At 58.9% G+C, this 56,245-nt stretch carries 55 protein-coding genes, 2 pseudogenes and 1 riboswitch (2 of these 58 running past the window's edge); of the genes and pseudogenes, 22 read left to right on the top strand and 35 right to left on the bottom strand.

Features of this window, described 5'->3' with window-relative positions; translation table 11 throughout:
- A protein-coding gene (locus tag BCS37_RS01305) for a tyrosine-type recombinase/integrase (protein WP_069181515.1) crosses the window boundary here: on the top strand, nt 1–964 show its 3' portion. The gene continues 89 nt to the left of window position 1, outside the view; only the last 964 of its 1,053 coding nucleotides appear in the window; its start codon lies off the left edge, out of view; its stop codon occupies nt 962–964.
- A gap of 66 nt (nt 965–1,030) precedes the next feature.
- On the opposite strand, the gene BCS37_RS01300 is transcribed toward BCS37_RS01305, so the two are convergent.
- From BCS37_RS01300 to BCS37_RS01245, 12 genes are all read right to left on the bottom strand, one after another.
- Nucleotides 1,031–2,083, bottom strand: a complete 1,053-nt coding sequence (locus tag BCS37_RS01300) for a glycosyltransferase family 9 protein (protein ID WP_107528572.1) — start codon at nt 2,081–2,083, stop codon at nt 1,031–1,033.
- Complete coding sequence (locus BCS37_RS01295) at nt 2,080–2,982, bottom strand: DUF535 family protein (protein WP_069179786.1); 903 nt, start codon at nt 2,980–2,982, stop codon at nt 2,080–2,082. The genes BCS37_RS01300 and BCS37_RS01295 overlap by 4 nt, the downstream gene beginning before the upstream one ends.
- The gene (locus BCS37_RS01290) at nt 2,979–3,758 is read right to left on the bottom strand and encodes a glycosyltransferase family 2 protein (RefSeq protein ID WP_069179785.1); all 780 of its coding nucleotides are present in this window, start codon (nt 3,756–3,758) and stop codon (nt 2,979–2,981) included. Before BCS37_RS01290 ends, BCS37_RS01295 begins: the two co-directional genes overlap by 4 nt.
- Before the next feature lie 38 nt (nt 3,759–3,796).
- The gene (gene gmhB, locus BCS37_RS01285) at nt 3,797–4,303 is read right to left on the bottom strand and encodes a D-glycero-beta-D-manno-heptose 1,7-bisphosphate 7-phosphatase (RefSeq protein WP_069181513.1); all 507 of its coding nucleotides are present in this window, start codon (nt 4,301–4,303) and stop codon (nt 3,797–3,799) included.
- A complete protein-coding gene (rfaD, locus tag BCS37_RS01280; RefSeq protein ID WP_069179784.1) occupies nt 4,293–5,264 on the bottom strand; it encodes an ADP-glyceromanno-heptose 6-epimerase in 972 nt (323 codons plus the stop codon). The genes gmhB and rfaD overlap by 11 nt, the downstream gene beginning before the upstream one ends.
- Complete coding sequence (gene rfaE1, locus BCS37_RS01275; protein ID WP_069179783.1) at nt 5,261–6,259, bottom strand: D-glycero-beta-D-manno-heptose-7-phosphate kinase; 999 nt, start codon at nt 6,257–6,259, stop codon at nt 5,261–5,263. Before rfaE1 ends, rfaD begins: the two co-directional genes overlap by 4 nt.
- 39 nt (nt 6,260–6,298) lie before the next feature.
- The gene (locus tag BCS37_RS01270) at nt 6,299–7,501 is read right to left on the bottom strand and encodes a glycosyltransferase family 9 protein (protein WP_069179782.1); all 1,203 of its coding nucleotides are present in this window, start codon (nt 7,499–7,501) and stop codon (nt 6,299–6,301) included.
- Nucleotides 7,498–9,528 (bottom strand): LTA synthase family protein, encoded by a 2,031-nt coding sequence (locus BCS37_RS01265; protein ID WP_069179781.1) that lies wholly within the window; start codon nt 9,526–9,528, stop codon nt 7,498–7,500. The genes BCS37_RS01270 and BCS37_RS01265 overlap by 4 nt, the downstream gene beginning before the upstream one ends.
- 50 nt (nt 9,529–9,578) lie before the next feature.
- Nucleotides 9,579–10,601: a glycosyltransferase family 9 protein gene (locus tag BCS37_RS01260; protein ID WP_069179780.1), complete on the bottom strand. Its 1,023-nt coding sequence runs from the start codon at nt 10,599–10,601 to the stop codon at nt 9,579–9,581.
- A gap of 97 nt (nt 10,602–10,698) precedes the next feature.
- Nucleotides 10,699–11,163 carry a D-glycero-beta-D-manno-heptose 1-phosphate adenylyltransferase gene (rfaE2, locus tag BCS37_RS01255; protein WP_069179779.1) on the bottom strand — a complete coding sequence of 155 codons (465 nt, stop codon included), beginning with the start codon at nt 11,161–11,163 and terminating at the stop codon, nt 10,699–10,701.
- Nucleotides 11,157–12,155, bottom strand: a complete 999-nt coding sequence (locus BCS37_RS01250) for a bifunctional heptose 7-phosphate kinase/heptose 1-phosphate adenyltransferase (protein WP_069179778.1) — start codon at nt 12,153–12,155, stop codon at nt 11,157–11,159. The genes rfaE2 and BCS37_RS01250 overlap by 7 nt, the downstream gene beginning before the upstream one ends.
- Nucleotides 12,149–13,675, bottom strand: coding sequence for an LPS-assembly protein LptD (locus BCS37_RS01245; RefSeq protein ID WP_069179777.1), 1,527 nt, complete (start codon nt 13,673–13,675; stop codon nt 12,149–12,151). Before BCS37_RS01245 ends, BCS37_RS01250 begins: the two co-directional genes overlap by 7 nt.
- A gap of 195 nt (nt 13,676–13,870) precedes the next feature.
- Here BCS37_RS01245 and BCS37_RS01240 point away from each other — a divergent pair, with 195 nt between their 5' ends.
- The 3 genes from BCS37_RS01240 to BCS37_RS01230 all read left to right on the top strand — a co-directional run bounded on the left by BCS37_RS01240 (nt 13,871) and on the right by BCS37_RS01230 (nt 15,951).
- Nucleotides 13,871–14,281 (top strand): hypothetical protein, encoded by a 411-nt coding sequence (locus BCS37_RS01240; RefSeq protein ID WP_069179776.1) that lies wholly within the window; start codon nt 13,871–13,873, stop codon nt 14,279–14,281.
- A 12-nt stretch (nt 14,282–14,293) separates the two neighbouring features.
- Complete coding sequence (locus BCS37_RS01235; protein WP_069179775.1) at nt 14,294–15,301, top strand: hypothetical protein; 1,008 nt, start codon at nt 14,294–14,296, stop codon at nt 15,299–15,301.
- A gap of 104 nt (nt 15,302–15,405) precedes the next feature.
- Complete coding sequence (locus BCS37_RS01230) at nt 15,406–15,951, top strand: YcxB family protein (RefSeq protein ID WP_069179774.1); 546 nt, start codon at nt 15,406–15,408, stop codon at nt 15,949–15,951.
- A 72-nt stretch (nt 15,952–16,023) separates the two neighbouring features.
- On the opposite strand, the gene BCS37_RS01225 is transcribed toward BCS37_RS01230, so the two are convergent.
- From BCS37_RS01225 to BCS37_RS01215, 3 genes are read right to left on the bottom strand one after another with little or no spacing between them, the layout of a single operon-like run.
- Entirely contained in the window at nt 16,024–16,473 is a 450-nt protein-coding gene (locus BCS37_RS01225; protein ID WP_069179773.1) for a DUF3887 domain-containing protein, read from the bottom strand.
- A 48-nt stretch (nt 16,474–16,521) separates the two neighbouring features.
- The gene (locus BCS37_RS01220) at nt 16,522–16,980 is read right to left on the bottom strand and encodes a DUF3887 domain-containing protein (protein WP_069179772.1); all 459 of its coding nucleotides are present in this window, start codon (nt 16,978–16,980) and stop codon (nt 16,522–16,524) included.
- A 33-nt stretch (nt 16,981–17,013) separates the two neighbouring features.
- Nucleotides 17,014–17,706, bottom strand: a complete 693-nt coding sequence (locus BCS37_RS01215) for a class I SAM-dependent methyltransferase (protein WP_069179771.1) — start codon at nt 17,704–17,706, stop codon at nt 17,014–17,016.
- 137 nt (nt 17,707–17,843) lie between these two features.
- On the opposite strand from BCS37_RS01215, the gene BCS37_RS01210 reads away from it, so the two are divergent.
- A complete protein-coding gene (locus tag BCS37_RS01210; protein ID WP_069179770.1) occupies nt 17,844–18,896 on the top strand; it encodes an efflux RND transporter periplasmic adaptor subunit in 1,053 nt (350 codons plus the stop codon).
- Nucleotides 18,893–21,924: pseudogene (locus BCS37_RS01205) on the top strand (efflux RND transporter permease subunit). Before BCS37_RS01210 ends, BCS37_RS01205 begins: the two are co-directional and overlap by 4 nt.
- Before the next feature lie 113 nt (nt 21,925–22,037).
- Here BCS37_RS01205 and BCS37_RS01200 read toward each other — a convergent pair.
- Together BCS37_RS01200 and BCS37_RS01195 are read right to left on the bottom strand one after the other, a co-directional pair.
- Nucleotides 22,038–22,685: a DUF421 domain-containing protein gene (locus BCS37_RS01200; RefSeq protein WP_069179769.1), complete on the bottom strand. Its 648-nt coding sequence runs from the start codon at nt 22,683–22,685 to the stop codon at nt 22,038–22,040.
- Nucleotide 22,686: 1 nt separating this feature from the next.
- On the bottom strand, nt 22,687–23,139 hold the full coding sequence (locus BCS37_RS01195) for a DUF3290 domain-containing protein (RefSeq protein WP_069179768.1): 453 nt from the start codon (nt 23,137–23,139) through the stop codon (nt 22,687–22,689).
- 212 nt (nt 23,140–23,351) lie between these two features.
- On the opposite strand from BCS37_RS01195, the gene BCS37_RS01190 reads away from it, so the two are divergent.
- The 5 genes from BCS37_RS01190 (at nt 23,352) to BCS37_RS01170 (ending at nt 26,786) form a co-directional block, all read left to right on the top strand.
- The gene (locus tag BCS37_RS01190) at nt 23,352–23,552 is read left to right on the top strand and encodes a 4Fe-4S binding protein (RefSeq protein ID WP_069179767.1); all 201 of its coding nucleotides are present in this window, start codon (nt 23,352–23,354) and stop codon (nt 23,550–23,552) included.
- Nucleotides 23,549–24,700, top strand: a complete 1,152-nt coding sequence (locus BCS37_RS01185; RefSeq protein WP_069179766.1) for a 2-oxoacid:acceptor oxidoreductase subunit alpha — start codon at nt 23,549–23,551, stop codon at nt 24,698–24,700. Before BCS37_RS01190 ends, BCS37_RS01185 begins: the two co-directional genes overlap by 4 nt.
- Nucleotides 24,697–25,548, top strand: a complete 852-nt coding sequence (locus BCS37_RS01180; protein ID WP_069179765.1) for a thiamine pyrophosphate-dependent enzyme — start codon at nt 24,697–24,699, stop codon at nt 25,546–25,548. The genes BCS37_RS01185 and BCS37_RS01180 overlap by 4 nt, the downstream gene beginning before the upstream one ends.
- Before the next feature lies 1 nt (nt 25,549).
- Nucleotides 25,550–26,080 (top strand): 2-oxoacid:acceptor oxidoreductase family protein, encoded by a 531-nt coding sequence (locus BCS37_RS01175; RefSeq protein ID WP_069179764.1) that lies wholly within the window; start codon nt 25,550–25,552, stop codon nt 26,078–26,080.
- A gap of 151 nt (nt 26,081–26,231) precedes the next feature.
- Nucleotides 26,232–26,786 carry an NAD(P)H-dependent oxidoreductase gene (locus BCS37_RS01170; RefSeq protein ID WP_069179763.1) on the top strand — a complete coding sequence of 185 codons (555 nt, stop codon included), beginning with the start codon at nt 26,232–26,234 and terminating at the stop codon, nt 26,784–26,786.
- On the opposite strand, the gene BCS37_RS01165 is transcribed toward BCS37_RS01170, so the two are convergent.
- The 7 genes from BCS37_RS01165 to mqnE (BCS37_RS01135) form a co-directional block, all read right to left on the bottom strand.
- Entirely contained in the window at nt 26,778–27,125 is a 348-nt protein-coding gene (locus BCS37_RS01165; protein WP_069179762.1) for a winged helix-turn-helix transcriptional regulator, read from the bottom strand. The two genes, BCS37_RS01170 and BCS37_RS01165, sit on opposite strands and share 9 nt — an antisense overlap.
- 146 nt (nt 27,126–27,271) lie before the next feature.
- Nucleotides 27,272–28,231: an L-lactate dehydrogenase gene (locus BCS37_RS01160; protein WP_069179761.1), complete on the bottom strand. Its 960-nt coding sequence runs from the start codon at nt 28,229–28,231 to the stop codon at nt 27,272–27,274.
- Between the two features lie 484 nt (nt 28,232–28,715).
- A complete protein-coding gene (locus tag BCS37_RS01155) occupies nt 28,716–29,243 on the bottom strand; it encodes a hypothetical protein (RefSeq protein ID WP_069179760.1) in 528 nt (175 codons plus the stop codon).
- Nucleotides 29,243–31,525 (bottom strand): DEAD/DEAH box helicase family protein, encoded by a 2,283-nt coding sequence (locus BCS37_RS01150; protein WP_069179759.1) that lies wholly within the window; start codon nt 31,523–31,525, stop codon nt 29,243–29,245. The genes BCS37_RS01155 and BCS37_RS01150 overlap by 1 nt, the downstream gene beginning before the upstream one ends.
- A gap of 48 nt (nt 31,526–31,573) precedes the next feature.
- The gene (locus BCS37_RS01145; protein WP_069179758.1) at nt 31,574–32,422 is read right to left on the bottom strand and encodes an MTAP family purine nucleoside phosphorylase; all 849 of its coding nucleotides are present in this window, start codon (nt 32,420–32,422) and stop codon (nt 31,574–31,576) included.
- A 1-nt stretch (nt 32,423) separates the two neighbouring features.
- Nucleotides 32,424–33,449: a cyclic dehypoxanthinyl futalosine synthase gene (gene mqnC, locus BCS37_RS01140; RefSeq protein ID WP_069179757.1), complete on the bottom strand. Its 1,026-nt coding sequence runs from the start codon at nt 33,447–33,449 to the stop codon at nt 32,424–32,426.
- The gene (mqnE, locus tag BCS37_RS01135; protein ID WP_069179756.1) at nt 33,446–34,543 is read right to left on the bottom strand and encodes an aminofutalosine synthase MqnE; all 1,098 of its coding nucleotides are present in this window, start codon (nt 34,541–34,543) and stop codon (nt 33,446–33,448) included. The genes mqnC and mqnE (BCS37_RS01135) overlap by 4 nt, the downstream gene beginning before the upstream one ends.
- A 129-nt stretch (nt 34,544–34,672) precedes the next feature.
- Between mqnE (BCS37_RS01135) and BCS37_RS01130 the strand changes: the two genes are divergently transcribed.
- The 5 genes from BCS37_RS01130 to BCS37_RS01110 all read left to right on the top strand — a co-directional run bounded on the left by BCS37_RS01130 (nt 34,673) and on the right by BCS37_RS01110 (nt 41,251).
- Entirely contained in the window at nt 34,673–35,092 is a 420-nt protein-coding gene (locus BCS37_RS01130) for an MATE family efflux transporter (protein WP_069179755.1), read from the top strand.
- 139 nt (nt 35,093–35,231) lie between these two features.
- Nucleotides 35,232–36,317, top strand: coding sequence for a hypothetical protein (locus BCS37_RS01125; RefSeq protein WP_069179754.1), 1,086 nt, complete (start codon nt 35,232–35,234; stop codon nt 36,315–36,317).
- Nucleotides 36,318–36,326: 9 nt separating this feature from the next.
- Nucleotides 36,327–36,758 (top strand): hypothetical protein, encoded by a 432-nt coding sequence (locus tag BCS37_RS01120; protein WP_069179753.1) that lies wholly within the window; start codon nt 36,327–36,329, stop codon nt 36,756–36,758.
- Entirely contained in the window at nt 36,736–38,709 is a 1,974-nt protein-coding gene (locus BCS37_RS01115; RefSeq protein WP_069179752.1) for a suppressor of fused domain protein, read from the top strand. Before BCS37_RS01120 ends, BCS37_RS01115 begins: the two co-directional genes overlap by 23 nt.
- A gap of 16 nt (nt 38,710–38,725) precedes the next feature.
- Nucleotides 38,726–41,251: a tetratricopeptide repeat protein gene (locus BCS37_RS01110; protein ID WP_069179751.1), complete on the top strand. Its 2,526-nt coding sequence runs from the start codon at nt 38,726–38,728 to the stop codon at nt 41,249–41,251.
- A 53-nt stretch (nt 41,252–41,304) separates the two neighbouring features.
- Here the strand turns inward: BCS37_RS01110 and BCS37_RS01105 are convergent, their stop codons facing one another.
- The 5 genes from BCS37_RS01105 to BCS37_RS01085 form a co-directional block, all read right to left on the bottom strand.
- A complete protein-coding gene (locus BCS37_RS01105; protein WP_069179750.1) occupies nt 41,305–41,568 on the bottom strand; it encodes a Txe/YoeB family addiction module toxin in 264 nt (87 codons plus the stop codon).
- Nucleotides 41,568–41,837, bottom strand: coding sequence for a type II toxin-antitoxin system RelB/DinJ family antitoxin (locus BCS37_RS01100; protein WP_069179749.1), 270 nt, complete (start codon nt 41,835–41,837; stop codon nt 41,568–41,570). Before BCS37_RS01100 ends, BCS37_RS01105 begins: the two co-directional genes overlap by 1 nt.
- A gap of 75 nt (nt 41,838–41,912) precedes the next feature.
- A complete protein-coding gene (locus tag BCS37_RS01095; RefSeq protein ID WP_069179748.1) occupies nt 41,913–42,542 on the bottom strand; it encodes an LUD domain-containing protein in 630 nt (209 codons plus the stop codon).
- 46 nt (nt 42,543–42,588) lie between these two features.
- Entirely contained in the window at nt 42,589–43,674 is a 1,086-nt protein-coding gene (gene mqnE / locus BCS37_RS01090) for an aminofutalosine synthase MqnE (protein ID WP_069179747.1), read from the bottom strand.
- 125 nt (nt 43,675–43,799) lie between these two features.
- Nucleotides 43,800–44,567: a cyclase family protein gene (locus tag BCS37_RS01085; protein WP_069179746.1), complete on the bottom strand. Its 768-nt coding sequence runs from the start codon at nt 44,565–44,567 to the stop codon at nt 43,800–43,802.
- An 865-nt stretch (nt 44,568–45,432) separates the two neighbouring features.
- On the opposite strand from BCS37_RS01085, the gene BCS37_RS01080 reads away from it, so the two are divergent.
- The 4 genes and pseudogenes from BCS37_RS01080 to BCS37_RS01065 all read left to right on the top strand — a co-directional run bounded on the left by BCS37_RS01080 (nt 45,433) and on the right by BCS37_RS01065 (nt 49,310).
- Nucleotides 45,433–47,460 carry an OPT family oligopeptide transporter gene (locus BCS37_RS01080; protein ID WP_069179745.1) on the top strand — a complete coding sequence of 676 codons (2,028 nt, stop codon included), beginning with the start codon at nt 45,433–45,435 and terminating at the stop codon, nt 47,458–47,460.
- 134 nt (nt 47,461–47,594) lie between these two features.
- Nucleotides 47,595–48,065 carry a hypothetical protein gene (locus tag BCS37_RS01075; RefSeq protein WP_069179744.1) on the top strand — a complete coding sequence of 157 codons (471 nt, stop codon included), beginning with the start codon at nt 47,595–47,597 and terminating at the stop codon, nt 48,063–48,065.
- A gap of 24 nt (nt 48,066–48,089) precedes the next feature.
- Nucleotides 48,090–48,509, top strand: a pseudogene (locus BCS37_RS01070) (pyridoxamine 5'-phosphate oxidase family protein).
- Nucleotides 48,510–48,530: 21 nt separating this feature from the next.
- A complete protein-coding gene (locus BCS37_RS01065; protein WP_069179743.1) occupies nt 48,531–49,310 on the top strand; it encodes an SDR family NAD(P)-dependent oxidoreductase in 780 nt (259 codons plus the stop codon).
- A 295-nt stretch (nt 49,311–49,605) separates the two neighbouring features.
- On the opposite strand, the gene thiW is transcribed toward BCS37_RS01065, so the two are convergent.
- The 6 genes from thiW to BCS37_RS01035 all read right to left on the bottom strand — a co-directional run bounded on the left by thiW (nt 49,606) and on the right by BCS37_RS01035 (nt 54,994).
- Nucleotides 49,606–50,094 carry an energy coupling factor transporter S component ThiW gene (gene thiW, locus BCS37_RS01060; RefSeq protein WP_069179742.1) on the bottom strand — a complete coding sequence of 163 codons (489 nt, stop codon included), beginning with the start codon at nt 50,092–50,094 and terminating at the stop codon, nt 49,606–49,608.
- Nucleotides 50,088–50,891 carry a bifunctional hydroxymethylpyrimidine kinase/phosphomethylpyrimidine kinase gene (gene thiD / locus BCS37_RS01055; protein WP_069179741.1) on the bottom strand — a complete coding sequence of 268 codons (804 nt, stop codon included), beginning with the start codon at nt 50,889–50,891 and terminating at the stop codon, nt 50,088–50,090. Before thiD ends, thiW begins: the two co-directional genes overlap by 7 nt.
- 13 nt (nt 50,892–50,904) lie before the next feature.
- Nucleotides 50,905–51,726, bottom strand: a complete 822-nt coding sequence (thiM, locus tag BCS37_RS01050) for a hydroxyethylthiazole kinase (RefSeq protein WP_069179740.1) — start codon at nt 51,724–51,726, stop codon at nt 50,905–50,907.
- 216 nt (nt 51,727–51,942) lie between these two features.
- Complete coding sequence (cytX, locus tag BCS37_RS01045; RefSeq protein WP_069179739.1) at nt 51,943–53,115, bottom strand: putative hydroxymethylpyrimidine transporter CytX; 1,173 nt, start codon at nt 53,113–53,115, stop codon at nt 51,943–51,945.
- A 49-nt stretch (nt 53,116–53,164) separates the two neighbouring features.
- A riboswitch (TPP riboswitch) is annotated at nt 53,165–53,271 on the bottom strand.
- A 10-nt stretch (nt 53,272–53,281) separates the two neighbouring features.
- On the bottom strand, nt 53,282–54,250 hold the full coding sequence (locus BCS37_RS01040) for a PRC-barrel domain-containing protein (RefSeq protein WP_069179738.1): 969 nt from the start codon (nt 54,248–54,250) through the stop codon (nt 53,282–53,284).
- 27 nt (nt 54,251–54,277) lie between these two features.
- Nucleotides 54,278–54,994, bottom strand: coding sequence for a tetratricopeptide repeat protein (locus BCS37_RS01035; protein WP_069179737.1), 717 nt, complete (start codon nt 54,992–54,994; stop codon nt 54,278–54,280).
- A 267-nt stretch (nt 54,995–55,261) separates the two neighbouring features.
- Here BCS37_RS01035 and BCS37_RS01030 point away from each other — a divergent pair, with 267 nt between their 5' ends.
- Nucleotides 55,262–55,528 carry an HPr family phosphocarrier protein gene (locus BCS37_RS01030; RefSeq protein WP_040394201.1) on the top strand — a complete coding sequence of 89 codons (267 nt, stop codon included), beginning with the start codon at nt 55,262–55,264 and terminating at the stop codon, nt 55,526–55,528.
- Between the two features lie 89 nt (nt 55,529–55,617).
- On the top strand, nt 55,618–56,245 hold the 5' end (the start) of the coding sequence (gene ptsP / locus BCS37_RS01025) for a phosphoenolpyruvate--protein phosphotransferase (protein WP_069179736.1). Its footprint extends 1,106 nt past the window's final position; only the first 628 of its 1,734 coding nucleotides appear in the window; its start codon is at nt 55,618–55,620; its stop codon lies beyond the right edge, outside the window.

The raw sequence follows: 56,245 nt of genomic DNA, 5'->3' as shown, positions 1-56,245 counted from the left end.
TAGCCCTGAGTACTTCATCACCCACTTCTACGAGTATCTGCCGCGCTACATCGCGGGCGGTGCGCCCACAGCAGACACGCGCGACACATACGAGCTCGCAATTCGTCTCTTCCTCCACTGGTGCATGGAGCAGGGACTGCATCCGCTGAACGACGTGCATGACTATCAGATCCGCGTCTACATGGAAGATATGCGGACAAAGGGCTACAGCGCCGCGACACTCATGATCAAGGGTGCTGCGATTCGCGCCTTTTACAAGGTCGCAGAGCGGCTCTCCTTCATCGCCGAGAACCCCTGTGCCGACCTGCAGCTGCGCAACCCGCAGCACCTCGACGAGGACTATAAATATCTCACCGTCGACCAGATCAAGGAGATCTGCGAGGGACTTGCGGCGGACAAGAACGCCCTGCGCCGCCTGCGCAACCTCCTCATCGTCTACCTCATGGGTGTCGAGGGGCTGCGCGTCGTCGAGGTCATGCGCCTCTCGGACGAGGACATCGACTGGCAGCGCGGACGCATCGAGATACGCGGCAAGGGGCACGCAGGGATCATCTACCCGTGCGAGGAGACCTTTCAGCTCCTCAAGGCATACGTGGAGACGCGCGGCGCCATCCCGCCGGAAAATCGTCTCACGCCGACCATCATCTCCTGCTCGCCGAACAACCGCAGCGGACGCATCACGCGCGTCGGCATCCGCTACGTCATCAACAAGGCACTGACGGATGCGGGGCTGAAACAGCCCGGCTACGCGTGCCATCTCTTCCGCCACAGCTGCGGCACAAACCTCTATCAGGAGACGAAGGATCTGCGCGTCGTGCAGGAGACCCTGCGCCAGCGCAGCCCGAAGGTCACTGCGAAGTATGCCCATGTCCACGATCGCATGGAACGCCGCTACACGCGCGGCATCACACCGGGAATGAATGTGGAGCATATCCAGCAGCCGACGAACGCCGACACAGAATAGCAGACACATATCCATATGAAAACCGCAGTGAGAAGCTCTCACTGCGGTTTTTTGCAGAATATCCCCTTATGTCTCATCCAAATATGCGGTGCACGCCGCAATAATCGTGTCGGGCTTCACATGGTAGAGGCAGTCGGGCTGAGGATAGCTTGGGCAGTCCGTCTCCCCATAGCTGCACGGGCAGCACGGCTCATGCGAGGAAAATACCGCGGCACGCTCGCTGATTGGATGCCAGCGGCGCGGCGAGGTGCAGCCGAACATGACCACGAGTGGAACGCCCGTCACTGCCGCAATATGAGCACCGCCCGTATCCACGCTGACAAGCAGGTCAAGCTGCGCATAGAGCGCCGTGAGTTCCATGAGATTCGTCTTCCCGCAGAGGTTTTCAACAGGAAGTCCGATCGCCTGAATCACTTCCTCGGCGTAGGCATGGTCACCCGGTGCGCCCGTCACGTAGAACGCCGCGTCATAGCGCGCGTGGAGCGCGCGGACGACCTCCACGAAATACTCCTTCGGCCACGTCTTCAGACCGAATGTGCCCTTGACGCAGAGTCCAATCCTTCGTTTCCCCGCAGCAGACGAGAGAAGTTCCGCTGCCTTTTCCCTCTGCTGCTCGGTCGGAGACGGCAGAATCGGACGCTCGTGCCCCTCCCTGCCCGTAAAGCTGCGGATGATCTCCTGATACGTCTCGGCCTGCAGAGTTTCGTCGAGATTATACGTGATCGGGACGGTATTCGTATAGAGCCACGTCACGCGGCTCGGCCGCGCGTCCAGGACACGCGATGGACCGACGCGTACGGGAATCCCCGCGAGCCAGCAGAGGAGTGCAGTGCGAAGTTTGCGGTCGAACGATATCGCAAGATCAAATTTTCGGGCACGCAGTTCCTGCACCATCGCCCACATCCGGCCGGCAGCGTTCTGCTTTGCCTTGTAGTCAAAGAGGATCACATCGTCAATCACAGGGTTGTGCTCGATCACCTCGCGCACAATGGGGCGCGACAGCATCGTAATGCGCGCGTTCGGATAGATCTTTTTGAGCAGAGCGATCGCGCTTGTCAAGAGGATGACATCACCGAGGTTCACCATCGCGTAAACGAGAATGTTATGATACTCCCTCACGATCGCAGAACCTCCCCCACACGCGCGGCAATCTCCGCATCCACCGCATCGAGGAACGCAAACCGCCGCCGATAGACCGCGCGCTTGCGCGTCGGCACCTCCTCCATCGTCTTGCGCGGCAGGATCAGCGGCAGCTCGTAGAACCTCTCATCCTCCGTCTGCCAGCCGCCCGCCTCTTCCCAGAACGCGCCGAAGTCCGTCTTGAGCTTGCGGTCGCGGAGGATGTGATTGTTCGCGTAGTAGCCCGCATTTGATACGGCGCAGAGACGCTGCACGCCAAGTGCGCGCGCAACCGCCTGCACCATATAGAGGATAAGATTCTTCGTGCGGAAACGGTGGGCGCGCTTCGTCATCTCGCGGACGAACGCCTGCGCGTCCTCCGTATTCGGCCCCTGCATCGCGCCGATCACGAGCGTCGGCTGACCATCCTGCTGCGCGATCCAGAAGACGATCTGATAGAGATGCGTACCGTCCACATCCATCATGACGGAGAGAAGCCCCTCCTTGCGCTGTCCCTGCTCGAATTTCAGATAGGCATTCCACCGCATATCCGTTTCGGACGCGCGCCAGATCTCGTGTGCCGTATCATAGCTCAGGCGCACAAAATCCGCGGGCTTCATCTTCTGCTCGAGATAGGCATAATGCGCCCGAATGAGGTCAATGCGCGTGCGCACCGTCGAGCCCGCATAAAAAAAGGCGCGCGTCGCCTGCTCCAAGGGGTAGGGATTGCGCGCGTAGAGTGCTCTGCGCAGCTCTGTTTCCTGAAAGAATCTCCAAAGTTCCCGCAGCGTCTTCCAATACAGAACTGCCCGCACGCTGAAGATCAGTGCACGCCGCCCCTCTCTGATGTTCCGAAGCCGATACGCCCGACGTGCCACATCGCTGATTTCTGCAATCATGAAAGCGCCCCCGTATGCCGATTGCTTTTCCCAAGATAGTAGAACTTCGTATATTTCGACATGGTGTAAAAGAAATGAAACGCGGCGAGCACAAAGCCGATGCGTCCATCCATAAAGCCGCCGCGCAGGATATACATGCGAAACCAAGCCCACAGGGGGTGCAGCAGGATGTTGATAAAATATGCTGTTTTCCCCGCATCGTGGAGTTTCTGCGCGGCAAGTGTACTGTAGACATTCATCTTGTTGAAATAGTGCTCCCAATCCCGATATGTGTAGTGAATCAGGCAGTATTTGTGCGGCAGCTTGATCTCCCGATAGGGATGGCAGATCTTCGGGTGTACGAGCCCCTCCACGGTCGTCCCCTCGCGCGGCAGAAGCCGCACGACATAGTCCGGGAACCAGCCTCCGTGCCGAATCGGCTGCTCCCACAGATAGCTCAGACGCGCGTTCGCATAGGCACAGCGGCGGTCATCGGCGACGACAATCTCCGCGATGCGCTTTGCAAGCCCCGCCGTTACACGCTCGTCTGCATCCAGAAAATAAATCCAGTCACACGATGCCTGCGTTACGGCAAACGTCTGCTGCGCCCCCCAGTCGCCGTTCATGGCATGCGCAACGACACGCGCCCCCATGCCGCGTGCGAGTTCGGCTGTGCGGTCCGTGCTGTGATCGTCAATGACAACGACCTCCCGCGCAAAGGATACGCTGCGGATGCACTCCTCAATATTCTTTTCTTCGTTTTTCGCCAGAATCAGCACAGAGAGATTGCTGGTCATACTATCGCCTCTCTTTTCCATGATCGGCAGATGGAAAATCACCGATGCTCCAATGCACTCTGTACACAGGCGCACAAACTCCCGCCTGTATAGCACACCCCCCGCACACCCGCAGCCTCGGCAGCGGCGACATCGCTCGCCGCGTCACCGAAGAGGACGGAGGCAGCGGGGTCGATATTGTGCTCTGCGATCGCCCTGAGGATCATTCCGGGTGCGGGCTTGCGGCAGTCACACATCGTTCGGTAAGCGGGCACGCTCCCCTCCGCATGATGGGGACAGTAGTAGAATGCGTCAATGTGTGCGCCGTACGCAGCAAGCTGTACATTCATCCAGTCGTGCAGACGGTGCACGGCAGCCTCGTCATAGTAGCCGCGTGCGATGCCGCTCTGATTCGTGACGACGACGACGAGATAGTCATGCACATTCGCCCAGCGGATGGCATCCATCGCCCCCTCGATCCAGACGAAATCTGCAGGATCGTGGAGATAGTGCACATCCACGTTCAGCGTGCCGTCGCGGTCGAAGAAGACCGCCTTATTCTGCATAGGAGAAATATCCGCCCGCATTCAGGAAGTCGCAGTACTTCTTGACCGCCTCCTCCATCGGGGTGAAGCCGCCGTCGTAGCCCGCAGCGAGGAGTGCCGTCGTATCTGCCTGTGTGTAGTTCTGGTACTTGCCGCGCAGCACCTCGGGGAAGTCGCGGTAGACAATTCGCCCCTTGCCGAGCGCGGCAATGACAGCGCGTGCTGCCTCGTTGTAGCTGTGCGCAGCTCCCGTGCCGCAGTTGTAGACACCGCTCTCGCCGCCGTTTTCGAAAAAGTGCAGATTCACACGCACCACGTCGCCGACATAGACGAAATCACGGCGCTGCTCGCCGTCCGCAAGCCCGTCCGTCCCACGAAAGAGGCGCGCCTCACCCGTCTCCATGATCTGATGGTAGAGCTGGTAGAAGATCGACGCCATCTTGCCCTTGTGGTGCTCCTGCGGACCATAGACGTTGAAGTACCTCAGTCCGACAATGGGGCTGCGTGCCTCTGGGATCACCTGCCGCACGTAGCGGTCGAACGCGAGCTTCGAGAACGCATACGGATTAAGTGCATCCTCACATTTCCCGCCCTCGGTGAAGCCGTTCTTGCCGCCGCCATAGGTCGAGGCGGAGGAGGCATAGAAGAACGGGATGCGTGCACCCATCGCAAAGTGCAGGAGTGCCTTGGAATAGGAGTAGTTCTCCTTCATCATGTAGTTGACATCGTACTCCATTGTGTCCGAGCACGCGCCCTCGTGAAAGATCGCATCGATGTCCGTGCCGTCAAAATCCCCCTCCTCGATGAGGTGGAGGAAGTCGTCCTTCTGCTGATAGTCGATGAAGTGCAGACCGCGCAGATTCTTGTAGTTCTTGCCATCCCCAAGATCATCGACGATGAGGATGTCCCTGTGCCCGCGCGCATTCAGTGCGTGAACGAGATTGCTGCCGATAAAGCCGGCACCGCCGGTGACAATAATCATCCATTTACCCCTTCCTGATGCTCAAGTACCTGAAGAAGCTCTTCCCGATTGACCGCATAGGTACCGAGTTTCGAAACGACAACACTCGCCGCGAGGTTTGCGAGATAGGCGCCATCTGCCGGCTTCAGCCCGCCCGCGAGTGCGAGCCCGAACACGGCGATCACCGTATCGCCCGCACCGGAGACATCAAAGACCTCCTGCGCCTTCGTCGGGATATGGACAACCTCCTCGCCGTGGACCAGCGAAAGCCCCTTCGAGGAGCGCGTGAGAACGACGTTGCGCAGGCTGAACTTGCGCATGGCGTAGCGCGCCGCCTTTTCGACCTCGAAATCGTTGTTCGCAATCGGTTCGAGCATGATCTCGTTGATTTCCTTGATGTTCGGCGTGATGTAGTCGACATCCTTGTACTTCAGCCACTGTGCCCCCTTCGGGTCGACGATGACGGGCACGCCGTGGTCGTGCGCCGCGCGGATGATGTGCTGGCACGCAAACTCCGTGCATGCGCCCTTGCCGTAGTCCGAGATGATCACGCAGTCCATGCTCTCGTTCAGCTTTTGGTCAATGTAGGCAAGATACTGCTCAGCGTAGTCGCCGTCGATCGGGCTCGCATCCTCAAAGTCGAGGCGCAGCATCTGCTGATGCCCGCCGATGATGCGGATCTTCGTCGTGGTCGGGCGCTCCGTACGGACAAGCCCCGCGTAATCGATGCCGCGTGCAGCAAATTTCTCGAGGAGACTTTTGCAGTGTGCGTCGTCGCCGACATAGCCCGCAATGCTGACATTCGTCCCGAGAAGCGCGAGGTTGTGCGCAACGTTTGCCGCGCCGCCGAGAGTCTCGCGCGTGCCCGTTACGTGCGTAATCGGCACGGGTGCCTCGGGCGAGATGCGCGTGACCTCACCCGAATAGTATTTGTCAAGCATGACATCGCCGACGACGAGGATGTTGCTGCGCCCACTCTTCTCCGCGACCGTTGCGCGGATCTTTGCCATATCCATGAGAACGCTCCTATCTGTTATGGAAACCATCAAAAGATATCAGTCAAATCCATGTGCTTTGAGCCCTGCGGGCAAAACGGGACGGACAACACGTCCCGCCGCCCCCCTCGGTGCAAGGGCAAATGAGCCGTTCGCCTGCTCCGCCACACGCGTCTCAAAATCCGTCGGACGCACGAGTTCGCATGCGGGACGCTCCCCGTTCTCCGCGAGCATCTGATCCGCATATTTCAAAATCAGCGTGGGCGGCATCTGCTTCATGCACTTCATATACTCTGCCTCCGCAAGCGGACATTCGTGCAGGCGGCAGGGATGGCACGGAACGGGCGCGCGGACGGAAATGCTCTTCTCGTCGTAGGGGTAGAAACCCGGAATCGGCGATGCGCCGAACATACAGAGAACGGGCACGTTCATCGCAACGCCGACGTGCATCGGCCCCGAGTCCGTTGTGATGAAGAGGATGCAGCGGCGAAGAAGTCCTGCGAGCACACCAAGACTGACCTGCCCCGTGAAGATGTGCAGATGCGGATGATCCTTCTCCCGCATCTGTGCGCGGCACGCTGCGACCATCTCCACATCCGTCGGCCCGCCCATGACTGCGAGATGGTAGCCGCGCGCGAGGTACGTATCCGCAACCTGCGCGAAATAGCCGTCCTCCCAACGCTTCGTCCGCCAGCTCGCGCCGATGTTGAGCGCAATCACCTTGTCCTCCGGCGCAAAATGCGCTGCCCAGAGCCGCGCCGCCTCCGCCTCGGCAGCGGGCGGCAGCCACATCTCGAGCCCTGCATCATCGATCTCCCCGATGATGCCCGCCGCACGCAGTGCCGCGTAGTGTGAGTGCACCTCGTGCATCACCATGTGCTGATCGGGGCTGACGTGATCGAACAGGAGGGAGAAGCCGGGCTTTGTATAGCCCACAATGCGTTTTCCCCCGCTGAGTGCCGCGAGCGCGGAGGAGCGCTCGTTGCGGTGCAGGTTGACGACGAGATCGTATTTCCTTTCCCGCAGGCGGCGCGCAAAGCGCATGATGCCGAGGAAGCTCCGGTCGCGGCCCTTCTTGTCGATCAGCAGACATTCATCGATGTGTGCATTTTCCTGCACGATGTCCGCGAGAATCCGATCCGCAAGGAGTGTAATGCGTGCGGCGGGATAATTGTGCCGCAGCGTGCGCAGGACGGGCGTCACAAGCATGAGATCGCCGAGATGCATGAGGTTGATAACGAGAATATTCCGATATTCGCTCATTGTCCCTCCAACGAATCGCCATGTTCGATCAGCTGCCATGAGAGCGTCCGCAGAATGGACATCCGTGCATGCAGAAGCTCATGGGCGGCAGAGCCATCGCCCGCAGTTCCGCCCGGCAGCTGCTCCGTCCGTGTCCCGTCAACCGTTCCCATGAGATTTGCAGTCAGGAAGTAGTCGCGGTTGAACGCCGCCCCCATACTTCCCTCCGTCAGCGGCGGCGCAATCGAGACGTAAGAAAATCCTGCGGGTGCGATCAGTTCGAGCAGCGTCGGAACGATATTCGTATGACCGCCCACCACATCGGGCGGCAGGATGTCCGGCGCAACGCCCTGCCCATACAGGACAAAGGGAACAGACTGGTACTCATACATGGTCGGCGTGCGCGACGGATTCATGCGCACAGCATGGTCACCCGTGATGACAAAGAGGCTGTCCGGATACTTCGCCATCGTCTCATGCACGAAATTCGTGACAATCTTGTCCATATACCAGTAGTGCCCGAGCTCGAGCGCAAGTTGGTTCGGATCGTCCACATTCGGAATCTTTGCCGCCTCCGTGCGCGCATTTTCAAGGTCGAACCCCTCCGCCGCGACGTCGATATCGTAGGGCGGATGGTTTGACACCGTCATGATAAGGTGCACCGTCGGCGGCTCATCCGCAAGATGCTGCCCGAGCGCCGCAAAGAGCTGTGCATCCGATGTGCCCCACGTATTCACCTTTTCCGCATGAAAATCGGGATAACCGTAGAAGTGGTCAAAGCCCTGCGCACGGGAAAAGCGATCCATTCCCTCCCACGAGGGCACGCCGCCGTACCAGAAATCAACGGCATATCCGAGCTGTTTGAACTGCGGTGCCATCGCGGTCGGATAGACCTCTTTCAGACTGCGCGGCACATAGTTGACGTGCTGATTGACCTCGGACAGCCCCGTCACAAGCCCCGTAATTGCAACAGACGTAAAGTCTCCGTTCGGCATGAAACGGCGCGAATAGTAGGCATTCGGCTCTATGATCAGTCCCTTGATCCCATCGGCGGCGTGCAGTGCCGCGTATGGCGCGAGCATCGGCCACTGTGCATACGTCTCGCCGAGAACGATAAAGATGTGACGCGGCTGCGGAATACGTGCGCCCGCTGCCGTGCGCGTCAGATAGGGCGTGAGCGTGTCTGCGGCGAGATCCTCATGCCCCGCCGCCGCACGCGCGAGTTCGCGTACGCGCGCCTTTTCGACACCTGCGATCTCCCCGCTGTTGAGCCGCTTCTGCATTGAGTACACGCGGTAGAGCGCCTGTCCGTCGTCCAGAATACACTCGTTGAGGAAGGCATCGCTCGTCACGCCCGCATTCTCCCAGTTGATGCCGCGTGCATAGGTAAAGCTCCCGCCGAAGCGCACAAAGACAAACAGCGCCGCAAAGGCCAGCAGCATACCGAGCGAAAAGAATGCGCGCCGTGCACCCGAGCGGAGCATAGGGAGCGCATATGTCCCGCGCACGATGAGAAGCTGACGCAGGAGACAGAAGGACAGCGCTGACAGCAGGAGGGCGGCTGCAAATCGCCAGACAAAGCCGTACTCCTGCACGAGCATCAGGAAAATCGTGGGGATATCGTCATTCAGCCCTGCCGTTACCTGCAGGTGAAAGCCCGTCTGATACTGTCGGTAGAACGGAAACCGCGCCTGAAAGAGCACGGCAAAGGCAAATGCCGCAAGTGTCCCCCACGCGAGGCGCAGATGCTGCAGTGCACGGGACAGGCGCGGTGCGATGAGGAGCGGCAGCGTACAGAGGACAAACGCGGGCAAGGCAAGTGCACCCGCCGTCTTGAGCGAGAGCCGCAGCCCCGCCATGAGGGCAACCCCTACGTCTGCCGCCCCTGCGGCTGGGGACATATAGCCCGCCATGTAGAGCATGAAATACGCACGATAGATGCAAAGCGTCAGCAGCAGGAAGGCAAACAGCTTCAAGTCACGCTGTGCGGCATCATAGAACGCCGCCAACCGTCCATATTGCCGCGTTCTGTATCGTTCAATGCGCATTCTTCGCTCCGCTCCTTTCTTTTTATTCCGTAAAATCCTGCGGTCCCGTCTCAGTGCCGAAGAAGGGGGCGCATCTTTGCCGCGGCCTCCTCCACGCTAATCGCCGCGAGACAGTCGAGCCCCTTCGGGCAGGCACGCTTCCAACATCCGCGGCAGGGATGGTCGGCCTCGATCGCATTTTCGAGCTGACCGTAGGGCCCGTTGCGGTTCGCATCGGTTGGCCCCATGAGCATGACCGTCGGTGTACGAAGCCCCGCCGCGAGGTGTACCGGTCCCGTGTCGCCGCCGAGGACAAGCGCCGCACGCGTGAAGACGTGTGCGAGCTGCTTCAGATTCGTCCGTCCGACAAGATTCACAGGCGGAATCCCGCTCGCTGCCATAATATCCTGCGCTATGCTTTCATCCAGGCGCCCGCCGCCGATGAGGACGGGGACATAATGTGCATGGTAGAGACGGTCACAGAGTTCTGCAAAGTGCTCCGCCGGCCAACGCTTGTTCGGCCAGTTCGCTCCGATGGCAAAGGCAACGAACGGCCGCCCCTCCCGCACGCCCTCACGCGCAAGGAGCGTGTCTGCCGCCGCCCTGTCCCGTTCAGAAATCGCGACGGGAAAGCGTACCTCGCGCACTGCACAGCCAAGCGCACGTGCGACATCGAGGCAGCGCTCGACAATATGCCCCTCCGCGTGTGCTCCACGCACGGGGCGGCTCACAAGATGCGCCCCCTCACGCATATTCGCCGTGCCGATGCGCAGTTTCGCACCGGCATTAAAGACGATTGCCGCCGACTTGAAAAGCCCCTGCAGATCAAGCGAGGCATCGTAGGAACGCGCGCGCAGCCGCCGGCGGAACGGGCGAATCTCACGCAAAAAGCCGCCAAGACTGCGGAACTTTGCCTTCTCGAACAGGATGAGTTCGTCAATGTACGGATTATCCTCAAGGATCGCGTATGCCGCCGGCTCCACCACCCACGTCAGATGCGCTGCGGGGAACTGCTCCTTGATGGCATACGAAACGGGCAGAGCATGAATCACGTCGCCGATCGCGCTCAGTTTCACGACCAGAATGTTCTTCATGCCCTGCCCTCCTTTCGTCATTGCACTGTTTGTTTTGGCTCTTGCCCCACGCGAACGCTTGTGCAGCAAGGCGTTTGCGCAGAATACGCGGCAGACACTACTTCTGCGCAGCCCGCGCGATGATGTTCGTCGTTGACTTTCCCTCGACAAGAGGAATAAACGCCACCTCGCCGCCGTGGCTCTCGACAATGCGCGCCTCGGGCAGCGTCTCACGCGTGTAGTCCCCGCCCTTTACGTAGACAGCGGGGCGCACCTTCGCAATCAGGGTTTCCGCCGTGTCCTCGTCAAAGATGACGACTGCATCCACCGACTGCAGCGCGCCGACAACCTCGGCACGATCCGCTTCGCTGTTCACGGGGCGCCCCGCGCCCTTCAGCCGCCGTACAGAGGCATCGCTGTTGAGGCCGAGGATCAGATAGTCCCCGAGCCCCCGCGCCGCCGTGAGATAGCGCACATGCCCCGCATGGAGGATGTCAAAGCAGCCATTCGTAAAGACGACGCGCTGCCCCGCCGCGCGCAGGACAGCGGCAAAGGCCTCAATCCGTTCGTTTGGAATCAGCATACACACATGCCTCCCTCTGCTGCGCTCACAGCAGCGCGCAGTTCCTCGGCAGCGACCGTCGCCGTCCCGCGCTTGCGCACAGCAATACCGGACGCAATGTTGCTGAGGCGCGCTGCCGTCCGTGGGTCGATGCCCGCCGAGAGCGCGAGGATCACTACGGCAACGCAGGTATCGCCTGCTCCGGACACATCAAAGATCTCGCTGTGATCGCTGACGGGAATATTCGTCGCTGAGCCGTCGGCAAGGAAGAGAGTCATCCCCTTATCCCCGCGCGTAATCAGTACGCCGTCGGCGCTGAGCCGCTCGCGGAGTTCCCGCCCCGCCGCGTGAATGTCCTCCTCGGAGCGCAGCGTACGCCCGAGCGCTGCCGCAAGCTCCGCATCATTCTGCTTGACATAGCCGATGCCTGCGTAGGAGAGGATGTCATAGCGCGAATCCACGATGCTCGGAATGCCCAACTTGCGTGCCTCCTCGATGACGAGCCGGCGTACGCGCGCGGTCACTGTCCCAGAGCCGTAGTCCGAGAGCACGACGCCGCGCACCTGTGGGAGCAGGGTACGGATGCGCGCAAGCAGCGCCTCCTCCGTCTCTGCGTCAAGCGGCGCGTGCCACTCGCGATCCACGCGTACGATCTGCTGGCTGACCGTTGCGCGCCCGCCTGCGATGATCCGCGTCTTCGTGATCGTCGGATGCGCTTCCGCGCGGATAAACTCTGTATGCACGCCGTTTTCGCCAAGCACGGCGAGAAGGGCATCCCCGCTGCGCTCCGTACCGCAGACCCCCACCGCATATGCTGCAGCGCCGAGCGTCGCGGCGTTGTTCGCGACATTTGCCGCGCCGCCCGCAACCACGCGCTCCTCTCGCTGCTCCAAGACGAGCACGGGGGCCTCACGCGAGATGCGCGCAATTGCACCGTCGAGGTAGACATCCGCCACCATGTCCCCGATGATAAGGACGGGGACATCCGCCATCTGTTCAAGTGCATTTACCATGGGGTGAACTCCCATTTGACCTTCCACGAATCCTGCTTCGAGCGGTACCGCAGGATGATCTGCGAACAGTGCAGATCGTGGAACCAGTAGTAGTCCACATCCGTCCACCGCTCGGGATCGACGGCGTACTTCATCCCCACCGCGATGCGGTTGCGCTCATTCAGCCGATAGCTCAGCCCCGCCTGCAGGACCTTCGAGTAGTCCTCCTGATCGAAGTCAAAGAGTGCGTTCTCCTTCGTGCTCTTCGAATAAAGCGCGCCGATATACGCTGCAAAACGCTCGCTGAAGGGCTTCGTGAGATAGGCACTCGCGTTGAATCCCTGTACGCGCGAGCCATCATAACTCTCGCGCGTGACGGAGTAGCCTGCCGCGAGATCGAGCCGATAGTTATGAAAGTGAATCGTATCATGTACGACGGAGATGCCGTATTTCCAATGGTTGCTGTGAATCCCGTCCGAATACCAGCGCCCGTACTCGGAGTAAAGGTTGTAGGAGATCGGTGTCCTACCGAGGCGGTGCCCGTAACCGAGGATGAGCGACGGCTGCTTCTTGATCGAGCCGTCGTCACCGTCCTCAAAGAGACCGTAGGTCAGGACAGCGCTCGCTCCGGCATTGTTCCAACCGAGGTCGTAGTGGCTGCGCCAGCCCTTGTTCGTCGTCACGTAGAGATTCGCACTCGCTGTCACATGCGGCGCGAGATCATACTCGTACGTCTGCTCCAGCCAGAGTCCGTCGTCGCTGTCATATCCCATCGTCGGAAAGTTCCGCTGCATAGGATGTGCCAAGTCCACCTCGTAGCGCTTCCTCGTGAAGATCACCTTGTTCTTGATCCAGAACTTCACATTCGTCAGCACCATGCGGTCACCAGGGTAAAGTTCCGCAACATCCGCGCTCATATGGTAGTCCGGCTTTTCGGCGGGGCACCGCGTCTGCGTGCCGTCGTAGGCCACGATCCTGTCCGGATAGAACTCGAAGCGCTTGCCCGTCATATAGTAGCCGCCGACCTTACCCGCAGCCTCCGCCATCGTCCCCTCACGCGTCTTGTAGTTGTAGTTGATGCGGTAGCCGTCGAGCGTCACACGCGCTTCGCCCTTCGTCAGTTGGAGCAGGTGCGCGCGGTCGGGGACGGAGACCGCACCCGTGATGGTGTTCCCCTCCACGTAGTCCCCCTGAAAACGTCGTGCTTCGAGCTGCATGATGTCCACATGCCCCTTTGCCGTGAACTCACCCGTACGCTCATCATAGGTGAGGTCGTCGCCCTCGAATGCGACCGGGGACGGCGCCCCCGCCGTCACGGGATGGCGCAGATGCCGCCCCATCTCCTCCACATCCGCGAGCAGCTTCTTCTGCTCATCCGTGAGACGGTTCTCACGCTCCTCCCGCCGCTCGTTCTCGATGAAGTCCAAATGCTGAAAGCCGGTGTCCGAGGTTCCATTGAAGGCGGCATCGGCCCCACTTGGAAATACGGCACAGGCGGCAGTCAGTGTCAGTAGGATGCGCGTTTTCATAAGCTCGGTCATCGGCGCGTTCTCCAGTCTTTATAAAGTAGTTTGACGTTCTTATACTACATCATAAACGAAATTTTCGCAACTGAAAAGAGCTCCTGCGCCCGTCACACCCCTGCAGTCTCATACAAGATAAATTTGACGCACAAAAATTTTTCCTCTATAATAATTAACATTAGGATTTTCACAATGGAAGGAGGCGATCCGTACATGCAGCGTTTCACAGCAAGCGCGCTTCTGCTTGCTGTCACCCTATGGATCGTGGGAGTGGGCACATGCGAGGCGGCGGAGGATATGCGCTTCGTCGATGCCGAGGATAATACGGGCTACTACGTCGACGCCGCGAGCGTCGTCCGCGTCTCGGACGCAGAGCGCGTCGCTGTCATCGCCGTTGTGAAGGCGGATGAGAACCGCCGCTATCTTTATCGTACACGACTCAACCCGCAGGCAGGAACCTATCAGTTCATCTCCACGCAGGTCGAGGTCTATGATACGAAGGAAGTGCTGCGCACATCGCAGGGCATGGACACACCGCAGCGGTATATGCCGTCCTCCCCGTTCAGAAACATCGCAGACTTTATTGAGGAGCTGCTGAAAGAAAAACAGCCGCAAACAAAGTAGAGGAGGATACTCATGCGACAGAAAATCTGTGCACTTGTGCTGACCTTCGTACTCGCACTCACATCCTTTGGCACGGCACTCGCCGCAGAGCCGCCCAACGCCGTCCAGTCGAAACTCGCACTCATCGAGCAGGACACCTACGGACAGGAGCAGACGGGAGCGCTCATCGACCGCATCAACAAGCTCGAGCGCGACTATGACGGCAAGCACCGTACGGGCAGCCTGATGGCACGCATCGATGCTATCTATGACGAGGTGTATACAAACAGCACCACACCGTCTGTCCTGATGAATCTCAATGCGATCGAGTGGAACATCAACCACGAGACAAGTCTGCGTTCCGTGCAGGAACGCGTCAGCGAGATGGAGACGGCACTCCTCGGCAAGACGTCTGAGGGAACCTTCCAGAAGCGCATCTCCGCGCTCTCGATGGCATCCTTCGGCAAGAAGGAGATCCCCGTCACCCCCGTCTCCGTCCCCGCAAACACACTTGTCAAAGTCGCACTCATAACCCCCGTCAACGCAAAGAACCTGAAGGTCGGCGACACGATCGAGTACCAGGTCGCGGATGATGTCTTTGTCGGCGATGTCCTCGTCTTTACAAAGGGCTCGCGCGGCGAGGGCACGGTCACGAAGGTGAAGCAGGCAAAGAACTTCGGCCGCAACGCCGTCGTTGAGATCGACTTCAAGAACACAAAGGCACTCGACGGCACGTATGTGACCACCTTCATCGGCGAAGAGGCGAAGAAGGAGATGCAGCATCTCGCAATGGCTGCGGGTGCCTCGCTCGCAGGCATCGCCGTCCTCGGGCCTCTCGGCGTTGTCGCGGGCGCGTTCGTCCACGGCAAAAACGTCGATCTCCCCGCCGGTACCGAGCTCTACATCCAGACGCAGAGCGATACCACCGTCTACGGCGTTCAGACCACCTACGACAGCGCCGCCCCGTTCCAGTCAACGGCAGCATCTTCCTCCTCGCATAATGGAACCAACGACACGAGTGTCTACGACGACGAAGTATAACATTTCTGCTGAATTTATCAGCGATTCCCTAAAAGCTCCGCATCTGTCACGCCTTATAAAACGCGGCAGATGCGGAATTTTTATTGCGGCTGGAGGATAACACTTTGTTCAAATTCACATTTGATTTCACAGAGGAGGATGCACTTCACTTCGCGCTCTTTCGCACTCTGAATACCCTCTCGTTCAAGCGGGCAAATCGAACGGTGCTCGCTCTCCTGCTGACGGTCCCGCTGATCCCCATCCTATTTTTTCTCCAAGATCTCCTGGACGATGCCCCATGGGAAGTCGATGCTGTGCTCATACAGACCGCTTTGACCACCGTCCTCTGCGGGGTGCTCTACCGCATTTACAGCCATTTCTCGGAACGCATTGCCGCACGAGACGTGCTGCACCGCCTTGAGACGATGCACGCTGCGCGTATGTTCGGCATCCGTACCGTCATCTTCGACGATGTGCACATCGTCGAATGCAGCGAGCATACAGAGCGCACAATCGCCTATCGGAGCATTACAGACATCAGGCTCTCCGACAGCGGCATTTATCTCTTCACTGCACCAGCAGAGGCAATCATCCTGCCCCTGTATATCTTTGCATCGGAGGAAGAGAAAAGGGGGCTTCTTGCGTTTGTTCGGTCGAGGGTGTCACAGTAACACAAGGGGCTCACATGCTGTTTGACATGTGAGCCCTTTATCAATGGATAAGGCAATCATTGTAAATTTGTATCAGCGAATGAACAATCCCGCGAGTTTCATGTTTGCATCGTAGCTGATGCGATAGACCACAGCCGTCCCCTCGTAGCCGACGGGCAGCTCGCAGATGACGACCCATGCACCATCTGTCTGCGTCGCTGTCATGGAGAGCGTGCCGGCACTGACGCGCGCGCCCCACACCTTCGCAATCTCTGCCTTTGCTCCGTCGATCTGCTCCTGTGTCAGGTGAGGGCGCAGCTCCTGCGTCGCCTCCGCCTGAAGTCCCTGTGCATCGCCCTTCTCAAAGAGCGAAATCGTCGTCAGCATCTGCTGGACCACCGCCTGCTCATCAAACGGCGGCTTCTGCTCCTGTGCGGCAGCAGCAGGAGCGTCCTTAGCGAACACTGCAGGCGACGCGGTGAGGGTCATGCCGCCCACCATCAGTGCCGTTGAAAGTACACATAACATACGACGCATTTTCATAATTAAAGTCTCCTTTTTCTCTTACAGCTCTGCTTATGTGCGCTGCATTCAGCGGACGAGGAACCCCGCCAGCTTCATATTCTCATCGTAGGTGAGGCGGTAGATGACGGCAGTCGCCTTATAGCCCACGGCGATCTCGCAGACAACGTACCACTTGCTGCCCTCTTTGCCCGCCGTCATGAGCGGCTTGCCGACGCCCGTGCGTGCGCCCCACTTCGGCACGAACTCCGCCTTCGCTCCCGTGACCTGCGCCGCCGTCAGATGCGGACGCAGCTCCTGTGTTGCCTCAAGCTGGAGCGCCGTGATGTCCTCCCTCTCAAAGCGGGCGATCGTCGCCATCATGTGCTCCTCCACCACATGCACATCAAAGGGTGCCTGCTCCTGCACCGTCTCTGCCTGTGCGGGAGCCGCTGCGCCTTCCTCGGCAAACGCGGCGGGCGATACGGTGAACACACTGCCCGCAACGAGCGCAGTTCCAAGAATACGGGAAAGCATACGGATTTTCATGGATTTTCCTCCTTCATCCAACCAAATCAAAAACTATTTAATGCAGGAGAAACACGCAAGCGACTCCACACACTCGACCGAAACTTCGCGATAGAGCGAGCGCAAACGTGCCTCGAGACTTTCCTTTGTATCGTACGGCGGTGTAAAGAAGCCCATACGTGTATAGAGATGCTGCACAACGAACTCCGTACACGGATTTCCGCCGAGCACGAAGACCGAGCCCGTCAGTCGCCCGCCGGGACGCAGCACACGGTGCACCTCACTCCACGCCGCCTCCTTATCGGGGAAGGCGTGAAAGCCGTTGATCGAAACTGCCGCATCGAAAAAGTCATTCTCGAACGTCAGCTGTCCGACATCGCCCTCCACAAACGCAACGTTGTGCACGCCGAGTGCGTCCGCACGCGCACGCGCCGCTGCGAGCATCGCGGGCGAGTAGTCGAGGCAGGTGATGTCCGCATTCGGCAGCTCCGCATAGACGGGCAGCGAGAGACAGCCCGTCCCGACCGGCACTTCGAGCAGTTTTCCCTCGAACCCCTCGTGCGCCGCACGCAGGGCAAGCCCGACATAGCGGCTCACACCGTTTCTGTCCAGTCCCCACACGAGCCGCGAGACGAACTTGCCCGACCACGTCGAGTACGTCATCATCCCATCGTACAGGTTCGCAAGCCGCCCCACCGAATGATACGCCCCTCGGATCTTCTCATACCGCCGCAGTTCTTCGTCCATCGTGACACCCTTTCTCGCTGCTTATTGAAATGTATTCTAGCATAAAATGCGTGCGGGTTCAAATCCCTTCCTTATGGACACGCTCCCGATTCGGTGGTAAACTTTAAGAAGTTACTGAAAACAAAGGAGAGATCACCATGCATGCGCGTTTCTACATGACCATCATCCTCTCGGCACTCCTCCTCACCGCCGCCGGCTGCAGCGATGATGCCGCAAAAGAAACACCGGCGCCCCTCGTACGGACGATGACGGTCGGCGATGCCGCCGCGGCGGAGGGCGGTTACACGGGCACGGTGCACGGACGCTATGAGACGCGGCTCGCCTTTCAGGTCGGCGGACAGATTCTCTCGCGCAACGTGAACGTCGGCGCACACGTCCGCGCCGGCGATGTGCTCATGGTGATCGATGCACGCGACGTGCAGCAGCAGGCGAACGCGACGAACGCCGCCGCCCAAGCCGCACGCTCGCGCTACGAGCTCGCACGCACGGAACGCGCACGCTACGAGCAGCTCTACGCCGCACAGGCAATCTCTGAGGCGATGCTCGACCAGTACCGCACGAACGAACGCGCCGCCGAGGCGGCGTACCGTCAGGCAGTCGCGCAGGACACGGCGAGCCATAATGCACTCGGCTACACGAACCTCGTCGCGGGTGCGGACGGCGTGATCTCGAACATCACGGCGGAGGAGGGACAGATCATCGCTGCAGGGCAGACCGTCATGACGCTCACGCAGGAGGGCGAGCGCGAGATCGAGATCGCCGTGCCCGAGAGCCGTCTCGCAGAGGTCTCTGTCGGTATGCCCGCCGCCGTCGCCCTCTGGGCGAACAGTGCCGCCTACACGGGCATACTGCGTGAACTCTCTCCCGTACCCGATGCGGCGACGCGCACCTATACGGCGCGGATCGCGCTCACGGATGCGCCCGCTGACCTCCCGCTCGGCATGACGGCACGCGTCCGCCTCGGTGCATCCGTCCAAGACGGTGCTGCCATCCCCCTGTCTGCGCTGTACCAGACAGGTGATACGGCGCAGGTCTACGTGGTCGAGGACGATGCGGTGCATCTCGTCCCCGTCACCATCACGGCGTTCCGCACAAATGACGCCCTCGTCACGGGACTGCCGCAGGGTGCACGCATCGTAACGGCGGGCGTGCATCAACTCCACGAGGGAGAGAAGGTGCGGACGAAATGAGAAACCTCACAGAGCTCTCCCTGCGCCACCGCGCACTCGTCTGGTACTTCATCATCGTCTTTGCCGTCGGCGGCATCTTCGCCTACAATGCACTCGGGCGCATGGAGGACCCCGCCTTTACCATCCGCCAGATGGTGATCTCCGCCGCATGGCCGGGCGCAAGCGCGGAGGAGATGCAGGAGCAGGTCACGGACAAGCTCGAACGGCGTTTTCAGGACACCCCGGGGCTGAAACAGATCCATAGTGAGACACGCGCGGGACAGACCACGATCTACGTCCAGCTGCGCGACGATGTGGATGCGGGAGAGATTCGCCCGACGTGGCGCGACGTACGGAACTTCGGCGAGGACGTAAAGCGCGACCTGCCCGCAGGGGTCTACGGGCCGTTCTACAACGACCGCTTCGACGACGTGTACGGCTCAGTCTACGCCATCACGGGCGCGGACTACAGCGGCGAGGAGCTGCGCAGCATGGCGGAGGACGCCCGCCGCCGCATCCTCGCCGTCCCGAGCGTGCAAAAGGTCGAGCTGATCGGCGTACAGAGCGAGCGCGTCTACGTTGAGATCGCCCTCGAACGGCTCGCACAGCTCGGCATCCCCCGACCGCCATCACGGACGCACTCGCCGCACAGGATGCGATGGCGACAAGCGGCAGCATCGAGACGGAGAGCGACACCGTACAGCTGCGCGCCTCGGGTGTGTTTGAAAACATCGAGGACATCCGTGCGCTCCCGATTGCGGCAAACGGAAAGGTGTTCCGCCTCGGCGATATCGCAAGCGTCGAGCGCAAGGCGGTCGATCCGCCCGAGCCGCAGATGTTGTATAACGGTGCGCCCGCCGTCGGCATCGCCGTCTCGATGGAGGCAGGCGGCAACATCCTCGCACTCGGCGAAAACCTCAAAAAACTGACCGCCGCGATTCAGCAGGACCTCCCGCTCGGCGCAGAACTGCACGAGGTGTCGAACCAGCCCGCCGTCGTGCAGCACTCCATTCACGACTTTGTCGAGACGCTCGCACTCGCGATCCTCATCGTCCTCGCCGTCAGCTTCCTCTCGCTCGGACTGCGCACGGGGCTCGTCGTCGCGGGCTGCATCCCGCTCGTCCTCGCGGGCACATTCGTCGCCATGTATATGCTCGGCATCGATCTGCACAAGGTCTCCCTCGGCGCACTGATTATCTCACTTGGCCTCTTGGTCGACGATGCAATCATCGCCGTCGAGATGATGAGCGTCCAGCTCGAGCGCGGCATGGGACGCTTTGACGCGGCATGCTATGCCTTTACCCAGACGGCGAAACCCATGCTCACAGGCACGCTCATTACCTGCGCGGGCTTCATCCCCGTCGCATTCTCCAAGGGCATGGCGAGCGAGTTCTGTGCCGCACTCTTCCCCGTCATCGGCATCTCCCTAATCCTCAGCTGGATCGTCTCCGTCATGGTCGCGCCGCTCTTCGGCTATTATTTGATTCGCGTCAAAAAAATGGAGGGGGGCGTGCACGATCCGTACACGAGCCCATTCTATCGGCTCTTTCGCCGCGTGCTCACAACATTTCTCGCACACCGCTCCGCCGTCCTCGTCGGCACCGTCCTCCTCTTTGCCGTGAGCCTTGCGGCATTCCCGCACATCAAACAGACCTTTTTCCCCCCCTCGCTGCGCCCCGAGCTGCTCGTGCGTCTGACCCTGCCGCAGGGTGCCTCCATGCAGGCGACAGCGGCGGAGGCGAATCGTCTCGCTGACCTCCTTGCGGCGCATAGCGACAAAATCCAAAACTACGCCGCCTACATCGGACGCTCCACACCCCGCTTCGTCCTCACCGTCGATCCGAAGGCAGACGCAGCGAACAGCGCCCAGTTTGTCATCACCGCGAACGATACCGCCGCGCGTGAGGAGCTTTCCGCCATGATTGCCGCCGCACGCAGCGACGAGCTCTCGGGCGTGCGCGTCACCACGCAGTACATCCAGACGGGACCGCCCGCCGACTTCCCCATCATGCTGCGCGTCTCCGCGCCCACGACGGACGAAGTGCGCCGCGTCGCCGAGGAGGTCGCCGCCATCACCGCCGCCGATCCCGCCGCGACGAATGTCCATCTCGACTGGACGGAGAAATCCAAGACCGTCCGCATCGACTTCGACAAGGACAAGCTGAAACTCTACGGGATCAGTGCAAAGGCGGTCAAGCAGATGCTCTACACCGAGCTGACGGGCGCACAGGCAGCAGAATTCTACACGGGCGACCGCACCATCGGCATTGTCCTGCGCCTTGCCGAGCGCGACCGCACGAACATCGAACGCCTCGGCGATCTGCCGATTGCCGCAGCGGGCGGCAGCGTTCCGCTCGCACAGATCGCCCACCTTTCCTATGGCGCAGAGGATGGCTTTATCAAGCGGCACAACCTGCGCCCAAGCATCATGGTACAGGCGGAGGTCAGAGAAGGCGAGGGCAACGATGCCGCGCTGCGCATCTACAAAGCGACGGAGGAGCTGCGCCGCAGCCTCTCCGCCGGCACGACCATCGAGACGGCGGGCGCGCTCGCGGACTCCGCCGACTCCATGGGTTACCTCATGCAGCCGCTGCCCGCCATGATCTTTATCATCATGACCCTGCTCATGCTCCAGCTTGGCAGCATGGGCAAGATGACGCTCACCCTCCTCACCGCACCGATGGGTCTGATCGGCGTTGCGTTTGCCATGCTCATCACCGACTCCGCACTCGGCTTCGTCGCCTACCTCGGCGTGCTCGCCCTCTTCGGCATGATCATCCGCAACTCCGTCATCCTCATCGACCAGATCAAAAAGCATGAGGAGGCGAGTGAGCAGCCCATGGACGCCATCATCGACTCCGCCGTCCTGCGCTTCCGCCCCATCATGCTCACCGCCGCCGCCGCCATCCTCGGCATGCTCCCCCTCATGCGCAGCATCTTCTGGGGACCCATGGCGGTTGCCATCGCCGGCGGACTGATTGTGGCAACGGTGCTGACACTGCTCGTCCTGCCCGTCATGTATGCAGTCGCATATCGGGTGAAAAACTAATTCCCCCGTAGAAAAAAGCTCCCGACCGCTTCTGACCTGACCCCAAAAGTTAGATCCTCTATGTCTAACTTTTGGGGGTCAGGTCACTTCCGCCGTCGGGAGCTTTTTATTTTTCAGTTGGTACTCACAATCTTCTCATACGGATGGACAATCAGCTCGCCATCCTTATACTCACCGATGTAGATGTCCTTCACCGCGCAGTCCGCCGCACGCAGCTCGGCGTTGAGCCAGACGCGATCCTTTTCGATGAGTTCGAGGATGTCCTCGTCCACCTGTCCGTCGAGGATGAGCGGATAGCGGGCGTTCTGCTCGCCGTACTGGATAACGGTGAGCTGTCCATTCGGCTCGAGCACAGCACGCTTTACATCCTTTACATAGTAGACCCCCGCCATACGAAGTTTAAGCATGATGTCATGCGCGAGCATTCCGTGCCGCATACACTCATCCATCAGGATCTTGCCGCGCTCGATCACCACGGCGGGACTGCCGTCGACGAAGTCCTTGATCGCACCGCTGTTCATCTTGAGATATTTCAGGACCAGTACGAGCAGTGTCCACGCGATCAGCACGAGCAAAAAGTCCAAAATCGATATAGCGTTGTTGTAAATCACGCCGCCGATGATGCCGCCGAGGACGTAGTTCTGCACCTGATCGGTCGCGGAGTTCGGCGCGAGGTTGCCCTTGCCGAGCAGGTTGATCTGGACGATGAGACACAAGAGACCGAGCGCGAGCTTGCCCATCATCAGAGAGTAGATCAGCATGTCAGTCCTCCTTGTCCACAATCTTCACATCGCGGTTCAGAAGATGCGTCCGCTCGTACTGAAACGAGGTAAAGTCCGCATTGAATGTCACCGCGTAAAACGTCCCCTGCACATCAACGAGCATTCCCTGTTTCAAATACGTCGAGTTGGTGCGGATTTTTTGCACGGGCACGTCCAGATCCACGCTGAGGCTGTGGAGGAACTGCGCCATACGTGAGGTCGCCTCCACATCGCTCTTCGTGCGGTTGTAGTCGTTCCACTGCATTCCTCCGAGGAATGCGACCGTGAGAAACAGAATGACGATGAGGTCGCGGTAGCGCGTTGCAAGGCGGTTGCGCAGATCCTTCACGCTCACGACGAGCAGCGCAGCGAGCGCGAGAAATGAAAGCACATACCAGACATTATCGCCGAACTGGCTGTGCGCCGTGATATAGTCATAGGTATAAAAATTCAAGAAATCCCCTCCTTTTTCGCCTGTAGATTACTACAGGATGTACGGTGCGTCAAGTTTGTTGTCTGCGTCGCCGCTGCAGGAATATGTTCATTCTTGCATTGTATCCTGTCTGTATTTTCTGTTATAATGATCTCACCATCAAATACAAATGGGAAAAGATATTTTGTGTATTATTGGGGATGTTCTTCCACATCCCGGCGGGAGTTGACGCCATGAAGGGTGAGCTGTATATCAAGGAAAAGCGGTGCAAGGGCTGCGGCATCTGCGCCGCGTTCTGCCCGAAGCAGGTGCTCGAGGTGAGCCTGCTCGGCAAGATCGTACCCGTCCGCCCCGAGGACTGTATCGCGTGCGGGCAGTGCGAGATGCGCTGTCCCGATTTTGCGATATTCGTGGAGCGGAGGGAGAGCAAATGAGCGAGACGAAAGCAAGGCTCATGCAGGGCAACGAGGCGATCGCCGAGGGCGCGATTGCGGCGGGGGTGACGTTCTTCGCAGGCTATCCAATCACGCCGTCCACGGAGATCGCCGAGCAGATGGCAAAGCTGCTGCCGAAGATCGGCGGCACGTTCCTCCAGATGGAGGACGAGATCGGCGCGATGGGGGCGATCCTCGGTGCGTCACTCGCGGGCGCGAAGGTGATGGACGCGACGAGCGGCCCGGGCTTCTCTCTGAAACAGGAGCTGATCGGCTATGCGGCGTGCGCGGAGATCCCGTGCGTCGTGGTGAATGTACAGCGCGTCGGCCCCTCGACGGGACAGCCGACCGCGCCGTCACAGGGCGATGTCATGCAGGCGCGTTGGGGCACGCACGGCGACCATCCGATCATCGCGCTCTCGCCGTGGAGCGTGCGCGAGTCGTTCGATCTGGCGGTGATGTCCGTGAACTACGCCGAGCGTTTCCGTACGCCCGTCATTCTGCTGACGGACGAGATCGTCGGGCATCTGCGCGAGAATGTCACACTCCCGACGGCGAACGAGCTGGACATCTATCCGCGCCGTCTTCCGAAAAAAAACCGTGCCGAGGGTTATCAGCCCTTTGCCGTGGGCGAGGACCTTGTGCCCGATGTCGCGCGTTTCGGCGACGGCTGCCGCATCCACGTCACGGGGCTTCTCCACGATGAGACGGGCTTTCCCTCGGGCAGCCCCGTCGTCACGGAGCAGCTGATCCACCGTCTCCACGAGAAAATCAATCGTGTGGGCGATGAGATCATCCACACGGAGGAAGCCTTTATGGAGGACGCGGAGTACGCCGTCGTCAGCTACGGCGGCACAGCGCGCACGGCGTACGAGGCGGTACGTACTGCGCGAGCGGAGGGCATACGTGTCGGCTTCCTGCGTCTCAAGACGATCTGGCCCTTTGCCGATGCCGCCGTCGGACGGCTCGCCGACCGCGTGAAAAGCATCCTTGTCGCGGAGCTGAACTACGGCCAGCTCGTGGGTGAGGTCACGCGTGCGGCGCACGGTACGCCCGTTCGTCCGTGTCTCAAATACAATATGCTGGACTTCACGCCGCAGGAAATCACGGCGGCGATTCGTCAGATGAGCGAGGAGGTGCGGGCATGAGCACGGAGATGACTACACACACGGAGATCGACCGCGGCTTCGAGCAATTCTTTCGTCAGAACCGCCTGCCCCACCTCTGGTGTCCGGGCTGCGGCAACGGCACGGCGCTGAAGTGTATCGCCGAGGCGATTGAGGGGACGGCGGGCTTTACGCAGGACAACACCGTCATTGTCTCCGGCATCGGCTGTTCCTCGCGCGGCTCGGGCTATATGGATTTCGACACGGTACATACAGCGCACGGACGAGCCATTCCGTTCGCAACCGGCATTAAACTCGCACGCCCTGAGCTGAACGTCATCGTCATCACAGGAGACGGCGACTGCACTGCCATTGGCGGCAACCATTTCCTGCACGGCTGTCGGCGCAATGTCGATCTGACGGTTGTGCTCTTCAACAACAACATCTACGGCATGACGGGCGGGCAGTCCTCGCCGACGACACCGCCGGGCAAAATGACGGCGACCGCACCATACGGGACGATCGACCGCCCGCTTGACGCGTGCCGCATCGCTGAGGCAGCAGGCGCGACCTATGTCGCACGCTCGACGGCGTTCCACGTCAAACATCTCACGCAGATGATTGCGGGCGGGCTCAAAAATCACGGCTTCGCCCTCGTCGAGGCGATGGTGCAGTGTCCGACCGCCTACGGGCGCAAGAACAAGATGGGATCACCCGCCGCGATGCTCACATGGATGAAGAACTCCGCCGTCATGAAGGCGGCATGGGACAAGCTTCCGCCCGAGAAGCGTGCACCGGAGAAGTTCCCCATCGGACTGCTCTACGAATGCACGGGCGAGGAGTACGGCATGGCAAACGCCGAGATTCAGCGTCGTGCGGGAGGGCTCTGATATGCACAAGGAACTTCGTCTCTCAGGCTCTGGCGGACAGGGCGTGATCACCGCCGCCATTATCTTCGCCGAGGCGGCGACCGCGTGCGGCAGGAATGTCGCACAGTCGCAGTCATATGGCCCTGAGGCACGCGGCGGCGCGTCCCGCTCCGAGGTCATCGTGAGCGACGGCGCGATCTATCATCCGCACGTCGAGCATCCCGATATTGTACTCGCCATGACACAGGCGGCGGCAGACAAGTACGCGGGCGATCTCGACCCCGAGAGGGGCATCCTGATCGTTGACAGCGAGCTCGTCCCCAGCGTCCCGCAGGCGGCACACGTTGTCGCCGTCCCCATCACGACGCTCGCCATCGAGAAGATCGGCAAGTCTCTCTTTGCAAACATTGTCGCCCTCGGCGCGATCACGCGCGTCTCCGGCATTGTCCCTCTCGACGCCGTAAAGAACGCCGTCGCAAACCGTGTCCCGCCGCATACCGTCGACGCGAATATGCAGGCACTGATGGTCGGATATGAGGCGGCGGCAAACTAAATTTCAAACACACAAAATCCTCTCGCATTACCATACGAGAGGATTTTTCTTTGAACACTTCCCCTTCTGTAAGTACCCCACGAAAAAGTGCGTTCTTGTGCCCCATCCCTCCATGCGCTATCATTCAACGATAGAAATGGAGGTTTTCTTTATGAAGACATTGATTATCGCCGCGCATCCGAATCTCGAAGAGTCCGTCATCAACAAGCGATGGCTGACAGAGCTGCGCAAATATCCTGACCTCTGTACGATCCACACGCTTGCCGCGTGCTATCCCAACGGGCGAATTGATGTGGAGCGCGAGCATCGGCTCATCGAGGCGCACGGCAGCCTGGTCTTTCAGTTCCCGATCTACTGGTTCTCCTGCCCGCCGCTGCTGAAGACATGGTTCGACGAGGTGCTGACGCACGGCTGGGCATACGGGAGAAACGGCGGGGATAAATTGGAGGGGCGCAAGGTCGCGCTCGCGGTCACAACGGGCGTGCGCGCGGAGGATTACAGCATCGACGGACGATACCACTATACGCTCGCGCAGCTGCTCGCCCCGTTTGAAACGACACTGCGGTACTACTGCCGCGCCGACTATCAGCCGTTCTTCGCCTTTTACGGTGCGGAGCTTGTGCCGGGCGAGGACTATCACTCGACGACAGGGGAGATTGAGCGCAGCGCGGAGAACTACGCGCGTTTTGTGGCGGCGTTATCGTAAGTCATCCCTATGCTGCTCGCCCCAGTCACACATGCTGTGCAGGATCGGGATAAGCGACCGCCCGCGCTCCGTGAGGGCATACTCCACCTTGGGCGGTACCTGCGGATACTCCGTCCGCACGACAAGCCCATCCGCCGCGAGTTCCTTCAGCACGACAGCGAGCGTCTTGTACGGAATCCCTGCAATCCGCCGATGAATCGCGTTATGACGAAGTACACCGTGCTCGGCGAGCAGATAGAGAATCGCCATCTTGTACTTGCCGCCGATCAGGGACAATGTGTAGTGAAATCCCGTCTGTACGATCTCTGTTCCCTGCGGCACGCAGCTTCCACGCTCCATAAGTCCACCTCCAAATCTTTGCTGAACATCTCATATCCATAAGAAGAGCCGCCCTCTCTACAAATTCGGACGGCTCTTTTCATTTCGGATGCAGAACGGTGTTCATTATAGAACAGGAAGATCGTATCCGTCAATCTTGACGGAGCTTACTTCACACCCGCTCCGTCAAGCGCTGCGCGGACACTCTTCTGTGCGCGGCGGAGTTTTTCCATCTCCTCGTCCGCAAGGCGCACTTCAAATGACCGCACGATGCCGTCCTGCGCGATCATGCGTGGGATGGAGAGCGCTACATCCTTCATTCCGTACTCGCCGTTCATGACGGCAGCACAGGGCAGGATTGTATGTTCGTTGTAGAGGATCGCCTTGATGAAGCGGCAGGCGACCATCGCGATGCCCGTATTCGTAAAGCCCTTGAGGTTGATGACATCGTAGGCGGCCTGGATGAGCCCCTGCTCGACATCGCGGCGGTTGAGCTTTTCCTTGAAATGAAAATACTCGTCGAGATGGTCGATGCCAAGCCCCGCACAGTTGACGGTCGACCACGCAACAAAGGCGTCATTGCCGTGCTCGCCGAGCACGTAGCCGTGGATGTTCTTCGGATCCATCGCATAGTGTTCGGCGAGGAGGTAGCGGAAACGGTATGTTTCGAGCATTGTACCCGTGCCGAGGATCTTTTCGCGCGGATAGTCGAACTCGGTCGAGACGACGTAGGTCGCAACATCGAGAGGGTTCGTAATCATGATGATCATGGCTTCCTTCGTGTATTTCACGATCTCGGAGAATATGGAGCGCATGATCTTTGTGTTTGTGCTCGCGAGCTTTAGGCGGTCGGGCGTCTCGCCAGGCAGAATCGACGGTCCTGCGGTGATAACGATAAACGCCGCGTCCCGGCAGTCCTCGTATGTGCCCGGATGAATCTTGATGTTCGTGCTGTATGGCGAGGACATGGCGTGGCTCGTGTCAAGCGCCTCGCCGCGCGCGCGATCCATGTCGAGATCAATCAGCGCGATCTCCGAGGCAAGCTGAAAATCCGTGATCTTGTTGAGTACGGCAGAACCGACGTTGCTCGTTCCGATGATGACAACTTTTCCCCTGTTGACTGACATGACGATTACCTCCTAAAAATGCAAAAAAGTCCAAACGCAATGGTATGCGCTTGGACGCTATGGACTCATGACGAACTGTGTGGAAACCAGCCGTTTCATGGTGGATTGCACTTCTTTTCAACAGAATAGTTCCCGCAGGATTTCCTGCGCCATCATAGTAGCACCACAGGGAATCATTGTCAATGGATTTTTGACGGAGTTCGGCGTGTATACAGGAGAGTTTTTATTGCCGATGTACCAATGTAAAACAACAGTTCACAGACAAATATTTTCAGTCTATAATGCACGCAGATGTTGTCAACGACGGTAGGCGGTTAGTCTCCTCAAGAGAGGGGGGCGATACTTGTAACTCTATACGATTTTCTGTCGTTCATCTTTCTTGTGACAATCTGTATCGCAGCCTTGAGACCATAAGAAGACCCGCCTGCAGTCACCAACTCTAGGCGGTTTTCTTATCCATTTCTTAGATTACGGGGGCTGCGCTTTACAGCACACGAAACGTAATCATATCATCAAGACTGTCCATCGTCTCCACATCGCAGACCTCATTTCCTCGAAGTGCTGTTTGAATATGGTAAAAAATGAGCCGAGTTTTTAGGAAGCGTACAAAGTCCTTCGAGCGGCGTTGATATCCGTATGCCGCCATTAACGTCCTGAGTTTCATGCGGGCATAATCTTTTTTCCCAAAATAAAGAATTTGCACACGCAGCTTCTTGAAAAAGAGATCCAAGTCAAAGTCATCACGCATCCAGTCAGATACGTCCAACGACCCATCAGAAACGGCTTGTACCGACGGGAACTCGGCATCAAGAGCAATTTTGTCCTGCATATAGTCCGACCAATACAATATGTCCCACAGCCATTTTCGATAATTTTGCCGATACTCCATCGCCAAAAAGGATTTGTCCTCTGCGTGCATCCGCTGCGCAAGGAGAACGGCTTCCTGCACAGATAATCCCTCCATATCAATAATGCAGGCGACATCCAATGCAGTGTATAGGAGCTCCTGCATCAGTATTTCCCTTCCAAGCGGTCGCCCTTCTTGGCGTTGCAGCTACGACAAAGAATCTGCAAATTCTCGGGCACAGAGAGCCCTCCCTGGTTCATGGGGATGATATGGTCTACATTGAGGTATCGCCGATCAGGAAATACGTTTCCGCAATGCGCACAAACATAGCCGGAAGGAACTTTCGCCTTGGCAAAAGCCCCCTCCCGCAATTCTTTTTCCAATGCAGGATCAAATTCCTTGATTTTATCCAAAGGAAGGTCCTCTAAGGTTATTTGATCGTAAGTCACATTCGACTTCGACGCATAAATATCCGGGTCAGTGAGCTTCATAAGTTCAATACGCACTCTGTTAAGAAAATATATCTTTTTTCCAAAAAACAGCTGCAGAAGATTATCGTCGATGCCTTCCCAAAGTTGATCGAGGTATTCCTTTGTCTTCTTTTGTCCAAGATCTTCGTCCCAAATGTACTTGGCAATCGCAGGAACATCCAGCTTGCTTCGATCCACTTGGTCAAACGTATAGAATTTTGGCTCGGATTCCTTCTGCGCGTAGTATGTCAAGATATGCCGCACATCTCTGGGGTCGTAGGGCGGCACCATATCACGATGGAAAAAACGCTTTTTGCATTCCGCCTCCAATTTGTTCAGCGCATCGTCGGAGAGATATTCGTCGTCGGTATGGATTCCCTCAAACAGCACTGGGAGTGCCTGCATCATTTCCTCATAGGCATCTTGGGTGCTGTTGTACACCATGACCTGATAGGAGAAATCGACCCCCTCCTCGTTGATGTATTGGAACGCATACATTCCCACGGGAATAAGCTCCCAAAAAGAAACCGCCTCAAGCTGTGTGGTATCGATCGCATCGTTTAGGACAGCAGCGAATTCCTCGATTTTGGAAATTGCGATCCATCGAATTTGTTGCTTTTTATACTCCGGACTATCCTTCGGCGGCCACTCGCTATCTCCGACAAAAATTGTATCCGGACTGACCCATGCGATATGTTCATTCCAGTTATCAACAAAAGAGACAATGTAGGCGATATTGGTGCCGCCCGCTTTTTCACCGCGCAGCGCACGGCCGATCATCTGTGTCATAAGAATGGTAGACACGGTCGGACGGGCGAGGAACACGGTTTTCGTCATGGGCAGATCAACGCCCTCGGTGAGAATATTTACATTCACCAAAACCTCTACATCACCGCTGCGGAAGGCTTCGAGTTTGCGATCGTTTTCCTTGGCACTGATGGTCACACCCGTTCCCATATCTTTAATGGAAGATACGATGTACTCTGCCTTAATGCCCGCCTTGTTGAACAGTTTTGCAAGAGCAATCGCATGGTCAATACTGACGGCAAAGACAATGGTCTGCCCATATTCGTCAGCCTTCTTCAAATAGGTATCCACAATCAGCTTGTTGCGCGGCCCGCTCTCCGCGATGCTTTGGGACAGCTCGGGAGAAAGTGTATCAAGGTTCTGGATGCTTTCCAACGCCTCAAGCCCCAAATCTTTGCCATACTCCTCATCCGTATAGTATGTTTCAAAATGAGGATGCGAGAGGATTTGTCGATTGATGAGTTCCTTGAGATCGATTTTGTAGGCAATGCCGATGTCATTTTTCTTCGATTTACCACCTGACATGCCGTCTTTATAGATACGCGCCAAAAGCCCCTGTTCATTCTCGGCAGTACGGAAGGGCGTCGCCGTGAGACCAATCAGTTTCACATGCTCCACCTTTTCCTTGACGAAATCAATGACGCGCCGATATGTTTTTGCCGTGGAGTGATGGGCTTCATCCACGACGAGGAAAATCTCGTCCTCTCCCGCAAGCCACGGGGCAAGACGCGCCAGATTGGTCTCCCTGCCAATACTGTCCTTGCTGATGATGAGCAAATCGTCCTTCGGATCAATGTTGATCGTTTTATCATGATTCGATGAACCGGACACAATACGATAGCGGAAAGACGATATGTGGGGAATTTCAGCAGCGTAGGCAAATTTCTGGAAGGATTCAGCAGCTTGGTCAAGAAGTGTCTGCCGATGGGCAAGCCAGAGAATTTTTTTCCTTTTGTCGAGCGCATGACGAAGAAGCCAAGTGGAAGCCGTATACGTTTTCCCTCCTCCTGTGGGAAGCACCACAAGGGTACTATAACTGGCATTTTCTTCATCCATACGATCAAGGGCGCGGATCGCATCCAACTGGTGACGATACGGATGCCGGGCATTACTCCCAGGAATTGGATGCACTTCTCCTGCTGCCGGAAAGTCGATGTATTCGCACTTCATGTTTCGTTGTTCCTCCTCCGACGCCTATACATTTTTAGAAGTCTTCCGTCAACCCTTATCCGACTCTGCGTTGTAGACGTCCTTGAGCAGTGTCTCCTTGCGCAGGCTGCGGCATTCGCAGGCGCTCTCCTCGGCGGGAACGCTGCGGATGGCGGCGAGCAGGATGTCGCCGATCATGGGAGCATCGTCGTAGAAAATCTGCGTGAGCGTGTCGTGTGACCACGGGCGGATGCCCTCGCCGTAGTTGACGACGAAATACAGCCCCGCATAGCACGCGCCGATCTCGCGCGCAAGGTAGACCTCGGGCGCGAGGCTCTGCCCCACGATGTCCGCGTGCCCTTTCAGCATCGCGATCTCGGCAGGACTCTCGAAATGCCGCCCGTCAGTGACGGCGTAGATGCCGCGGTCAAAGATGCGCCCCGTATAGCGCTTCCTCGTTTCCTCAATTAGCGCCGTGCGAAGTTCCGCGCAGAGCGCATCCCGCATCACGAGCAGATAGCGCCCGTCGAGCATGACATCCTTGCGCACGGACATATCAAGGTAATCGTCGGGGATGAGGAAGTCGCGCGGGTCGAGCAGTGGGTTCACCGTCCCGACGCCGCCCTCGGAGAGAATGCGCCGCACGCCCGCCTGCCGCAGCACCCAGAACACCTGCCGCGAGGCATCCGCGCGCGTCACGCCGCTGCGCCAGCCGTGCATACGGCAGGTCAGCACGCGCCGTCCCGCGACGGAGAAGAGGCGGAACGCAGGACTCTCGCCGTAGGGTGTTGCAAAGTGCAGCCCGTCCGCGAGGATCTCCACATCCGCCGCCATCGAGGCGCGCGGGAAATCGCTCGACAGCGTCCCCGAGCCGCCGATGATGGCATATCCCGCCGCAGGAACCTGTTGCTCTGCCATGCTAAAACCTCCGTATCACGCGATAGCGCGTGTCGCGCTGCGCCGGCTCTCTGCCCGCACCGCGTATCAGATCAATCATCTTCTTAATCGACATATTGTACCGCGTCCCCGCCGCACGCACGACATTCTCCTCAAGCATGATGCTCCCGAGATCGTCCGCGCCGAAGCCAAGCGTCAGCTGTCCGATGCGCTCGCCCTGCGTGACCCACGATCCCTGTATGTGCGCGACATTGTCCATGTAGAGACGCGTGACGGCAAGCGTCCGCATATAGTCCCAGCTCGAAGTCTTCTCCCCGCCGAGTGCGGTATTGCCCGGCTGGAACGTCCATGTGATGAATGCGCGGAAGCCGCCCGTCTCCTCTTGCAGCCGTCGAATGTGCTCCATGTGCTCCACTCGTTCCGCCATCGTCTCGCCGAAGCCGATCACCATCGTCGCCGTCGACTCCATGCCGATCTTGTGTGCCGTCCGCATCACGCGCAGCCAGTCCTCGGTCATGATCTTCTTTGGTGCGATGAGCTTGCGTACGCGGTCGACGAGGATCTCCGCACCGCCGCCGGGGAGCGAGGCAAGCCCCGCATCCTGCAGGCGGCGCAGCGTGTCCTCAATCGTAATGCCCTCCTTTTCGGCAAAGTACAGAATCTCCGTCGCCGTAAAGGAGTGGATCACGATGGAGGGATAGCGGTCACGGATCGCACGCAGCATATCTTCATAGTAGGAAAGCGGCAGATCGGGGTGAATGCCGCCCTGGATCATGACCTGCGTACCGCCCGCCTCCGCTGTCTCGCCGACCTTCGCGAGAATCTCCTCCATCGGCAGGAGATACGCATTCTCCGCATCCTGTTTCGTATAGAAGGCACAGAAACGGCATTCGTTCACGCATACATTTGTATAGTTGATGTTGCGGTCAACGATGAATGTCACCGTATCGCCGAACCGCCGCCGCCGCTCCGCATCCGCCGCGCGTCCAAGGTCGATGGGGTCGCCGTGCGTGAGTAGGTCTGCCGCCTCCCGCTCCGAGATTCTCATGCGCCCTCCCCTGCCGCAATCGGCTGATAAAACGTGTCACGCTCCACAGGCACATAGCCCGCCTCGCGAATCATCGCGTCGAGTTCGCGTCGCGTGATGCCCGTCTGCGTCTGTGCGCCCGCCGCATGGATGATCTTCTCCTCCCCAATCGTGCCGTCGAGATCGTCCGCACCGAAGCCAAGGGCAAGCTGCGCGATGGGCTGCGTCAGCATGACCCAGAACGCCTTGAAATGTGCCACATTGTCGAGGACAAGGCGTGAGAGTGCGAGCATCTTCATATCCTCCCACGAGCCGACGCGCGCGAGCTTCCGCTCCGCGCCGAGAGCCGTGTTCTCTGGATGAAACGGAAAGAGCATGAATGCCTGAAAGCCGCCCGTCTCATCCTGCAGCTCGCGCAGGGCAAGCAGGTGGTCGATGCGCTCCTCGACCGTCTCGATGTGCCCGTACATCATGGAGGCATTTGTGCGGATGCCGAGTTCGTGCGCCGTACGCATACAGTCGAGCCACTCGGCACGCGTTGCCTTGTTCGGGCAGATGATGGCGCGGACGCGGTCGGACAGAATCTCTGCGCCACCTCCGGGGAGGGACGACAGTCCCGCCGCCTGCAGCGTACGCAGAATGTCGCGGACAGAAGTCCCCTCCGTCTTTGCAAAGTTCACAACCTCCACGGGCGTGAACGCCTTGATATCCGCGTGCGGAAGTGCCGCACGCACCTGCCGCACGACCCCCTCGTAGTAGGAGAAGGGACGATCGGGATGCAGGGCACTCACGATATGGATTTCCGTGAGGCGCGGCGTATTTTTCGCCAGTTCCAGCACGCGAGCTACATCATCCGTTTCCATAATATAGCCGCGCGCATCCCCCTGCTCCACCTGGAACGCACAGAGCGGACAGTTTGCACTGCATATATTCGTGAGATTGATGTGGCGGTTCACCGTATAGTAGACGTTCTTCCCGCTCTCGCGCTCCTTCGCCGCACGCGCCCACGCGGCGAGCGCGAGGAGATCGTTGTCCTCGTAGAGGGCGAGCGCATCCTCCCTCGTCAGCCGCGCCCCGCGCTCGGCGGCGGCACGGGCTTTCTTTCGATCACTCATGTACGATATTCTCTCCTTAATGACACTCCCGCAAGTGTACCAAATGCGGCAGGATTTTGCAAATTCCCCACTTGCGCGTCTGTTCCGCTTTATGCTAGGATAGCAGAACTACAAAAAGGAGGATGTTCCGTGGCGCAGCTATCCCAGCCCATCACCTACCGCACACTGCTCGCGTTTGCCGTGCCGATGATCGTGTCACAGCTCTTTATGAATGTGAACTTCATCGTCGACGGCTTCTTCGTCGCGCAGGCCGTCGGGACGGATGGACTGTCGGCGATCAACATCGTCATGCCGTTCATCCCGCTCACGATTGTGCTTGCAACCATGCTCGGCACGGGCGGGAGTGCGCTCGTTGCAGCGCAGCTCGGCGCGGGCGAAAATCGCCATGCACGCGAAAATTTCTCCCTGCTCGTCCTCGTCTGCGTCATTCTCAGCACGATGATTGCCGTGCTCGGCATGACCTTCCTGCACCCGATTCTCTACTTCTTCGGCGCATCGCTCACCTTCCTGCTCCTTTGGCAGAAGCGGAAGCAATACGGATATCTGTAGGAAGGACTGCCTTGATCCATGTCAAGACTGTTTTTGATGGTCAATCTTACCCAAAAGACCTATTGAAGCCGCAATACATCTATACTATCATAAAACAGATGAATATTCCCACAACAGGAATCACGGAAAGGAGCCGATCATGACGCTGCCCTACCAGTGCCCCGACTGCGGCACGGAGCTCGGCTACAAGGGACTCTGCTGGCGCTGCAGGACGGCGGCGAATCGCCGTGCGGCACTCTCATGGACGCCCGAGGAGGTCTCGGCAAAGGAGCAGGAGATCATCGCGCAGATCGAGGATGTTCCCGATGACTTCTGGTATCTGCTCTGCTGTCGCGGACGGCTCGCGCCGGAGATCCCACGCGCGGCACTCGCGGCACGTTCCTTCTGGCCCTCGGCACTCTACTATCATGCACCGACGGACGTGCGGGACGGACTGATCGCAGCACTGATGGAGACGGATGCCGCACATGAGGCGAACGAGCTTATGATGTGCCTCGGTATGCAGGGAGACGACCAATCCCTTGCGGCACTCCTTGCGCTCGAACGCAATCCGCGCCCGTGGCGCGGGAAGCTGCACGTCACCCCCTCTGTCTATGCGCAGTGCGGCGGCTGGACATTCGACCGCGAGGGGCGACGGCGCACGCTGAATTTCGACACCTGCTATACGCTGGTGCACGCCGCATCGGAGGAAGAGCTCCGCCGCTCGCCCGTCCGCATTGCCCGACCACGGGAGGAACACTGCCCGCACTGCGGCAGCCGCATGGCGGATATGCTCGTCCTCGACGGACGGGATGCGCGTCTGCACTTCCTCGGCATCGACGGCATCCTCACAGCGACCTGCTGTCCGAACTGCGTTTCGTATGAGGGACCGAGGCTGAGCCGCTATGCGCTCGACGGCGGCAGCGAGGTGCTTTCCTGCGAGGATGCGGGCGATACCATGTATATCGAAGAGGAGCTTGTCAGGATTTTTGAAAACGATCTCATCCTCGGCGAGACGCCTGTTCCTCTGTTCTGCGGCGCACGCTTCGAGGATGTCTGCACGCTCGGCGGCTTTGCGCTCTGGTGGCAAGACTGGGAATACACGACCTGCCCCGACTGCGGGCAGCCGATGAAGTATCTCATGCAGATTCATTGGGATGCGCTGACGGACTATATGGAGGGCACGCTCTACATCGAGTTCTGCCCCGACTGTCAGATTGTCTCCATGCAGCACCAGCAGACGTGAGGCGCAGCCATGACTGACCATGATGATACCGTACTTGCAGAAAAGTTCCGCACACTGTACGCGCACCTTTGCCGTGAGCGCATCCTCCCATCCATGCCGGTCACAGAGGATGCCTCGCCCGCACAAATGGCGACAGCGCTCCGACAGGCACTATGCAACGCCTACCCGGCGACAAAGCGGAAGCGCACGATGAAGAGCATCCATTACGCCAACTCCTTCACCGACACGGCGCTCAGGGAGTGTGCCTTTACCCTCGACGATGTCGGGCAATACCTGGCACGGAATCACTTCCTTGACCACGACCGCTCCGTTGATTTCTTCAATGAAAAAATCACGGCGGAGGGATTCGTCATCACACCGACAAGCCTTCTGGAAACGATGCTGGAGAGCCTGCTCCTCAGTCATAAAGGAGAACACGATGAAAAAAATTGGCAGAAATGATTCTGCATATAAAAAGAAAGCCCCAATGCCCACAGAGGTCTATACCGAGGAAGAACTGGAGATCGTCGAAAGTTACATTGAGACGAACTTCGGCACGTATGCAAACGTCTTTCATGAGATTGTCTCGCCGGACATCCACCTGGACATCTGCATTGTCGATCCGACCGAGGAACGCAACTACTATATGCTCGTCACCCTCGGGATGGGCGCACACCGTATGAACGTGCCAAAAGAACTCGCCGAATACAAGCTCGAACGCGCGGAACTCGCGATCGCCCTGCCGCCCGACTGGAAGATCCACGAGGACGATGAAGTGCACTACTGGCCGATCCGCCTGCTGAAGAACCTCGCACGTCTGCCGATCGAGGACGATACATGGCTTTGCTGGGGGCATACCATTGATAATAGGGCTCGCTGCTATGCCGAGAACACCAAGCTGACCGCTGCCCTGATCGTCAGCGCGCAGATCAAAGGCGGAGGAGACACCGTCTGCCCCCTCCCAAACGGCGATGAGGTCAATTTCTATCAGATCATCCCACTCTACCGGGATGAACTCAACTACAAGTTCGACCGCAGTGCAAAAGAGCTGCTGAACCTCTTTGACGAGCGTCGTGTGAGCTTCGTCATTGATCCGGAGAGGCGCAGCGCACTCGCGCCCGAGGACTTCACCGATCTCGTAATGGACAATGCGCAGTGGCACCTCGACAGCCTGCGCGAAAAGAAGCTGCCCGTGGACGAGATCACGGCGTACAACCACCTCGCGATCTATCTGCGCTGGTGCATCGAGCATGAGCTGATGGCGGATTGGTTCGTCCGCCAGTATGCGGCGACTGTCCGCGCCGTGCGGGAGCATCCGGCAGATACCGACCTGCGCCCCTTTATCCGCGACGAACTGCACGGGATTCTGATGCACGGCTTCTTTGGCGAGGAGGGCACGGCGTTCGCACAGTATTACTACGACGGCGAGGCCCCCTCCTTTCCCTCGGACATCGACAATCATGCCTTAGCGTACTTCGGTACGGAGCAGTACTTCTCGGAGGAGTTCGACGACGAGGCATATCTGTTCGTCCCGTTCGATGAGGACTACTATGCAGCAATGGCGGCGACCATCGCACAGCGGTGGGAGGCGTGGAAGCGGAACAGCGCCGAGCGGAAGGAAAATGAAGATGAGGCGCCAAGCGACGTCGCTGCCGCAATCATGCAGTACCTGAACTGCGGCAGGGCAGACTGCTCCCTGATGTACTTCCCGCCGATGGCGGACGACGATCCGATTATGGCGGCGTACAGCTATGCCGTACGCCGCAGTGTGCACGACGGCTATGTCCCCCTGCTCATCGTCCCGAGCGATACCCTGTGGGAGATTCTGACGATGAACGCAGAGGCGGAAAAGGGCGCGTTCAAGGACTATGATTTCGATGCCGATGCCGTGGAAAAGTACCGCGAAAAAATGCTTGCACAGCCTCTGCCGGACGGCAAGGCGATACTAATGGAGCGGCTCGGCGAACGTTTTGAACTGAGCCGAAAGGAGACACCGGACGATGGAGATGGGGAAGAGTTCCGTGAGACCGACCACTTTATCAGCTACTGGGACTACGAGACGCAGAAAACGCAGCCGATGATTCTCGCCAAGATTCCCGTGAAACATCCGTGGACAGTGTTTGCATATCTGCCGTTCGGCGGGTGGAACGACTGCCCCGACACCGCCGCGCTGATGGCGGTGTCGAAATACTGGCACGAACGGCACGGCGCAGTGCCTGCCGTCCTCACCTATGACACGCTCGAATACAGCGTTCCCGCACCCATAGAGCCGCAGGAGCGCGCCTTGGATCTGGCGAAGGAGCAGTACGCGTTCTGCGCCGACATCATCGAGCAGGGCGCACCCGGCATGAGCGTCACGCGTCTCGCGCGCGATCTGAGGCAGTCAAACATCTGGTATTTCTGGTGGGACTAAGCTACAGGAGCAATAAATGACCTTACTCGAACAGTGCCAAATTTGGCACGAGAACAACGAATTTCAGAAGATCATCGCGGAGATCGAGGCGCTGCCAAGCGAGGAGCGCACGCCGGAACTCGACAGTGAGCTTGCGCGCGCCTACAACAATACGGCAGGCGCGGGCGATCGCGCGTATTTTGAAAAGGCAATCGGACTCCTCTCTCCCCACGCGGACTATTTCGCGGGCGATCATCTCTGGAACTTCCGCATGGGCTACGCCTACTACTACCTCGACCGCGAGGACCGCGCCCTCCCACATTTTGAGGCAGCCCTCGCCGCGCTCCCCGAGGATGCGGATACCAAGAGTATGATTGCATACTGTCACAAGGGACTTTCCATGCCGCTCTTTCAACGCCCGTTCCGCACCCGCGTGCAGGAGGCGTGGGCAGCGTTCGAGAACATAGAGACGGAGCTGCGCGCGCTGATGGATGCGGGGCCGGATCACGGCGAGGAGCTCATCGAGCGGTGCGACACTGTTCTGCGCATCGCCCTCTCCGACGCAGCCTTCGAGATGGGACGCGGCGGGGAAAAATACGAGCTGATCCTAACGCCCGAGGGCGTGCGCGCAAAGCTCTTTCCGCTCGTCTATTTCGCACGCCATGCCCCCGCCTCCGTGCGCGAGCACTGGGACATCCGCGTCGGGCGCACCGCCTCTCTTGGTGCCCTGCGTACGGGCGACAACAGCATCGAGATGAAGGATGTCGCCGTCTGGTTCGCACAGGAGGGAGAGGGGATCGCCCTCATGGTCTACTGCGAAAAACTCCTTTCTCTCCTGAAGGAGGACGAGAATCGCACATGGTGGATGCTCTCCACGATCGTCGATCAGGCACTTGGCGAAATCGCCTCCATCCGCCTCATCCATGATTTCGATGTCCTCGATGCGCCGCGGGAAGATCCGCCGATGTTACTGACGGATCTGCCAAAGGCCCTTGAGGAGGCGGGTCTTTCTCTCGACAGCGATGCAGAGGACTATCTGGAGCACTCCTATCTCGCCTACGAACGCGAGCCGCAGGATATTTCCGATACGAGCTGGCGGTTCGATGTCTACACGGGCAGTACGCGTCTGCCCTCCATCCTCAGCGCCTATACGGAAAACGATGCGACACTCGTGGATATGTACCATGCGGACGGGATTGTGGCGGGCTTTCTCGCCTATCCGCTGACGGAGGAGCTGCGCGCGGATTCGGAGGCTCCCCTCGCGTTTCGCGATGCGCTCATGACGGCAATCGAGAGGGATGCCAAGGAGCCGGATGCTGTGACCTTCCTTGGCGGAGCGACGGGTACGGACTGCGGCTATCTGGACTTTCTCGCATGGGATCTGCGCGCCGTCCTCGACGCCGCCAACGACTTTCTCGAACAGACGGATCTGCCGTGGGCGGTATTCCACTCCTTCCGACGGGACGCAAATTCCGTCAGCCTCTTTGATCGTACGGAGGAGGAGGAAAGCGCGGAGCAGGAAAGCCCCGCCGCCGCGAAAGCCTCCCTGCTCTCCCCTGCGGCGGTTCGGAAACTCGAGGCGATGGACGACGGCTCGACGGGCTATTTCTACAAGATGCTGCACTATCTGGAATCGTACATCAAGAACGGAACCATCAAGGGGAATTTCACGCGCGAGGAGGCGCGTGCCGATCTGGATATTGCACTGTGGTATGCATACGCATGCAACAATATCGATGCCTACGAGTACTACTACCGTACAACGCAGTGGATGCCCGCAGCAGCGGTAAATGCAAAGGGCTGCGGGACATACTACTACCGCTACGCCGTCGCCCTCATGTACTGCGGACGACTGGACGATGCACTCCGCATGGCAGAGAAGGGTGCACAGGAGGAGCCGGACTATCCGTGGACATATCTGCAGCTCGGCAAACTCCGCGCACACTTCGGCGACCGTGACGGGGCACACGAGGCAGTGCAGAAGGGGCTTGCGCTCGTGCCGGACGATCATGAATTTCTGACGCTTGCACGTGAGATCGAGGAGGGTGCAACCATTGAGCAGATGTCCTACCACTGGATTGATCCCACGTTTGACGAAGAGCTGCAAGGAGCGGCCGCATCAGGAGAAACACTGGGGCTGCGTGACGGCGTTGATGCCGATGGAGAAATGTACGACAAGCAGTGCGCCATCGCCTGCATGACAGTACATGAGGCGGGGCTTTCGTACTTCCGCCATCTCTTCCGTCCCGATCCGAAAAATTACGAACGGAACGCACCCTATTGCAGCTTTAACTATACCGTAGGTGATACATCCGTGCGGCTCGTCTTTCACATGAACGAGGCGGGCCTCTCGAAGCGCGATCCCGCATGGCTGCGCACGCAGAAGGAGCGCCTCGACGATAGGCGCTGGCTGAAACGCGTCGATGATGCGGGAACGGGCACGCTGAGCACAGTGCATTTCGAACTCGACAATCAGGTTACGCTCGCGTATCAGTACCCGTGGCAGGAGAAGTGCGTCTACATTCCATTGGATGAGGATGGGAATCCGAAGGATGAGGAGTAGAATTTACTGCATATGAAAAAGGAGGCGCACGCCTCCTTTTTTGATGTCATTATTTACTTGTCCCGATAGTGCGAACCGCACTGCCATATCTCGAATCGCCCATTCTTAATACGGAAAACCAGACGATTCTTTTCATCAATATGAACACTCCAAAAGCCGGAAAGCTCGCCCTTGAGCGGTTCCGGCTGTCCCTGGCATTGGTATCCGTTGCGGTCAATATCCTGAATGAGACGGTTGATCTTTTTCAGCGTCTTCTTATCCTGCGTCTGCCAGTACAGATAGGCCTCCCACGCTTCATCCTGCCACAGTTTCTCCATCAGTCGGCCTCGATGAGCTCATGCGGTTTCAGCGTACTGCGCCCTGCCTCAACATCTGCAATCGCCGCACGTAGACGCGCCATATTCTCCTCGCTGTAGAACGGATCCGGTTCTGCTGTGACCTCGAACGGGATGCGGCGTTCCTGCGTCACCTTAGCCGCGAACATTGTAAATGCGGAGGTCAACGTCAGCCCCATTTGGCGGCAAGTCTCCTCCATCGCACGCTTGAGTTCTGCATCCATCCGAAAATTTACCATTGCCTGAGCCATATCAATCGCCCCCTTTGCTGTAGAATATCATGTTTGTAAGAATAAATCAATCATTTCTCATCATCTGCTTTACTATTATAACCCCAGTTCCTCCTCGATCAGCACGAGCTCCATCGGGCGATAGCTCATCTTCTTGTAGTGGATGGTGAGGGCGTTGCAGATGCGCTCAAGTGCCGCGCAGTCATAGCAGCGCGTACCGTCCTTCGCGCAGGGCGTTTTCTTGCCCTTGCGGTGGGCGTTGCGTGGGGCGGCGATGCGGTGAATGCGCTCGATGCCCGCCGAGATGTCGGGGACAAGTTTGTTGATTCCGACGACGAAGTAGGTCTTTTCATGCCCGAAAAGCGAGCCCGCGACACGGTTGCCCGCACCGTCCATGTTGAGAATCTGCCCCTCTTCCGTGATGGCGTTCGCCGAGAGCAGGAACACGTCCGTCATCAGTGCCTCGCGCCCCGCAGCGAGAAATGCCTCAATGCCGCCGACATGCCCCGCACGCGGCGGGTCGATCACCTCGTTATGCACGCTCAGACGCTCGTAGAGGGAGAGCGCCCGCAGTGTCTCGGAGTCGCCGAAGCCGACGCGCTTGCCGCGAATCTCAGCGGCGAGGTGGTCCGCCGCCGCTGTGCGCTCCGCGAATCGCGAGACATCGTAGCGATTCCGGCGGAATGCCTCCATCGTGCGCACAATGCGCTCCTCGTATGCCGACATAGCTCCTCCTCTGACGGTGAATGCCCCGCAGCAAACCCGCTCCCTCTCAATACGTCTCGATGATATTAAAGTTCGAGTCACACGCAGCGGGCGTGCGCCCGATCTCACGAATCACACGGATGATATGATCCTCCGAGAGTGCGCGGGGACTCTTCGCGCCCGCATCGTGGAGAATCGTCTCCTTGTGCACCGTGCCGTCGATATCGTTCGCGCCGAAGCAGAGCGCCACCTGCGCCACGGGCACGGTCAACATTACCCAGTACGCCTTGATGTTGCGGAAGTTGTCGAGCATCAGGCGCGAGATCGCAATCGTCCTGAGATCGTCCCACATCGACGTCTGCCGCACCGTCTGTCCGAGCTCCGTATTCGACGGCAGGAACGGGAACGGGATGAACGTCTGGAAGCCGCCCGTCTCATCCTGCAGCTCACGCAGCCGCAGCATATGCTCGATGCGCTCCTCGATGGTCTCGATATGTCCATAGAGCATCGACGCATTCGTCTTGATCCCAAGTGTATGCGCCGTACGATGCGTTTCGAGCCACTCGTCCGCCGTTGCCTTGTTCGGACAAAGTTCGCCGCGCACGCGGTCGGTCAGGATCTCCGCGCCGCCGCCCGCAATCGACTGCAGCCCTGCCTCACGCAGGCGCACGAGCACATCGTGCACCGTGAGGCCCGAACTCTTTGCAAAATGCGTGATCTCCACGCCCGTAAACCCCTTCAGATAGAGCGTGGGAAACGCCTCATGCAGAGCTTTCAGCCGCCCCAAATAGTCCTCGAACGTCCAGTCCGGATGCAGCCCGCTCACCACATGCAGCCCCGCGAGATGCGGGTCGCGCATCGCATCCGCGACGTGCGCCACCGCCTCCTCTACGCTCATCTCGTATGCGCCCTTGTCGCCCGCATCGCGCCCGAACGCACAGAACTTGCAGTGCGCGAGGCAGATATTCGTGAGGTTCACATGGCAGTTCACGTTGTAGTAGACAATGTCACCGCACTTCTCCTGCCGCACGCGGTCAGCAAGCGCACCAATCCACGCAATGTCAGGACACGCAAAGAGCCGCAGCCCGTCCTCACGCGTCAGCCGCTCACCGTGCTTGATTTTCTTCTCAATCTCCAAGTATTCGCTGTGCAATCTCTCTTCTCCTAAAATATATGATGGATTAGGATTTTCGACATACAGGGCGCATTTTCCTGCCATATACAAGGGGCTGTCGCACGAAGCTAGAAAACTTCGTGCAACAGCCCCCGTATATTCGCTTACTTCTTCGGCGTAATCGCAATCACGCGCGCGGGCAGCCCCGTCGCGCCCTCGATATTCGGCCACGCGACGAAGAGCAGCGCTCCCGCAGGAGCCACACGATCGAGGTTCGTCAGCACCTCAACCTGCAGCTTGCCCTTGTCGAGGAGGTATCGCTCGCAGGCAAGATCCCCCGCCTTCGCCGCTTCCACAGAGGCATCCGTGTCCAGCGTCTCATGCCCGCTCGCGGCCGCATTTCGCGTTTCGTAGATGTATTTCAGCGCATCCATCGACCAGCCCGGGAAATTCTCACTGCCGTCCTCCGCGATACCGGAGATCGCGTCCATATCCGGCCAGTGCCTGCTCCATCCGGTATAGAGCGCGACAAATGCACCGTCCGGAATCACGCCGTATTTCGCCTCGTACGTCTTGATGTCCTCCACCGTCACCGCATAGTGGACATCGCGTGCGACCTGCTCCGTCACGTCGATCACGCACAGCGGATAGAGCATATGCTGCGCCCCATAGGACTCGGCGAGCGGACGGTTGCGGACGAAATGCCCCGGAAAATCAATGTGCGTCCCGAACTGCCCCGGGAACTTGAACGTCTGGATCAGGCAGTCGAGCATCGGATTGCCCCAGTCAAAGCACGTCTTGCTGAGCTCCACAGAGCCCTCCGGAATCCCCGCCCAGAACGGACTGTCATTGTTCAGCGGATGCGTCAGATCCACCCACTCATACGCATCTGACTTCAGTTCATCAAGAACATTCCACAGTTGATATGCCATATCGCCATCTCCTTTATCTCATATAAAGAATATATGCTATATATTATGGCTATATACGGATTTTGTCAATCCACCCTTACAAAATTTTCCTCCATGGTATTGACAATCTTCTGAAGTTTGACTATACTAAAGATAGTTAAGGAGGATTCATCGGCAGCTTGATTCAGGACAGGCAGCCCCCCGTATGTTCCGTAAGCGTACGGGCAGAGTTCTCCGGAGTTTCCACAGTGTTGACCGACGGTTGTTGGAGAGGGATAACGGCGCGCAGCTTCGCTGGCTGAGCGGAGCAGGCACGCCGGATTTTCCCCGATGGACTGGGAGGAGATTCCGATGGGTCATTGAGTGGCCGCAGGGTGTCCGCACAGGTGTATCAAGTTCCAGCACGTGATGGAACAGAGGAGTCGAGAGGTGCGGCAGGAGGATGCGGCAGCCCGCAGAGGACGGGCGCAGGGACATACCGGACGCGCAGGTGAAAGATTTTTCCCACAAGCGGAGTTGTGGCGTGTGCGCCCATGTATGTCAAGGTAGTTTCTCAGCGTTTTGGAGGAAAGTTCCCCGCCTCATGCTAGCTCGGGCGAGGAACGAAGCGAAGATCGTTTGGATGCAAGAGAGTTACCTATCACTTCCCGTATTTTCCTCAGACCGCCGACAGGTGACGAGAAAGCCTGTCGGCGGTTTTGTATTGTCTGTGCGATGCGAAGGCTCCTCTGTGGGCAGTCGATTTTCGTTTGATTGCACGTTTTGTTTTCTTTTTTCATCAATTTTCTGTATACATGTAAATATAGACGTTTACATTCTGTATTTCTATGTTATAATACTTCTGTTATTTTTCACTTTATTGTATAGAAGGACAGGTGATTCTTGCATGAAAGATCCGCAGAACGAGTTCATGCAGCACGAGCTGAGACTACCAGAGCTCACCGTGCGCGGCATGATCCTCGGCGCGATCCTCACGATCATCTTCACCGCGTCGAATGTATACCTCGGGCTCAAGGTCGGTCTGACGTTCTCGTCGGCGATCCCCGCGGCGGTCATCTCGATGGCGGTGCTGAAGATGGCAAAGGATGCGAACATCCTCGAGAACAACATGGTGCAGACGCAGGCGTCAGCGGCGGGTACGCTGTCTGCCATCATCTTCATCATCCCCGGCATGCTCATGATCGGCTACTGGCAGGGCTTTGAGTTCTGGCAGACGCTCATGGTCTCCGCGTGTGGGGGCTGTCTGGGCGTACTCTTCACCATTCCCCTGCGCCGTGCGATGGTCGTGCACAGCCCCCTCGCCTACCCTGAGGGTGTAGCGGCAGCCGAGATTCTAAAGGTTGGCAGCCACGCAAAGGAGGACGGCAAGTCCGACTCAGGGCTGAAGGAGATCCTCTCGGGCAGCGCGATCGCGGGCATCATCGCATTCCTCACGAACGGACTTCAGGTGCTCGGCGGCTCGCTCTCGGCATGGTTCCACGTCGGACGCGGCATGACACAGCTGCCGCTCGGTTACTCTACCGCGCTCGTGGGTGCGGGCTACCTTATCGGCATTGCGAGCGGACTTGCCATGCTGACGGGGATCGCCATCGCATGGGCTGGGTTCGTCCCCTACTTCACCATGACGGAGGCACTGCCCGACGGAATGACCCTCCAGAAATTTGCGGGCGCGGTCTACCAGCAGAAGGTGCGTCTCATCGGTGCGGGCGCTATGGGCGTCGCCGCAATCTGGACGCTCATCACCCTCGCCCGTCCCGTCATCGACGGCGTGAAGGAGTCCATCGCGGGTGCACGCGCGAGTGACGAAGAGAAAGGGCTGCACCGCATGGACATCGACATGTCGATGAAGAGCATCGCGCTCGTCTTCGGCGTGACGGTCATCGGCTTGCTCGGTATCTTCTATATCTTTGTCAGCCCTGAGCACATCCCGCCAAGCCAGAAGATCATCTTCACCATCGTCGGCGTCGGTGTATCCGTCCTCATGGGCTTCTTCGTCGCCGCCGCCTGTGCCTATATGGCGGGTCTCGTCGGCACATCCTCGAGCCCAATCTCCGGCATCGGCATCCTCGGCATCATTGTCGCTTCACTTGTCATGTACTCGCTCTGCGCATCGTTCGGCATCTTCGAGATGGAGGGCGGCGAGAAATTTGCGACGGCGACGGCCATCTTTACCACCTCGATCATCCTCGCGATTGCGTGTATCTCGAACGACAATATGCAGGACCTCAAGACGGGCTGGCTCGTCGGCGCAACGCCGTGGCGTCAGCAGGTTGCACTCCTCATCGGCTGCCTCGTCGGTGCACTCGTCATCGCGCCCGTGCTGAACCTTCTCTACGAGGCGTACGGCTTCCCGGGAGCGATGCCGCGCGCAGGCATGGATCCTGCGCAGGCACTCTCCGCACCGCAGGCGGTGCTCATGACCACGATCGCACAGGGCATTTTCTCCAGTAAGCTCGCATGGGAGTATATCTACATCGGCATCGGTCTGGGTGTGGTGCTTGTCCTCATTGACCTTTTCCTCAAGCGCACCACGCGCAGTCTCTGCCTGCCGCCGCTTGCCGTCGGCATGGGTATCTACCTCCCGCCCGTCATCCAGACGCCGCTCGTTGTCGGTGCCATCCTCGGCTACCTCCTCAACCGCCATCTGCGGAATACGGGTGGCTCGAACGCCGAGGCGGCAGGTCTCAGGCGCGGCACGCTCTTTGCCTCGGGCCTCATCGTCGGCGAGTCCATCGTCGGTGTTCTGCTTGCGGGGGTCATCGTCGTCTCTGTCTCGAACGGCGGCGGCGAGAGTCCGCTCGCCATCGCCCCCGAGGGCTTTGCCGACACCGCTGAGATGCTCGGCCTCCTTGTCTTTCTCGGCATCCTCGGCCTCTTCAGCAAGGTCGTTCTGAGCGTGAAAAAGTCATCGTAACTTCACAACGTAAAAACACGCCGGCAGAATGTCGGCGTGTTTTTATACGGATTTTATGGTACAATACCCTCAGGATTTATCCCATCCACCTTGTGGATGCAGCACCTGTATACGATATGATAAAGGAGGCTGTCATGCGGTCATTGTTTCGTACGCTCCTTGCCGTGCTCACACTCGTCTGTCTCGCGCTGCCCACGGCAAGCGCAGGCTCCGCGCCGCCGCTCACGCATATGGAACCAATTGCGGTATGGTCAGAGGAGACAGCAGCGATTCCGGCAGAGGCGAACTATCCGAACCGCCTGCCCGAGGGCACTGTGTTCCGTGGGGAAAACCTCTACATCAAAGTACGCTTTATCGGTTATCCCGCATGGAACCTGCTCACCTATCGGAGCGGATCGGAGACGGGGCGCATCCTTGCCTTTCACGAAGTCGAGCGCACCCCCCTCACAGACGATATGCGCGTGATCGTCGGGTATGAGCAGACCGCAGCGATCCCGTTCACAGAGATCGGCACGGCGGAGATTGACCTCTGCATCGCCGCTGCCGATGCAGGGAGCGGGGCACCGCGATACGCCTATGTCCGAGGAATACGGACAGAGAAATAACACTGTAGGGATAGAGGGAAAAGTATGAACCTAAGGGATGAATTCGAGCGAATCATGCGCGAGCAGCGCGAGATTGCGCTCGCGACGACGACGGACGGGCTGCCGCACGTACGCATCGTGAACTTCTACTATGCGCCTTAGGAACGCCGTATCTACTTTGCCACGTTCAAGGACAACGAGAAGGTTGTCGAGCTTGCGGCGAATCCGAACATCGCCTTCACCACCGTCCCGCACAACGATACCACGGAGCATGTCCGCGCAAGCGGGCACGCCGTGAAGTCCGCACACACCGTCTACGATCTCGCGGCACTGTTCGCGGCGAAGATCCCGCGCTATCAGGAGACCATCGACGCCGTCGGCGACGAGCTCATCCTCTACGAGATCGCCTTTGACACTGCGGTCGTCACCGTGGATATGGAACATCGGGCGCAAATCACGCTCTGAATCGAAAGGAACCTCCTCACTATGAGCAAGCACTACACCGTCATCACGGGAGCAAGCGCAGGCATCGGCGCGGCGGCGGCAAGAGCGTTTGCCGCACGCGGGCACAGCCTGATCCTCGCCGCACGGCGCACCGATCGTCTCGAGGCACTCCGTATGGAGCTTTGCGCGGCACATCCCGACATTGACATCATCGTAAAGACCGTTGACCTCTCTGCGGCGGAAAATGTCCTCCGCTTTTATGAGGAAGTTCACACCCTGCCGCTCAGGACCTGGATCAACAACGCAGGATTCGGCGACTACGGACAAGTTGCCGCGCAGGATCTCGACAAAATTCGTCCGATGCTCCATCTCAACATCGAGGCACTGACCATCCTCTCAATGCTCTTTGTGCGCGACTTCGCCGATGTCGAAGGGACGCAGCTCATCAATATCTCGTCCGTCGGCGGCTATCTCATCGTCCCGAATGTCGTCACCTACTGCGCAACGAAGTTCTACGTCAGCGCCTTCACCGAGGGGCTCGCACAGGAGCTCCATGCCAACGGAGCAAAGCTGTGCGCCAAAATCCTCGCACCCGCCGCCACACAGACCGAGTTTGGTGCCGTTGCGAACAACAATCCAGCCTATGACTACAACAAGGCCTTCGGCACCTACCATACGAGTGCCGAGATGGCAAACTTCCTGCTCAAACTCTATGACAGCGACCAAACGCTCGGCATCGTCGACCGTGAGACGCTCACCTTCCGTCTCACCACCCCGCAGTATCCCTATGCAGGGAACTCTGCACGCAATCAAAAGGTGTAACGCCACTCACACGATACGCAAAAATCCCCCAAGACACAGTCTGCAGTTTCCTAAAAGCCAGCTTTCCTAAGTCTAATCTTTTAGGTGAAGCCCCGTCTTGGGGGATTTTTTATTCAGCTGCTCATGCATGAATCTCCATGGACGTCTCTATCCATCGGTTTAGATCACGATAGATACCGCGGATATTGCGAACCGCCTCACCATAAACCAGTGTGAGCAGCCGTGCAAGTACACTTACCAACTCATGTGGGCCCACGCCTATACATTAGTACTGCGCGGCAATCTCGCGCGCATCTCAGCTCCGCCGCAGCTTCGGCAGGAGGAAGCGCAGGAGGACGTAGGCGAGGATGCTGCCCGCACCCGTGGAGAGGAGGAAGGGGACGATGTAGACGGTGTAGCTCGCGGGATTCAGCCCCATGAGGAGGGCAGCGACGGGATAGGCAGCGAGTGCACCGAGGATGCCCGTACCGAGTGCCTCGGCAGTGCAGGTAAGCCCAAGGCGTTTCATATAATGATAGGTGAGCCCGCAGCAGAGTGCGCCGATCATGCTTCCGGGGAACGCCATGAGGCTGCCGAGCCCCGTGATGTTCCTCAGCAGGCTTGCGGCGAAGGCGACGCCGATGCCCCAGAGAGGGCCGAGGAATACGGCGGCGAGGATGTTGACAAGGTGCTGCACGGGGGCGCAGCGGCTGCCGAGTACGGGGATGCTGAACAGTCCGCCGAGCACTGCGACGGCGACAAGGATGCCGGCGAGGGTGAGCTTGCGGGTGCGTGTGTCTAGCATATAAATTCACTCCTCAAATCAAAACCATGCGCAAGGGGGCCGCTCCCCTTTCCAAGATCGAGCCCCGCAGCGAGTGCGCCCGAGATATATGCCTTCGCACGTTTGACCGCAATGTCCAAATCCATGCCGCGCGCGAGGTTCGCGGCAACCGCACTTGAGAGGGTGCAGCCTGTGCCGTGGGTATCCGTAGTCGCAATGCGCCGCCCCTCGAACCAACGTGCGCCCGCACCGTCGACGAGCAGATCATTCGCATCGTCGATGCTGTGTCCTCCCTTCACGAGGACTGCTGTATGTGCACGCTCATAGATGCGCGCCGCTGCTGCGGTCATGCCCTTTCGGTCGGTAATTGCCGTATCCGCAAGCACCTCCGCCTCGGGTATGTTCGGCGTGATGATCGCCGCACGCGGCAGGAGTTCGGAGCAAAGTGCCGCGACAGCATCCTCACTGATGAGACGTGCGCCGCTGGTCGCGACCATGACGGGATCGACGACGACGTTCCGCGCATGGTATTGGTCGAGTTTCTCTGCGATCACGCGGATGAGTGCAGCATCCGCGACCATGCCGATCTTTACGGCATCGGGCGGGATGTCGGTGAATACTGCATCGAGCTGTGCCGCGAGAAAGTCGGGCGGGACGGCGAGAATGTCCGTGACCCCCGTGGTATTCTGCGCTGTGAGTGCGGTAAGTGCGCTCATGCCGTAGATGCCGTGCGCGGTCATGGTTTTGAGATCTGCCTGAATGCCCGCGCCGCCGCTCGAATCACTTCCCGCAATGGTGAGTGCCGTGTGTATTTTCAATGTTCGTCCCTCCTCAGAGTTTTGTGATGTTCATATTTGCATGGAGTTCTTCCGTTGTCATATGGTAAATGGCATCAATGATACGCGTCCGATAGGTCGCGTTGCCGTCGCTCTCCTCCATCTGCGCCCATGCGAGCTCGCCTGCCGTGCCCATGAGCGCAGAGGTTTCAGCGACTGCCGCAAGGGGATCGGACGGCGCGGCGGCAAGTGCGGCGGTGAGCAGTGCGGAGAGCTGGCAGCCTGTGCCCGTTACGCGCGCCATCTCCGCGCGGCCGTTTCGGATGGCATAGCAGTCACGCCCATCCGTCACGATGTCGATCGCACCCGTGACAGCGATGACTGCGCCCGTGCGTGCGGCAAAGGCGTGCAGAAGGTCTGCCGCCGCGCCGAGGTTCTCCTCGGTGACGGCATCCGCGGCGTTTGCATCGACGCCCTGTGTCGCGCCGCTCCCAACAGCAAGTGTCCGTATCTCTGAAATATTGCCGCGAATAAGGGCAGGGCGAACCTCGTCCAAAATGCGAAGCGCAGTCGCGGTACGCAGGCGGCTTGCGCCCGCGCCGACGGGGTCGAGCACAACGGGATGCGCGAGTGCGCGGGCACGTTTCCCCGCTGCGATCATGCTCGGAATGGTACGTGCATTCAGCGTCCCAATATTGAGGCAGAGCCCCGCGCAGAGTGCGGTGATCTCCTCCGCCTCCTCCGGATCGTCCGCCATGATGGGGCGTGCTCCGACGGCAAGCAGGACGTTCGCGACATCATTGACAGTGACATAGTTGGTGATGCAGTGAACGAGCGGTGATGCCGCTCGGATCTGGTCGAGGGTTGATGTAGGCATTTATATTTTCCTTTCATTGAGGAGGGGATGCGTGCCCAACGCGAACGCTTAGTTACGCAATCGCCCGCGTGCTTGTATGCTCAAATACCGGCGGACTTCTTAAACGCGCTTCGCTTGAACGAAAGAAATCCGCTGGGGCATACCGCACGCTTTTCGCTCTTGCTTCACTAGGGTTCGCTTTTGGGCAGCGCACCGCCCTCTTCGCCATTCCCCCTCTCACTCCGCCCGTTTCCCCATCACCCGATTTGCGAGGAGTGCAAGCAAAAGCGTGATTGCCATGGTCGGCAGTGTGCTGCCGACGGGCGTGTCGAGCGTCATGAGCCAGCGATAGCAGAGGAAGCCGACGAACCAGACAGTGAGATTGACCGTGTGGACAGAGCGTCCCGCCGCATCCTCGCGCAGGAGGAAGCAGCTTGCGATCTGGACGGCAATCATCGGGGCAAAGACCGAGCCGATGATGTAGAGGAAGCCCGTGATGTCGTCCATCGGGTAGAGCGATGCCGCAGCTGCGCCGAGCACGGTCACGCCGATGCCGACGGTGCGCCCCGAGACGGAGCGCACAATGCTCTCGCTCGAGACCCCCGCCGAGTACGCATCGAGATACGTTGTGGTAACAGTCGAGAGGATGACGATACCGAGCCCTGCCGCGCCAAGCCCCGCGTGGAGCATGATCTGTGCGATGTCCGATTCGCCCGTGAGAATCGCCGCCCCCATGCCGATGAAGTACATCCAGCAGCTGACGAGCCCGTAGACGAGCGCGCTCACGACGGCAGCGGCGGCGGGTCTCTCTGCCTCGCGCGTGTAGTCCGAGATGAGCGGCAGCCATGAGAGCGGCATCGCAATCGAGAGCTCGAGTGCCATCGCAAAGCTCATCGTCTCGCCTGCAGCAGATCCCGTCGTCTCCGCGCTGCCCCAAATGACGGAACAGAGAAGCACGGTGAGCAGGAACAGCCCTGTCATGGCGACGGCGTTCACGCGCTCGATGCGCAGGATCCCGATCCGAATCCAAACGATAATCAGTATGCCGATGACAAGGCACCAGAGCCAATGTCCCGCATCCATCACCGTATTTGCCGCAAGTGCACCGTCGTAGATCATGATGCTCGTCCAGCCGACGAGCTGAAGGACGTTCAGCGCGGCAAAGAGCAGCCCGCCGCGTGCACCGAACGCCATCTTGACCGTCTCCATCGCACTGCGGCGCGTGCGTGCACCGATCAGCCCTGCAAGAAAAAGTAAAAAACAGCCGATGATGTGCCCGACTACAATGGCAATCCCGCCGTCACGAAAGCCGAGCGGCGCGAAGAATGTGCCCGTGAGTATCTCCGCGAGCGAAACGCCCGCACCGAACCAGATCAGTGCATTTGCGGGGATGCTTGTACGCTTGTCCATGTGAACCTCCTTCTATGCAAAAACGCGGCTATGCCAACTGACATAGCCGCGCTGTGTGCACATATATCCCTACGTTGGCATTATCCAAATCAGGTTATGGGTCGGGACGCATTGTCCCCTCTCAGCCGACTGCTGTCAGCTCCCCTTATTCTGTTGTGTATGGGAGTTACTGTGCGCTCATCGAGAGTTCGATGAACTTGTTGCCGAGCTTCGCCTTCTGCAGGACTTCCTCGGTGATGTCCGCGCCCGCCTCGACGATGACAACGCCGTTGTCCATCTTGATCGTGCGCGTCGCCTTCTTGCCGAGCAGGAAGCGGCGGTGTCGATCCTCGTTCACGCGATCCGCGCTCTTGTCCTCGGCGGACTCTGCCGTCGGTTCCTCGGCTGCGGGTGCAGCCTCAGCAGCAGGTGCAGGCTCCTCTGCCGGAACCTCGGGTGTCTCCGGTGCAGCGGCCTCAGGCACCTCTGCCGCCGGTGCAGGCTCCTCAGAGGACACCTCGGCGGCGGGCTCTTCAGCCACAGGTGCGGGTTTCTCAACAGGAACCTCAGCGACAGGTTCCTCCGCCGCAGGTGCTGCCTCTGCCACCGGCTCAGCTGCAGCTTCCGAAGCTGCAGGCGCTGTCACAGCGGGCGCCGCCGGTGCAGCCGCTGCATCAAATTTTTTTCCGGCATCGCCCTCCGGAGAGATGACCGTAACTTCCTTGCCGAAGATCGAGACCTGATCCGCCGTTACCTCAGACGTGGAGCCCTCGGGGGTCGTGATCTCGCATTTCTCAATGCTGCCGTCCTCGCCGATGAAGATCTCGGTGATGTTGCCCTGAATCACGCCCGTGCGCGTGATCGCCTTCGTCCCAATGACGCGGATGTTGTCGTCGAGCAGAGTCTCGAAGTCGCCCGCCGCATCGAGCGTCAGGATGTTCTCGCTGTTGTTGATTGTAACGGCATCCTCACCGACTGCAATGACATTGTCGTAGGGGATGAGCTTGACCCCGCGATACCAGTCCTCGTCCTCAATCGTGACCGCCGCCACCACACGGTTCGGCGCGTCAATGAGCAGCGTCTTGCTCATGCCGAGCTCGCGCCCCTCGGTGATACTGATGACGGGAAGCCCCAGAATGTCAACGCTTTTCTTCATGTGTATTCCTCCATTTTACCAAAAATGTCAGGTACTGAGCTCTGCGCGCCGATCTGCCTCTGCAAGCAAATCCTTCGGCACATCGCCGAAGGGGAGTGTAGGTGTCCCCCGCGCTGTGAGCATATGAGAAACGACGGCCAAGGATCTGCGGGAGCGCTCAAACTCCTGCGCCATGGCAGTGTTCTTTGTAATGATGGGCAGCGCGAGCGCCTCGTCAAAGAGGGCAAGCGCTGCATCGTAATTCCCCAGACGCTTGTAAAGCGTCGAGAGCTCGATGATAAGATACGGCATATAGGAGTCATCCGGATACCGCTGAAGCGCTTCGCGGTATGCCGCGACCGCACGCAGCGGGGCATGCTCCGATGCCTCGTATGCTATGTCGAGCAGAACATCGAGGCTCTTCTCCGACAGTGCGGACCCCGGCGGCTCCGCTGCCGCAGACGATACCGGCTCCTGCACTGCACCGCGGACGGCAGGGGTATGTGCAGAGGCACTGTCCGCTGCGGACATCTGCGTATCTGCGCACGCCTCCTGTGCGGCGGCATTCTCTGCCTGATGCCGTGCACGTGCCGAAGCGAACGCATTGTAGAGCGTCACCACAAGCCCCGCGCCTGCGATCAGGGAAACCAGCTGTATATAGTACGTCTGTGTCAGCGGCGGACGCAGGGCAATCATCCCGGCAACGACGCCAACGCTCATCAGTACAGCAAGAACAAGCGAGGAAAAGCGAATCCGGGTTTGCAACAGCATCGCCCCCTTTTCCAAAACCACCGCTCGAGCAGCGAGCATACTCATAGGTATTCTAGAAGTTTTTCGACACAAACGCGAAAATTCCTTCCTCTTGCGAGAAATATTAAAAAAACTGCGTTATTTTTTCTGAAAAACTTTTTTGTTTCTGCCCTTTTTTCATTTATCATTTTATAGTATAATGGCTGTGACATTCATTCGCGCGGCAAAATGCGGACGCGAGGGGAATATATGCTGATTCACTAACGGATGGGAGATGTTCACATGACGCAGGAAACAGTAATGATCGAGAACAAGACGGGCATTCATGCACGTCCCGCATCGGTATTCGTCCAGACGGCGACCAAGTTCAAGTCCAAGATCCAGATCGAAGCAAAGGGCAAGAAGGTCGATGCCAAGAGTATCCTCATGCTGATGAGCATGGGGCTTGTCAAGGGCACGGAGCTCACCATCATCGCCGAGGGCGAGGACGAGGCTGCCGCGGTGAAGGAACTCGCGGATCTCGTCAAGTCGAAGTTCGGCGAGGAGTAATCGAATCACTACGGGACGCCTCGAGGTTTTGCAGTGTACTGTTCAGCCTCGCGGCGTTTTTTCATAGAGATTAGGAAGGGTGTTTAGATATGGCGGAAGCAATCCGTGGAAAAGGGGTTATCTCCGGCATCGCCATCGGTCAGGTCATGCTCGCAGGGCAGAACCTCGACGGCTATCTTGCCGCGTATCAGCCGGGCTCCGCTGCAGAGGAGCAGAGCAAGGCAGAGGCGGCGCTCGTCGCCGTCACCGAAAATCTCCTCGCGACCATTGAGCGTCTGCGGCGAGAGGAGCAGGCTGAACAGGCGGCGATCCTCGAGGCGCACCGCATGATGGTGCAGGATCCGATGATGGCAGAGAACATCAAGGGCAAGATCGCCGAGACGGGCAGCGCACCGCAGGGCATTCTCGATGCCGCGAACGAGCAGGCGCAGATGTTCGAGCAGATGGAGGATGAGTACTTCGCCGCACGCGCCGTCGATCTGCGCGACGTGGGCAAGCGCATCGCGAAATACGTCCTCGGTGTCAAGGAGCCGGAGATCGGCTCGGGGCAAGTCGTCCTCTGCGGTGAGGAGATCGAGCCGTCCGTCGTCGCCGGCATGCCGACGGAGCAGATCGCAGGTGTGATCCTCGGCTCGGGCAGTGCGACGAGCCACGTTGTCATCATCGCCAAGGCACGCGCCATCCCAACCGTCCTCGGCATCGGCGACAAGATCAACC

It is taken from the genome of Selenomonas sp. oral taxon 920, assembly GCF_001717585.1.
GTDB lineage: Bacteria > Bacillota > Negativicutes > Selenomonadales > Selenomonadaceae > Centipeda.
The sequence above is the reverse complement of the archived record's forward strand: the minus strand, read 5'-3'. Positions and strand labels throughout refer to the sequence as shown.

What these genes read in the sequence shown, in the direction of transcription:
- BCS37_RS01295 (WP_069179786.1), bottom strand. Translation starts at nt 2,982, where the DNA reads ATGATTGCAGAAATCAGCGATGTGGCACGTCGGGCGTATCGGCTTCGG.
- BCS37_RS01290 (WP_069179785.1), bottom strand. Translation starts at nt 3,758, where the DNA reads ATGACCAGCAATCTCTCTGTGCTGATTCTGGCGAAAAACGAAGAAAAG.
- gmhB (WP_069181513.1), bottom strand. Translation starts at nt 4,303, where the DNA reads ATGCAGAATAAGGCGGTCTTCTTCGACCGCGACGGCACGCTGAACGTG.
- rfaD (WP_069179784.1), bottom strand. Translation starts at nt 5,264, where the DNA reads ATGATTATTGTCACCGGCGGTGCCGGCTTTATCGGCAGCAATCTCGTT.
- rfaE1 (WP_069179783.1), bottom strand. Translation starts at nt 6,259, where the DNA reads ATGGATATGGCAAAGATCCGCGCAACGGTCGCGGAGAAGAGTGGGCGC.
- BCS37_RS01270 (WP_069179782.1), bottom strand. Translation starts at nt 7,501, where the DNA reads ATGAGCGAATATCGGAATATTCTCGTTATCAACCTCATGCATCTCGGC.
- BCS37_RS01265 (WP_069179781.1), bottom strand. Translation starts at nt 9,528, where the DNA reads ATGCGCATTGAACGATACAGAACGCGGCAATATGGACGGTTGGCGGCG.
- BCS37_RS01260 (WP_069179780.1), bottom strand. Translation starts at nt 10,601, where the DNA reads ATGAAGAACATTCTGGTCGTGAAACTGAGCGCGATCGGCGACGTGATT.
- rfaE2 (WP_069179779.1), bottom strand. Translation starts at nt 11,163, where the DNA reads ATGCTGATTCCAAACGAACGGATTGAGGCCTTTGCCGCTGTCCTGCGC.
- BCS37_RS01250 (WP_069179778.1), bottom strand. Translation starts at nt 12,155, where the DNA reads ATGGTAAATGCACTTGAACAGATGGCGGATGTCCCCGTCCTTATCATC.
- BCS37_RS01245 (WP_069179777.1), bottom strand. Translation starts at nt 13,675, where the DNA reads ATGACCGAGCTTATGAAAACGCGCATCCTACTGACACTGACTGCCGCC.
- BCS37_RS01240 (WP_069179776.1), top strand. Translation starts at nt 13,871, where the DNA reads ATGCAGCGTTTCACAGCAAGCGCGCTTCTGCTTGCTGTCACCCTATGG.
- BCS37_RS01235 (WP_069179775.1), top strand. Translation starts at nt 14,294, where the DNA reads ATGCGACAGAAAATCTGTGCACTTGTGCTGACCTTCGTACTCGCACTC.
- BCS37_RS01225 (WP_069179773.1), bottom strand. Translation starts at nt 16,473, where the DNA reads ATGAAAATGCGTCGTATGTTATGTGTACTTTCAACGGCACTGATGGTG.
- BCS37_RS01220 (WP_069179772.1), bottom strand. Translation starts at nt 16,980, where the DNA reads ATGAAAATCCGTATGCTTTCCCGTATTCTTGGAACTGCGCTCGTTGCG.
- BCS37_RS01215 (WP_069179771.1), bottom strand. Translation starts at nt 17,706, where the DNA reads ATGGACGAAGAACTGCGGCGGTATGAGAAGATCCGAGGGGCGTATCAT.
- BCS37_RS01210 (WP_069179770.1), top strand. Translation starts at nt 17,844, where the DNA reads ATGCATGCGCGTTTCTACATGACCATCATCCTCTCGGCACTCCTCCTC.
- BCS37_RS01200 (WP_069179769.1), bottom strand. Translation starts at nt 22,685, where the DNA reads ATGCTGATCTACTCTCTGATGATGGGCAAGCTCGCGCTCGGTCTCTTG.
- BCS37_RS01190 (WP_069179767.1), top strand. Translation starts at nt 23,352, where the DNA reads ATGAAGGGTGAGCTGTATATCAAGGAAAAGCGGTGCAAGGGCTGCGGC.
- BCS37_RS01185 (WP_069179766.1), top strand. Translation starts at nt 23,549, where the DNA reads ATGAGCGAGACGAAAGCAAGGCTCATGCAGGGCAACGAGGCGATCGCC.
- BCS37_RS01180 (WP_069179765.1), top strand. Translation starts at nt 24,697, where the DNA reads ATGAGCACGGAGATGACTACACACACGGAGATCGACCGCGGCTTCGAG.
- BCS37_RS01175 (WP_069179764.1), top strand. Translation starts at nt 25,550, where the DNA reads ATGCACAAGGAACTTCGTCTCTCAGGCTCTGGCGGACAGGGCGTGATC.
- BCS37_RS01170 (WP_069179763.1), top strand. Translation starts at nt 26,232, where the DNA reads ATGAAGACATTGATTATCGCCGCGCATCCGAATCTCGAAGAGTCCGTC.
- BCS37_RS01165 (WP_069179762.1), bottom strand. Translation starts at nt 27,125, where the DNA reads ATGGAGCGTGGAAGCTGCGTGCCGCAGGGAACAGAGATCGTACAGACG.
- BCS37_RS01160 (WP_069179761.1), bottom strand. Translation starts at nt 28,231, where the DNA reads ATGTCAGTCAACAGGGGAAAAGTTGTCATCATCGGAACGAGCAACGTC.
- BCS37_RS01155 (WP_069179760.1), bottom strand. Translation starts at nt 29,243, where the DNA reads ATGCAGGAGCTCCTATACACTGCATTGGATGTCGCCTGCATTATTGAT.
- BCS37_RS01150 (WP_069179759.1), bottom strand. Translation starts at nt 31,525, where the DNA reads ATGAAGTGCGAATACATCGACTTTCCGGCAGCAGGAGAAGTGCATCCA.
- BCS37_RS01145 (WP_069179758.1), bottom strand. Translation starts at nt 32,422, where the DNA reads ATGGCAGAGCAACAGGTTCCTGCGGCGGGATATGCCATCATCGGCGGC.
- mqnC (WP_069179757.1), bottom strand. Translation starts at nt 33,449, where the DNA reads ATGAGAATCTCGGAGCGGGAGGCGGCAGACCTACTCACGCACGGCGAC.
- mqnE (WP_069179756.1), bottom strand. Translation starts at nt 34,543, where the DNA reads ATGAGTGATCGAAAGAAAGCCCGTGCCGCCGCCGAGCGCGGGGCGCGG.
- BCS37_RS01125 (WP_069179754.1), top strand. Translation starts at nt 35,232, where the DNA reads ATGACGCTGCCCTACCAGTGCCCCGACTGCGGCACGGAGCTCGGCTAC.
- BCS37_RS01120 (WP_069179753.1), top strand. Translation starts at nt 36,327, where the DNA reads ATGACTGACCATGATGATACCGTACTTGCAGAAAAGTTCCGCACACTG.
- BCS37_RS01115 (WP_069179752.1), top strand. Translation starts at nt 36,736, where the DNA reads ATGAAAAAAATTGGCAGAAATGATTCTGCATATAAAAAGAAAGCCCCA.
- BCS37_RS01110 (WP_069179751.1), top strand. Translation starts at nt 38,726, where the DNA reads ATGACCTTACTCGAACAGTGCCAAATTTGGCACGAGAACAACGAATTT.
- BCS37_RS01105 (WP_069179750.1), bottom strand. Translation starts at nt 41,568, where the DNA reads ATGGAGAAACTGTGGCAGGATGAAGCGTGGGAGGCCTATCTGTACTGG.
- BCS37_RS01100 (WP_069179749.1), bottom strand. Translation starts at nt 41,837, where the DNA reads ATGGCTCAGGCAATGGTAAATTTTCGGATGGATGCAGAACTCAAGCGT.
- BCS37_RS01095 (WP_069179748.1), bottom strand. Translation starts at nt 42,542, where the DNA reads ATGTCGGCATACGAGGAGCGCATTGTGCGCACGATGGAGGCATTCCGC.
- BCS37_RS01085 (WP_069179746.1), bottom strand. Translation starts at nt 44,567, where the DNA reads ATGGCATATCAACTGTGGAATGTTCTTGATGAACTGAAGTCAGATGCG.
- BCS37_RS01080 (WP_069179745.1), top strand. Translation starts at nt 45,433, where the DNA reads ATGAAAGATCCGCAGAACGAGTTCATGCAGCACGAGCTGAGACTACCA.
- BCS37_RS01075 (WP_069179744.1), top strand. Translation starts at nt 47,595, where the DNA reads ATGCGGTCATTGTTTCGTACGCTCCTTGCCGTGCTCACACTCGTCTGT.
- BCS37_RS01065 (WP_069179743.1), top strand. Translation starts at nt 48,531, where the DNA reads ATGAGCAAGCACTACACCGTCATCACGGGAGCAAGCGCAGGCATCGGC.
- thiW (WP_069179742.1), bottom strand. Translation starts at nt 50,094, where the DNA reads ATGCTAGACACACGCACCCGCAAGCTCACCCTCGCCGGCATCCTTGTC.
- thiM (WP_069179740.1), bottom strand. Translation starts at nt 51,726, where the DNA reads ATGCCTACATCAACCCTCGACCAGATCCGAGCGGCATCACCGCTCGTT.
- cytX (WP_069179739.1), bottom strand. Translation starts at nt 53,115, where the DNA reads ATGGACAAGCGTACAAGCATCCCCGCAAATGCACTGATCTGGTTCGGT.
- BCS37_RS01040 (WP_069179738.1), bottom strand. Translation starts at nt 54,250, where the DNA reads ATGAAGAAAAGCGTTGACATTCTGGGGCTTCCCGTCATCAGTATCACC.
- BCS37_RS01030 (WP_040394201.1), top strand. Translation starts at nt 55,262, where the DNA reads ATGACGCAGGAAACAGTAATGATCGAGAACAAGACGGGCATTCATGCA.